The sequence below is a fragment of the Micromonospora sp. C97 genome, assembly GCF_018070385.1.
Classification (GTDB): Bacteria; Actinomycetota; Actinomycetes; order Mycobacteriales; family Micromonosporaceae; genus Micromonospora; species Micromonospora parva.
The window spans coordinates 1-54,604 of the sequence record NZ_JAGPXU010000012.1 but is presented as its reverse complement, the minus strand read 5'-3'; the positions used below and the strand labels follow the sequence as shown (position 1 = coordinate 54,604).

Here is a 54,604-nt window from a genome sequence, read left to right as displayed (position 1 = left end):
AGGGCAAGGCGACAGCCGCCCGAGCTGCCAGGCAAGCCCTCCAGCCCGTCCACGAACACCGCCCGGCCAGCTGTGACGGGCTCAGTCTCCACGCCACCATCTTGCCGGTGCCCGTGTGGCCCGGCGACCCCTTGACCTTCAAGCGACAATCGCGGCGCGCCTACCTACTCCCTGTCGAGCCCTGACTCCGGGCATGGTCCAGATACCCATCAGCCCCCTACGGCTACCCTCGCACGGTGGAGCCAGGAGGTCAGGACACCGAGGCACCCCCGCCTCGCCCCACAGGCGTCCACCGCCGATGCCCGGAATGCCGTGGTGTCGCGCGGCTCCCGGGCATGGTGAAGACGACGGGCATGGGCAAGGGAATGGGAAGCGTTTTCGGGCCCTGTCCCACCTGTGATGGCGTTGGCTACCTGACTGATGACGACGATGCGGACTGACCATGGGCAGAAACGGGGCTGATCAGCCGCAGCGGCGACAGGCGCATCCGCTGTCTGGCGTCCCGAGCGTCAGCGTGAGCCCTTCCTCAGCCGCCATAACGGCACTGCCGAACTCCACCTGCGCGGCCGCCACCGCCACCTCCCGGTCGTTGCCCGGCCAGAAGTGGGTGAGCATCAGGCGGCGGGCGCCCGCCCGACGAGCCCACCGACCAGCCTCGGTGGAGGTCAACAGGTTTCGGGTGGGACGGCTCGTCTCGCCGTCGCGGTCCGTCGCCTCGACGATGAACAGGTCAGCGTCATGTCCCAGCTCGGCCAGCGCGGGAGTCGGCCCGGTGTCCCCGGAGTAGGCCAGGACAATCCCGTCGGCCGCGATCCGGACGCCGGCGTTGGGCACGAAGTGCGGGAGAGACAGCCCGGTCAGGTCGAACGGCCCGACCCGGTACCCGCCGGGTAACGGGTGCAGGTCGAAGACCGCCTGTAGATCGACATCGGGCTCCAAGCCGCTGAGCCGGTCGAGCACGCCGGGCGGGCAGAACAACGGCAGCCGTGGCCCCCCGGGTTGACCGTAGAACCGCATCCTGAACAGACCGTGCAGGTCGACGCAGTGATCCGGGTGCTCGTGGGTGACGACGACAGCGTCCAGCACGCCGTCCGGCCAGTGTCTGAGCAGCCGCGGCAGCGTGGCATAGCCCAGGTCCAGCACCAAGCGGTAGCCGTCCCAGTCCACGGCGAAACCGCTGCAGGCGCGGCCGGGTTCGGGGAAGCCACCGCAACTTCCGAGCACTGTGACCTGTCGCATCCCGGCAGCGTCGCACCTGAAGGGCCGGCGCCGCATGCCCGGGCGGGACTGTCCCTTCCGGCTGTGCGCTGTCGGTTCACGGGTATCGCGGTGCGTCCCGTTGGCGCTCGTAGTCGGTGACCGTCGGGACGACGGGCAGCACGAGCAGCAGGACCAGGTACGCCACGCCGAGCAGCCCACCGGTGACCAGGGTCAGCAGCAGCACGACGGTTCGTACCCAGTCGACACGGAACTCGCCGTACGCCGCGACGCCGAGACAGATGCCGCCGAACCACTTGCCCTCGTTGATCCGACACCAGAACCGGCCACGCGACCTCCCCTGGACGGACGGCGGCGCGGGGCGTGCCGGGCTCACCGGCCCCAGCTCGGCCAGGATCGCCGTCATCCGGGCACCGGTCACCGCGTCGTCGCCCGAGGCCGTGCGAGCGCTCAGCCGGTCGCCGATCGCTGATTCGAGGTCTCGGACGATCTCGTCAGCGTCCGGGTCGGTGCGCAGCGCGCGTCGCGCGTCGTCGAGGTACTGCCGCAGGGCGTCGCGCGCGCCGGGGGTGGCGGGGAAGGCCGCGACATACCCGGTGAGGCGGGTGGATACCGGCTCGTTCATGAATCATCGTCCAATCGTGTTGATCATGAGGGTCAGTTCGCCCCAGTAGTCGCGGAACGCGGTGAGCTGCCCCCTGCCGGCATCCGTGAGGGAGAAGTACTTCCGGGGTGGCCCGGACGGCGACTCACGCCACTCGTGGTGCACGAGCCCGTCTCGACGGAGTTTGCTCAGCAGCGGATACAGCGTGCCCTCCTGGGCGGGAAAACCTGCCTGCTGTAGAGCGGCGAGGATCTCGGCCGCGTACCGCTGCTGGGACTCGACGGCAGCCAGGACGAGTGGTTCGAGCAGGCCGCGCCGCAACGCAACGAGCTTCGGATCGGGCTGCATACCACTACCTTGTCATGGCAAGGTACCTATCACAATGCCAGAGCGCGCGGCGTGCACACCACCTGACCACCCCTGGCGATCGCCCTACGGCGCACGGCCAACCTCAAGGGCCGCCGTCAACTGATCCAGCCCCAGCGAACCCAGCCCCAGCGCGTAGCGATGGAATGCGCGCCGGTCGCCGGGGAAGGACGAGCGGCCTGCCAGCCACACGCGCTCACCCACCTTGTAAGCCAGCGCCTGCCCTGGCCGGCCCAGGTAACGCGCAAGCTCGGCGGACGCGTACGGCCCCTGATGACAGCGGTCCCGCAGCAGCTGCAGCGCAGCATCCGGCGTCCACACTGCTCCGTCACCAGACGGCACCGGCAGCCGCAGGTGCAGACCGATGTCGAGCACGACCCGTGCCGCCCGCAGGAGCTGCATGTACAGATAGCCCAGTCGAGCACCCGGCTGGTCGTAGAGCCCGAGCTCGTCCATGAACCGCTCGGCGTACAGGGCCCAGCCCTCCTGGCTGCCGGCAAGGCCGCCGAGCAGGTTCAACCGCTGCCCAAGGCCTCCCCGGCAGACCTCGGAGCCGAGGTGGAGGTGGTGCCCGGGAACGCCCTCGTGATAGGCGGTGCTGTACGCGTACCAGGTGGGGAAACTCGTCGCGTCCTCGAGGACGGACCACCAGACCCGGCCCGGCCGCGCCACGTCCCGCGACGGCCCGATGTAGGCAATACCGGACGACGTGGTCAACCGCGACTCGATGCGCCGCAGCGGGGCGGGAATGTCAAAATGTACGCCGTCCAGTCGCTCGGTGGTGGCCTCCAACAGCTCCTGCAACCACCCGCCGAATGCCTCCCTGCTGTGCAGCGTGCCAGGCGCGTCGGGGCTGGCGAGCCAGGCGAGCACCTCGGGCACGCTCCCGCCCAGGGCCTTCGCTTCCGCGATCAGTTCTGCCTCTGTCGCTCGGAACTCGTCCCAGCCCCAGTCGTACAACTCGCGCAGATCAGGGCGGGCCGCGAGGAAGGTACGCACCCAGAGTGCGTACCGCTGCTGACCGAACGCCTCCTCCTCAACGGCCCGTGGTGCCAGGTCTGCGGTCAGCATCTCGGCCAGTCTCTGGTACGCCGCTCGCGCGCCCGTCGCTGCGGCCTGCAACGACGCCCGCTGACGCCCATCGCCGTAGCGATCCACCAAGGCGACATCGTCGTCGATCCAGGTGCGACAGCGCTGCGTGACCAGCTCCACCTGACGCCGGGCCGGCACATTGCCGCGCTCCGCGGAAAGCAGGAGGCTGCGGGCGTACCCGTCCAGGGCCGTGGGGATCGCGGCCAGGCGTGCGCAGACACGAGCCCAACCCTCCTCGAAGGCCGCGCCCTCGGCGCCGTGGCCCGGAACCGCGGCCTCGACGGCCTGGCGGATGAGCTGGAGCGGACCGGTGGCCGCCGCGTGCAGTTCGCGCAGGTCCTCCCCGGCGTCATGCACGGCGATCCGCGCACTCAGCCGTTCGGCGAGGTGGGCGTGCAGCGCGGTCGCGGCCGGCAGTGCGTCACCCACGGTCTCGAGTTCGTGCAGGGCGCGGGCCGCGAGGTCGGCGCGGGCCTGGTGGCCCTCCGGGCTGTAGTCGGTAAGCCCGTCGACATCCTGCTCGCCGGCGTCGACGACCGCTGTGCACGGGTCGAGGCCGGCCATGTCGCGCAGGAGCCGACCCGCGAAGTCCTCGATCATGGGGCCGATGCTAGGGCCTTGCCTCAGCTGCCGTGGTGCGAGCAGCATCGATCGCGGCAAACGGACCAGCACATCTGACCGCGGCATGATCATGACTCAGCCGCCGTTCGGACGACCTCACATGCAGGTCAGGGCACTTGCACCGTTACTTGGCGTTGAAGTAGTTGGCCTCCGGGTGGTGGACGACGATCGCGTCGGTGGCCTGCTCCGGCATCAGCTGGAACTCCTCGGACAGCTCGACCCCGATCCGGTCCGCCCCGAGCAGGTCCATGATCTTCGCCCGGTCCTCCAGGTCCGGGCAGGCCGGGTAGCCGAACGCGTACCGGCAACCCCGGTAGTCGTTGTGCAGGATGCCGGCCAGGTCCGCCGGGTCGTCGTGCCCCAGCGGGCGGCCGTCGGGCAGGGTCATCTCGGCGCGGATGCGCTGGTGCCAGTATTCGGCGAGCGCCTCGGTGAGCTGCACGGAGAGCCCGTGCACCTCCAGGTAGTCGCGGTACTCGTTGCGGGCGAACAGCTTCGCCGCGTACTCACTGACCGGCTGGCCGACGGTGACCAGTTGCAACGCGACCACATCGAGCTGCTCGCCCCGGGGCTTGAAGAAGTCCGCCAGGCAGAGCCGCCGCTCCTGCCGCTGCCGGGGGAACGAGAACCGGGCGCGCTCCGCGTGCCCGTTCTCGTCGAGCACCACCAGGTCATTGCCTTCGGAGTACGCCGGGAAGTAGCCGTACACCACGGCTGCCTCAAGGACCTGGTCGGCGATCAACCGGTCCAGCCAGTACCGCAGGCGCGGGCGGCCCTCGGTCTCGACAAGCTCCTCGTAGGAGGGTCCGCTGCCGCCCCGGGCGCCGCGCAGGCCCCACTGCCCGGAGAAGGTGGCCCGCTCGTCGAGCAGTGCCGCGTAGTCGGCCATCGGCACGCCCTTGACCACCCGGGTGCCGAAGAACGGCGGGGTGGGCACCGCCACGTCGGCGGCGACGTCGGAGCGGACCGAGGAGTCGTGCAGCTCCGGCAGCGACGTGCTGACCACCGAGCGCTGCCGTTCCCGGCGCGCCCGCCGGGCCGCGAGGGCCGCCTCCCGCTCGGGGTCGATCACCGGCGCGCCGCCACGCTTGGCGGTCATCACCCTGTCCATCAGGGACAGACCCTCGAACGCGTCCCGCGCGTAGTGCACCTGCCCGGGGAACATCGCGCGCAGGTCGTCCTCCACGTACGCGCGGGTCAGCGCCGCCCCACCCAGCAGGACGGGCCACCGCTCGGCGACCCCGCGGGTGGCCATCTCGGCCAGGTTCTCCTTCATGATGACGGTGCTCTTCACCAGCAGCCCGGACATGCCGATCGCGTCGGCGCGGTGCTGCTCGGCGGCATCCAGGATGGCGCTGATCGGCTGCTTGATGCCGATGTTCACCACCTCGTAGCCGTTGTTGGACAGGATGATGTCGACCAGGTTCTTGCCGATGTCGTGCACGTCGCCGCGCACTGTGGCGAGCACGATGCGGCCCTTGCCGCCGTCCTCCGCGGTCTCCATGTGCGGTTCCAGGTAGGCCACCGCGGTCTTCATCACCTCGGCGGACTGGAGCACGAACGGCAGCTGCATCTGGCCGGAGCCGAACAGCTCACCGACCACCTTCATGCCGTCCAGCAGGATGTCGTTGATGATCGACAGCGGGGACCGGCCGCCGGCCATCGCGTCGTCCAGGTCGGCCTCCAGGCCGTTGCGCTCACCGTCGATGATCCGCCGCTTGAGCCGTTCGTCCAGCGGCAGCGCGGCCAACTCCTGGGCCCGGCTGGCCCGGGCGCTGGTCACGTCGACGCCCTCGAAGAGCTCCAGGAACCGCTGCACCGGGTCGTATCCCTCGCGACGCCGGTCGTAGACCAGGTCCAGGGCGACCTCGCGCTGCTCGTCGGGGATTTTCGACATCGGCAGGATCTTGCTGGCGTGCACGATCGCCGACGTCAGGCCGGCCTGCACGCACTCGTGCAGGAACACCGAGTTGAGCACCTGCCGGGCCGCCGGGTTGAGGCCGAAGGAGATGTTCGAGATGCCCAGGGTGAAGTTGACGCCCGGGTAGCGACGGGCGATCTCGCGGATCGCCTCGATCGTCTCGAGGCCGTCGCGGCGGGTCTCCTCCTGCCCGGTGGCGATCGGGAAGGTCAGCGCGTCGATCAGGATGTCGGAGCGGTCCATCCCCCACCGGCCGGTCAGGTCGTCGATCAACCGCGTCGCGACCCGGACCTTCCACTCCTGGGTACGGGCCTGGCCCTCCTCGTCGATGAGCAGCGCCACCACCGCGGCGCCGTGCTCGCGGACGATCGGCATCACCCGCGCGTACCGGGACTCGGGGCCGTCGCCGTCCTCGAAGTTCACCGAGTTGACGACGCACCGCCCGCCGAGCATCTCCAGCCCGGCCTCGACGACCGCCGGCTCGGTGGAGTCCAACATGATGGGCAGGGTCGACGCGGTGGCGAACCGGCCGGCCAGCTCCCGCATGTCCTGGGTGCCGTCGCGGCCGACGTAGTCCACGCAGAGGTCGAGCAGGTGCGAGCCGTCGCGCGCCTGGCTGCGGGCGATCTCCACACAGGCCCGCCAGTCACCGGCGAGCATCGCCTCCCGGAACGCCTTCGAGCCGTTGGCGTTGGTCCGCTCCCCCACCATCAGCACCGACGCGTCCTGGGCGAACGGCACCGGGTGGTACACCGAGGACACACCCGCCTCGTGTCGGGGCTCGCGGGCCGGGGCGGTCACGCCGTGCAGCCGCTCGGACAGCACCTGGATGTGCTCCGGGGTGGTGCCGCAGCAGCCGCCGACAAGCCCCACGCCGTACTCGGTGACGAACCGCTCCAGGGCCTCGGCCAGCTCCACGGGAGTCAGCGGGAAGTACGCCCCGTCGGCGGTCAACACCGGCAGGCCGGCGTTCGGCATCACCGACAGCGGGATGCGGGAGTGCTGCGACAGGTACCGCAGGTGCTCGCTCATCTCGGCCGGGCCGGTCGAGCAGTTGAGCCCGATCAGGTCCACGCCCAGCGGTTCGATCGCGGCCAGGGCCGCACCGATCTCGCTGCCGACCAGCATCGTGCCGGTGGTCTCCACGGCGACGTGACAGATGATCGGCACCGACTGGCCCAGCTCGGCCATCGCCCGCTTCGACCCGACCACCGCCGCCTTGACCTGGAGCAGGTCCTGGCAGGTCTCGATGATCAGCGCGTCCGCGCCGCCAGCGATCAGACCGGCGGCGTTCTCCTGGTAGGCGTCGCGCAGGGTCGAGTAGTCGGCGTGCCCGAGGGTGGGCAGCTTGGTGCCCGGCCCGATCGAGCCGAGCACGAACCGGGGCCGCTGCGGGGTGCTGGCCGCGTCGGCGGCCTCCCGGGCGATCCGCGCGCCCGCCTCGGACAACTCGCGGATGCGCTGCGGGATGTCGTACTCGGCGAGGTTGGCGAGGTTGGCGCCGAAGGTGTTGGTCTCCACGCAGTCCGCACCGGCGGCCAGGTAGGCGTCGTGCACCCCGCGCACCACGTCCGGGCGGGTGACGTTGAGGATCTCGTTGCACCCCTCGAGCCCGTCGAAGTCGTCGAGCGTGAGGTCCGCGGCCTGGAGCATCGTGCCCATCGCACCGTCGGCGATGAGAACCCGCTCAGCCAGCACATCCATCAATGAAGTCCGCACCCGTTCAGGTTAGTGCGATTCGGCCGGACTCCACGACCATCCTCGAGCGATCCCCTATTGTGTCACGGGGATCACCCTGTCTGGTTCGTTCGGGTATGACCTGCTGTCGGAGCGGCCGACCGGCGCGGCCGACGGGCCGTGCCCCCGCCCTGCACGTAGGCTGACGGACGTGAAGGACAACAGGGACGCCACCGTGCACCACGGCATGACGACCGGGCGCGGTCCCGGCGCCAGCCGCGACGAGCAGGGTGAGGTGACGGCGTGACCGAGTTCGACGGACTGCCGGTGCTGCGGTCCCCCGTGGCGATCGCCGCGTTCGAGGGCTGGAACGACGCCGCCGACGCGTCCACCGCCGCTGTCGAGCACCTGGAGCAGGTCTGGAACGCCCGGCAGATCGCCGAGTTGGATCCGGAGGACTTCTACGACTTCCAGGTCAGCCGGCCCACCATCACGATGGCCGACGGGGAGACCCGGCGGGTGGAGTGGCCGACGACCCGGTTCATGGTGGCCAGCCCGGAGGGCACCGACCGCGACGTGGTGCTGATCCGCGGCATCGAGCCGAGCATGCGCTGGCGGACGTTCTGCGAGCAGGTGCTGGAGATCTGCCACAGCCTGGAGGTGGAACGGGTGGTGCTGCTCGGCGCGTTGCTGGCCGACGTTCCATACACTCGGCCGTTGCCGATCAGCGGCAGCGCCTCGGACGCGCAGGCCGCCGAGCGCTACCAGCTCACCCCCACCCGGTACGACGGCCCGACCGGCATCGTCGGCGTGCTGCACGACGCGTGCACCCGCGCCGAGGTGGACGCCGTCTCGTTCTGGGTGCACGTGCCGCACTACGCCAACAACCCGCCCTGCCCGAAGGCCACCCTCGCCCTGCTGCACCGGGTCGAGGAGGTCGTCGACCTGCCGGTGCCGATGGCCGACCTGGCCGAGGAGTCCGCCGAGTGGGAGCAGCGGGTGCGCAGCGCCGCCGAGCAGGACGCCGAGTTGGGCGAGTACGTCCGCGAGCTGGAGGAACGGGTCGGCGACGAGGGCATCACCCCGTTGACCGGTGATGAGATCGCCCAGGAGTTCGAGAAGTACCTGCGCCGCCGGGGCGGTTCCGCCGGCCCCACCGCCGGTTCCTGGTAGCCGCCGCTCCTCTGCGGGCCTTCGGACCTTTGTGGTCCGGGGGCCCGTTTTGGCGTGTCCGGGGTGGCGCCGTCACACCCGCTAGGGCATCCTAGGAACCTAGATGTGATCAAGGAGGCGGGTGTGCAGATCAACCCCGGGGCCGCCGAGTTCCCGCACCGACAGATCGCCGCGCAGCTCAAGGCCCAGGTCCGCCGCGGCGACTGGGGGCCGGGCGAGCGGCTGCCGTCCATCCCGGCCATCGCCGAGATGTTCGGCGTCGCCAAGCAGACCGTGCAACGCGCCGTCGACCAGCTGCGGGTCGAGGGCATCCTGATCACCAAACCCGGCTCCGGTACGTACGTCCGGGGCACCCGCCGCCGACTCAACCGCCTCTCCCGGGGCCGCTACGGCGGCTTCCGCGGCTACCACACCGACCTGGCCGCCCGGTACCGGCAGCAGCTCGTCTCCGTCGGGCCCGCCCCCGCCCCCGCCGAGGTGGCCGACGCCTTCGGCGTGTCCGACGGCACCAGCCTGCTGTGCCGCCGGCACCTCGTACGCACCGACGACTCCCCCGTCGAGGTGGGCGCCTCCTGGTTCCTGCCCCGCGACACCGCGGGCACCTCCCTGGAGCGCACCGAGGCGTTCGGCCGGCCGCTCTACCAGGAGGCCGAGGAAGCCACCGGGCGGCGCTACGTCTCGGCCACCGACACGATCAGCGCCCGCCAGCCGAGCCGGGAGGAGGCCGAGATCCTCCAGATCCGACCCGACACCCCCGTGCTGCACCTGCTGCACGTCGCGTACGACGCGCACCGCAAGCCGATCGAGGTGTCCCAGGCGACCTGGCCCGGCCCGATGACCACGCTCACCGAGGAGTACAAGATCCCCGGCCCAAGCCCGGACCCAGAACCCGACCCCGGCCTAATCCTGGGCTGACGGTCCCCACGGACCACAACCCCGCGCGACCCCGCGCGACCCCGCGCGCCCCCGCGCGCACCCGCGCGCACCCCGGTCGATCATGAGGTTGACGGGTCCGGCAGAGATCGAAATGCCCGCCAACCTCATGATCAACGCGGTCGGGGTCAACTGTGCGGCGTCTTGTCGGGGTCGATCGGGTGTCTTGGGGTGATCGACTCGGCTTTCGGGAAGTCGGGGCATCGCACTGGTCGGGACGCCGCGACTTCCTGAAAACCGAGTCGATCATCCTCCCGCCGCGACATGGCGCACGGCACAGCGCGGCGCGGGTGTCCGCCGCCGGGGCCGATGGGCTAGAGGCGGATGCCCAGGAGAGCGTCCACCGTGTTCGCGAAGAGCGCGGGGGCCTCCGGGTCGTCCGTGGCGCCGGCCAGGGCCGCCTCGGCCCAGCGGTCGGCCACCGCCAGCGCGCCGGGGGTGTCGAGATCGTCGGCCAGTCGGGCGCGTACCTCGGCCAGCAGCTCAGCCCCGGACGGCCCGGCGGGCGCGGCGGCGGCCCGCCGCCAACGGTCCAGACGCTCGTACGCGGCGGCGAGCAGCTCGTCGGTCCAGGTCCGGTCGCTGCGGTAGTGCCCGGAGATCAGCGCCAGCCGGATCGCCATCGGGTCGACCTTGTCGGCGCGCAGCCGGGACACGAAGACCAGGTTGCCCCGGGACTTGGACATCTTCTCGCCGTCCAGGCCGATCATCCCGGCGTGTACGTAGTGCTCGGCGAACGGCGCCTGACCGGTGAGCCGCTCGGCGTGCGCGGCGGACGCCTCGTGGTGCGGGAAGAGCAGGTCGTTGCCGCCGCCCTGCACGTCGATCCGGTCGCCGAGCAGGTTGAGCGCGATCACCGCGCACTCGATGTGCCAGCCGGGGCGGCCCGGGCCCAGCTCGCCGCCCGGCCAGGACGGCTCGCCCTCGCGGGCTCCGCGCCACAGCAGCGGGTCCAGTGGGTCCCGCTTGCCGGCCCGGTCGGGGTCGCCGCCGCGCTCCGGGAAGATCTCCAGCATCTGCTCGCGGGTCAGGTTCGACTCGTAGCCGAAGCGGGGCGTGGCGGAGATGTCGAAGTAGACGTCGCCGGTGCCGTCGTCGAGCCGGTACGCGGCGCCGTCCTTGAGCAGCACCTCGACCTTCTCGACGATGTCCGGGATCGACTCGACGGCGCCCACGTAGTGCGCCGGCGGGATGATCCGCAGCGCCTCCATGTCCTCCCGGAACAGCGCCGTCTCGCGCATCGCCAGGACCACCCAGTCCTCGCCGTCGCGGGTGGCCCGCTCCAGCAGCGGATCGTCGATGTCGGTGACGTTCTGCACGTAGCGCACCGGGCGGCCGGAGTCGCGCCACATCCGCTGCACCAGGTCGAACGTGATCATGGTGGCGGCGTGGCCGAGGTGGGTGGCGTCGTACGGGGTGATGCCGCAGACGTACATGCTTCCCGCGTCGGCCGGCTCACTCGGGTGGACACCCTGCCGCGCCGAGTCGTACAACGCCAGCGGCTCGCCCCTGCCCGGCAGCCGTGGCACCTCGTGTCCCGCCCAAGACTCCATGGGATCAGCCTAGCCAGCCCGGCGACGACGCCGGAGCACCCCACGGGTGATCAAGATGACAGCGACTCACATGGGTGGCCAGGGCATCGCCGGCCAGTCCTCCGGTGGCAGCGGGAAGCTGCCGGTCTCGCGCAGCCGGTCGACCCGGGCGGCCACCCCGGCCACCTCGCTGATCGTCAGGTGGTCGGCCAGCTCCGCGCCGAGCGGCCCGGCGACCTGCCCGGCCAGCGCGTCGAGCATCTCCACGGCGTCCGGGGGCAACTGCTTGCCGGCCCAACCCCACAGCACCGTGCGCAGCTTGTCCTCCACGTGGAAGCTCACCCCGTGGTCCACGCCGTAGATCCGGTCGTCGGCGCCGACGAGCACGTGACCGCCCTTGCGGTCGGCGTTGTTCAGCACCGCGTCGAGCACCGCGAGCCGGGCCAGCCGTGGGTCGTCGGCGTGGGCCAGGGCGTACGCGGCGCCGTCGTCGTCCCGGGCCGCGGCGATCGGGATCCAGCGCGGCGGCAGTTCCCCGGCGGGCAGGAAACCGACGAGCGCTTCGGCGTCCTCCGGCTCGTCGATCCAGAGCTGGCAGGAGCCGGGGCCGAGCGGGCCGTCACGCAGCACGGTGGGCGGCACCAGGCCCCACCCGGTGGCCCGGGAGACCAGGTACGCCGACACTTCCCGACCGGCCAGGGTGCCGTCGGGAAAGTCCCAGAGGGGGCGCTCGCCACGGACCGGCTTGTAGACGCAGCGGGCGGTCATCCCGTCCAGGGTCAGGATGCCGCGCAGCGTCGTGTTCGACGCGTCGACCAGCCGACCCTCCAGGTCGAGGACGCCGTCACGCAGCAGCCGCAGCGCGGCGTCGCCGTCCTGGCGAGGCTGGAGGCCGGACGAGGTCACCGGTGGTAACCGTTGTGCCGCGGGCAGAGGTGCCCGGCGGGGTCCAACGGTTGGCCGCAGAGCGGGCACGGTGGCCGGCCCGCGTTGACCACTCGCCGGGCCCGCTCGATGAACTGGCGGGTCGCCTGCGGGGTGAGCCGGACCCGGAGGCGATCGAGGTCCTCGTCCGGCTCGTCGTCGTCCTCGTCGTCTTCGTCGTCGTCCTCGTCGCCGAGCTCGACCTCGGGCTCCACCTCGCCCGCCGCGATCGCCTCGATCACCACGGTCGCGGTGTCCACGTCGAAGGCCAGCCCGAGGGTCCCGACCCGGAACTCCTCGTCGACCGGAGTGTCCAGCGGCTCGTTGTCGCCGATCACCGGCGCCAGCTCGGGGAGGTCCACCCCGAAGCGACGCTGCGCCTCGGTGAGCAGCTCCTCCAGCTTCTCGGCGAGCAGGGACACCTGGACCTTCTCCAGCGCGACGCTGACCAGCCTGCCGCCGCCGCGGGCCTGCAGGAAGAACGTGCGCTCCCCCGGCGGCCCGACAGTCCCGGCGACGAACCGCTCCGGCGGTTCGAAGGCGTGCACCTGGTGGGTCATACCCACGACCCTATCCGGCCCGCCTGGGCACCGCGCACCCCACCGACGCGAATCGCCGCAGGGGCGGCGCGCCCGGCGTACCAGGGGCTGCACCCGGGCGTGGCGGGCGTTGACGCAGCGGCCGGGGGTGGGGTGGTGACCCGCCTCACCGCGACGCACCCGCCCCGCCGCCGACGGCCGCGTCCGAGTCGGCCACCCGGCTCGCGCGCCGACGCCGCTTGGCCGGGGGCGGCACCAGCGCCGTCAGGTCGCCGCCGGTGTCGTTGAGACGCACCAGAAACGGACGCAGCGGCGTGAACCGGATCGCCGTCACCGACGCCGGGTCGGCCACGATCCGCTGAAAGGCGTCCAGGTGTACGCCGAGCGCGTCCGCCACGATGGCCTTGATCACGTCGCCGTGGCTGCAGGCCAGCCAGACCGCCTCGGGCCCGTGTTCGGCGTTCACCCGGGCATCCCAGGAGCGCACCGCCGCCACGGCCCGCGCCGCCATCGCCGCCATCGCCTCCCCGCCCGGGAAGACGGCCGCGCTGGGGTGCTGCTGCACCACCGGCCAGAGCGGCTCCTTGGCGAGCTTCTTCAGCGGCTGACCCTCCCAACTGCCGTAGTCGCACTCGATCAGGCCGTCCTCGACGACCGGGGTGGCCTGCGGGAGCGCCAACTCCAGGGTCTGCCGGCAGCGGATCAGCGGGCTGGTCACCACGGCGGCCAGCGGCACCTGCCGCAGCCGCTCGCCGACCGCGCTGGCCTGGGCGCGCCCGGTGTCGTCCAACTCGACCGGCTGGCGGCCGGCCAGACCGCCGTCCGCGTTCGCTGTCGTCCGGCCGTGTCGCAGAAGCAGGAGGGTCGCCACGGGGACCACCCTATGACCTGCGCCCGACCGGGGTCGTCGCCCGCCGCCCCGGCCGGGTTCGCGTCGCCCAGGCCGACCCGCGCGAGAGCGCCGACCGGGCGTGAAACCGTCGATCCGCCGCGAAGCGGGCTGAGCCGCGTGACCGGTTCGGTACAGTGCGTTGTGCCTGGCGTGTTCGGGGCCGCTGTCGGAGGGTGTGCAACGCGATGGGCGACTCGGCATCCGCGCGGCCGTCGTTCACCGCGGACCCCCAGGACGTGTACCGGGAGTTCCGGCATCCGCTGCTGGTCCTCGCCCTCACCACCGGCACCGCCGGCTTCGTCGACGCCTTCGCCTTCCTGCACTACGGGGCCTTCGTCGCCAACCAGTCGGGCAACGCCGTCCTGCTGGGCATCGGCCTGGCCGGCAGACACGCCGCCTGGCCCGAGTCCGCGGCCTCGCTGGTCGCGTTCGCCGTCGGGACGGGCGTCGTCTCGCAGGTCCGAACGGCACCGGGCCGGTGGTCGCAGTCCTCGCGGGGGCTCGCCTGCGCCGTGCTCGCCATGGCCCTCTGGACGGCGCTCAACGTGCTGCTCGACTACGGCCGGCAGGGCGGGCCGGCGCGGGTCGGGCTGGCCGCCGCCGGCGGTCTCGCCATGGGCGCGCTGGCGACGCTGTTCGCCCGTACCGCCGGGATCACCACTGCCGTCACCTACCAGTCGGGCACGGTGGCCAAGCTCGGTGAACGCATCGGACGGTGGCTGGTCGGACCGGACACCGTCCGATCGCGGGCCCGGCAGGGCACCTTCCTGGGGCTGCTGGCGTTGACCTGCTACGCCGCCGGGGGCGGCCTCGGCACCGTGGCACAGCAACAGCCGCTCTGGGTGCCGGCCTGGGGAACGCTGGCCCTGGCCAGCCTGTCGCTGCTGCTGCGTACCGGCCGGTGACGGTGGTCGGTGTCGCGCCGGGGCGTACCTGTTCAGCGCACGTCCGTCGCGAGCTGAACGTCCTGCACGAAGCACTCGGAGCGGTCCGCGCCGTAGCGGACCAGCACGTCCAGCACCGCGGGCACCGCCGCGCGTTCCACCACCACCTCGACCCGGGCCCGGCCCACCAGGTCCTGGTCCTGCCAGAATCCTCGGGGCAGCGAACGGGCGGCCGGCTCGGCGGTGGAGACCGTGGCGTCGAAGAGCACGATGGCGGTGGCGCCGGCGCCGACCAGCGCGTCGCGTAGCTCCCGGGTGGTCGGCAGCAGGGTCGGGTTGACCGTCGCGGTCACCAGTCGGGCGTCCTGCGGCGGCCGGGCCGGTCGTTGCGCGTCGCGCCCGCGTTCGGGTTCGCGCCGACGCTGGGGCGCGCCGCTGCCGTTGAGACCCGCCACACCGCCCAGGTGGTACGCGTCGGCGTCCTGCTGGGCGTGGTCGAGGTTGTCCTGCACCTCGGCGCGGGCCCGCAGCCCGAGCGTGGCCTGCACGCCGGCGGCGATCGCCCAACTGAGCACGAAGGAGAAGACCACCACGGTGACCACGCCGACGACCTGGTGCCAGAGCAGGGATCCGCCGCCGCCGAAGAAGAGGCCGTCCTTGCCGAGCGGGTTGACACCGCTGTCGCCGAAGAAGCCGACCAGCAGCGAGCCGAGCATGCCGCCGACGAAGTGGACCGCGAGGACGTCCAACGCGTCGTCGAGCCGCAGCAGGTACTTCAGCCGCAGCGCGAAGTGGCAGACGAACCCGGCGATCGCGCCGATGGCGATGGCGGAGAGCGTGTTGACGTACCCGGCGGCGGGGGTGACGGTCGCGAGCCCCGCGACCGCCCCGGAGACGCCGCCGACGACGGTGCTGTGGCCGTCCTTCAGCCGCTCCGCCACCAGCCAGACGATCATTCCGGCGGCGGCCGCCAGGTGGGTGTTGATCAGCGCCTGGGCGGCCAGGCCGTTGGCCTGGAGTCCGTCTCCCCCGTTGAAACCGAACCACCCGAACCACAGGATGCCCGCCCCGAGGATGGTCAGCGGGATGGAGTTGGGTGGGGAGGCGGTGCGTGGCCAGCCACGACGGCGTCCGACGACCAGCAACGTGCCCAGCACGGCGGCGCCCGCCGAGGCGTGCACCACCATTCCACCGGCCCAGTCCTGGGTGCCGAACGCGGCCAACCAGCCGTCCGGGTGCCAGAGCCAGTGCGCGATCGGCGCGTAGACGACGATGGACCAGATCGCCAGGAACGCCACCCAGCCGGCGAACCTCAGCCGACCGGCCGTGGCGCCGGTGACGAGCGCGGGGGTGATCACCGCGAACATCATCTGGTAGGCGACGAAGGCCAGCGTCGGAATGGTCACCTGGCCGGCGACCACGTGCAGGTGGGGTGCGGGTGGGGTCTTGAGGTCGGTCAGTCCGAAGAGTTCGAGGTTGCCGAAGAGGCCGCTGCCCGCGTCGTCGCCGAAGGCGATGGTGTATCCCACCAGGACCCAGGTCAGGCTGACGACGCCCAGCGCGACCATGTTCTGCTGCAACATCGCGAGGACGTTGCGGGTGCGGACCATACCGCCGTAGAAGGCGGCCAGGCCGGGGGTCATGAACAACACCAGGCCGGTGCAGACGAGCACCCAGGCGGTGTCGCCCGAGTTCACCGCTTCCTGAGCGAGCATGGGGGCTCACCTCTCCTGTCGGGACGTCAGACGGTGTGTCGCACCGCGGTGACGACGGACTCCTTGACGCGTTCGTGGTTGGGCACCGGCGCGAAGTGCCGTTTGGGCAGCAGCAACAGCCAGGTGGTGATGTTGAACGGTCCGGTCAGCCCCGGGATGGCGAGTGGGGTGAGCACGCTCGCCAGGGCCAGCTGGACGAAGAGCGTCAGGGCGATGCCGAAGAGGGTGTAGAGGGTCACCAGCGCGCCGGGGCGGTGCAGCACCGCGCCCACGGCGATCGCCGTCAGCACCGCGTTGAAGCCGAACAGTCCCTTGTCCAGCGAGGCCGAGTCGGCGCCGAACCAGAGCGCCAGCAGGGTGGCCCCGACCGCGCCGATCACCGCGAACAGCGCCGACCAGCGGGAGTTGACCAGCAGCGCGACCAGGATGATCAGCCCGGTGACCCAGCTGTCGATCAGGAAGACCTGGGACACCCCGCGCAGGAAGGTCGGGATCAGGTCCCAGTCGAAACGGCCACCGGTCAACTGCCCCTCACCGGGGAACATCGGCTTGAGGTTGGTCAGCACCGTGAAGCGGTCGAACTGGTACGCGGCCAGCAGCAGCACCCACGTCGTCAGCACGAACGGCATGGTGAACGCGGTCAGGCCCCAGGTCTTGAAGATCGTGTTCAGGGCCAGCGTGACCACCGTCGTGCCGATCGCGCCGAGCACCAGGTAGAGCCACATCAGCGGCCGGTCGTCGAGGAACGTCGGCACGGCGATGCCGGTGAGGAACGGGCTGAAGCCGAACAGTCCCTTGCGCAGGGAGGGCTCGTCCACCCGCAGGGCGACCGCCGTGGCGGTGCCGACGAGCAGGCCGACGACCCCTCCCCCGAAAATCCGTGGCTGCCCGTTCTCGACCGCCCCCCAGGCGACCGCGACGAGGACCAGCAGCCCGGTGAGCGGGTTGTTCTGCAGCAGGACCTGCGCCGGCCCGCGCAGGCAGGCGTCGACGAACCCGACAAGCGGGTTGCCGTCACCGAGCCGGTCCCAACGGTGCGCCACTGCGGTCACGGAACGTCTCCTCGCCAGATCAACGCCAGCTGAACGCCGGCGGGAAGGTCCGGCCGGTCACCTCTTCCCGGGCGGCCACGCAGAAGGCGCGGACCGCGGCGCGGACCGGCTCGGTCTCCTGACCGAGCACCTTGAAGATGAGCCCGGCGTCGTTCGGCAGCCGGCCGACGGCGCTGGCCAGGGGGGTCTGCTCGTCCCAGACCGGCGTCGACGTCCGGTCGAAGACCCGGGCCGCCCGTTCGGGGCTGGTGAGCAGCACGACGTTGCCGAAGATGTGGAAGCGGTCCATCACCCCGACCCTCTCCACGCCGAACTGCCGGGGGGTCACCACGAACTTCTCCACGAACAACTGCCGGCCGTCGGGGCGTTCGGCCCGCAGGGAGCAGGAGAAGAGGTCGTACGCGAAGAGCTCACCGTCGCGGTAGTACTTGCGGCCGGGTTGCAGGATCTCGCCGTAGAGCAACGTGGCGCTCTCCGGCAGGCGCACCCGGCTGTCGGTGGCGAACCGGCTGGCCCGGTAGGGGATCGTCGGCTCCGGGAGGAACTCCAGGTAGGCGTCCTCGTCCAGGATGAACCGCTGGACCTGCGTCCCGTAGTTCGCGTCCATCTCCTGGATCTTGGTGGCGGCCTGGGTGGTGAGGTGCGCCTGGCTGCCGGCCGCCAGTGTGACGTCCATGTGCAGGCGGTCGCCCTGCAGGACGCCCCCGGAGGTGGTGAGGATCATGACGCAGGGCAGCTGCGGCATCTCCTCGTCCCAGTAGAGCGCGCGTTGCACCAGCAGCGGCGACTGCCGGTAGAGGTCGTGCAGGATCGTGCGGTCCCCGCGCCGCTCGAACCCGAGGCGCAGGATGCCGACCTTGCCGTTGGCGGCGGCGGGCAGCTGCGCCGGTTGGTCCTGGTACGGCGCCAGCTCACGGGCACTGTCCAGTGAGATCATGCGACCACTTCGGCGTCGAAGAGCGCGTTGCGGCGGACCAGCGAGACCAGCTCGTCGACGCCCTCGCCCGTCTTGCAGTTGGTGAAGACGACCGGCTTGCCGTTGCGCATCAGCTCCGCGTCGCGGGCCATGACGTCGAGGTCGGCGTCCACGTAGGGCGCCAGATCGGTCTTGTTGATCACGAGGATGTCGGACTTGGAGATCCCCGGGCCGTTCTTGCGCGGGATCTTGTCACCGGCGGCGACGTCGATGACGTAGATGAAGAAGTCCACCAGGGCGGGGCTGAAGGTCAGGGTGAGGTTGTCACCGCCGCTCTCGATCAGCACCACGTCGCTGTCCGGGAACTTGGACTCCATGTCCTCCACGGCGGCGAGGTTCATGCTCGGGTCCTCCCGCACGGCCGTGTGCGGGCAGGCCCCGGTTTCCACCCCGATGATCCGCTCCTCGACCAGGACCCCGGTCAGCGCCCGCCGGACGTGCTTCGCGTCCTCCGTGGTGACCACGTCGTTCGTGATCACCAGTATCCGCAGCCCGTTCTCCACGAGCCGTGGCACCACGGCCTCGATGATCGCGGTCTTGCCGCTGCCCACCGGGCCGCCCACTCCGATACGACTTGCCGACTTCATGCGGTGCCTGTCCTTCCTGGGTTCGTTTGCGCGGACTGCGGATTCAGCTCATGAACATCCGCACGTGCACGTGCTGGTGCGCGGCGGCCAGCACGTCGGCATGCGGTCCGAAGGTCTGCATGTCGTCGAGGTTCGCGGTGTGCACCTCGCGGTAGTCGTCGGCGACCCGCTCGTTGACCGCGAAGAGGATCGACTGCGCGTCGAGGTGGTCCACCGGCATCAGCCGGATCGCCGCGCTGAGCACCGTCGACGCCGCGCCGTACTGGTGGGCCGCGAACGCGTCCTGCTCGCCGACCCCGAGGTCGGCGAAGACCACGCCGAGCGCGACCGGGTAGGTGACCGGCACCCCGTTCGCCGACTCGTCGATCCGCTTCTTGAGCAGCGTCTCCCCGACGATCCGGGTGGCGGCCTCGGCCAGTTTGCGGCCCATCCGGACCGACATGGTGCGCATCTCTTCGTTGATCTTGCGCAGGTGCACGGCCTCGTCGGCCTGGCGGATCCGGTCGAGGTCGCCGGCCCGGGCCGCCCGGTGACCGGCGAGCAGCGCCACCCCGTCCCCCGTGGCGGCGAGCCGGGTGACCGTCCGGACGAAGTCCTGAAGGGTGCTCCGGTCGTGCACGACACCGTGCTGGACGGCCATCTCCAGCCCGTTGGAGAAGGAGAAGGCACCGACCGGGAAGACCGAGTCGCCGAACTGCAGGAGCTTCAGGGTCTCGGCCATGGTGCGCACCGCCCGGCCCCGCTCAGTTGAGGTCGGCGGGGAGGTGGGAGTGCGGCGTCGAGTCGGCGCCACCGAACAGCCGCCGCGACTCGTGCGGGGCGAGGTACGCGATGATCTCGGTGCCCGGAACGAACTCGTGCGTGATCCCGCTGAACGCGTGGGTCCGCATCACCGAGTCCATCACCTTGCGATCCACTGTCAGCGGGACGTACATCCGGGTGCCCTTGACCACCGCCGGCCAGTGCTGGTTGCCGATCGCGTGACCGAGTTCGACGGCCGAGCGGATCAGCAGCTCGGCGGACTCGCCGCGCAGCTGGTCGAGGTGGACCACCATCACCTCGCCCAGCTGGACGCGGGCCACCACGGCCGTGGCGGTCAGGTCGTCCCAGGCCAGGATGTCGCCGTCGCGCAGCCGGACCCCCCGGGCCAGCGCCACCGACAGCTCCGCGCCGGAGCTGGTCATCTTGCGGATCCGGCTCTTCTGGGCGTCCCACTGGTCCAGGACCAGGTCGTCGATGCGCGCTTCCTTCAGCCGGAGTGTCCAGTCCGGCTCGTTCATGTTGCCCAGCACCGATTCGACGAGCACGGGCGTCTCCTTTCCATGGGTGCGCCGGCGCCGCACACGGCGGCGCGGGCGTCCGGGGGGGGTCAGCTGAAGAAGTAGAGCTGGCTCAGAGGCAGGTTCCGGGCCGGCGGCACTGTCGCGTGCACGCCGTCCATCTTCACGGCGAAGGTCTCCGGGTCGACTTCGAGCGTGGGCAGCCGGTCGTTGCGGACCATGTCCCGCTTGGTGAGCCCCCGGGTCCGGTACACCGGCATGACCTGCCGTTGCAGGCCGAGTTCCTCGGCGATGCCGGCTTCGTGCGCGGCCCGGGACACAAAGGTCACGCAGGTCTTGCCGAGCTGGCTGCCGTACGCGGCGAAGGACGGCCGGTAGTACACGGGCTGCGGCGTCGGCAGGGAGGCGTTCGGGTCACCCATGATCGACCAGGCGATCATGCCGCCCTTGAGGACCAGCTTCGGCTTCGTGCCGAAGAACGCCGGCTCCCAGAGCACGAGGTCGGCCATCTTGCCCGGCGTGACCGAGCCCAGCACGTGCGAGATTCCCTGGGTGATCGCCGGGTTGATGGTCATCTTGGCGACGTACCGCAGCACCCGGAAGTTGTCGTTGGCGCTGGAGTCCTCGGCGAGCTTGCCGCGGGCGGTCTTCATCTGGCCGGCGAGCTGGATGGTCCGCAACCAGGTCTCACCCACGCGGCCCATGGCCTGCGAGTCGCTCTGCATCATCGAGATGACGCCCTCGTCGAGCAGGACGTCCTCGGCCGCGATGGTCTCGGTGCGGATCCGGCTCTCCACGAAGGCCACGTCCGAGGGAACCTGCGGGTTGAAGTTGTGGCAGACCATGATCATGTCGTACAGCTCGGACTGGCTGTTGATGCCGTAGGGCACCGTCGGCGTGGTCGAGCTCGGCAGCACGTTCATCTGACCGGCGACCTTGATGACGTCCGGCGCGTGCCCACCACCGGCACCCTCGGTGTGGAAGGTGTGGATCGTCCGGCCCTCGAACGCGGCGATGCTGTCCTCCAGGTAGCCGCTCTCGTTGAGGGTGTCGGTGTGGATGCTGACCTGCACGTCGAATTCGTCGGCGACGTCCAGGCAGGCCCGGATCACCGCCGGCGGCGCACCCCAGTCCTCATGGATCTTGAAGCTCGGCGCGCCGGCCATGATCTGCTCCACCAGGGGCGCGCGGCCGGTGCTGTTGCCCTTCGCCATCAGACCGATGTTGATCGGGATGGTCTCGAAGGCCCGCATCATCGCGTGGATGTTCCACGGGCCGGGAGTGATGGTGACACCGTTGGTGCTGTCGGTCGGGCCGGTCCCGCCGCCCCACAGGGTGGTCACCCCGTTGCTCAGGGCGGCGTACGCCTGCAGCGGCGTCACCAGGTGCACGTGCGTGTCGATGCCCCCGGCGGTCAGGATGAGGTGCTCACCGGAGATCGCCTCGGTGCCCGGACCGGTGATCAGCTCGGGGGTGACCCCGTCCATCACGTTCGGGTTGCCCGCCTTGCCGATGCCGGCGATCTTGCCGTCCTTGACGCCGACGTCGGCCTTCACCACGCCGAGGGTCGCGTCCAGGATGGTCACGTTCGTGATGACCAGGTCCAGGCCACCCTGGGCGTTGGTGTACTGGTTGTTGACGCCCATGCCGTCGCGCAGCGTCTTGCCACCGCCGTACATCACCTCGTCGCCGAGGACCCGGAGATCCTTCTCGATCTCGATGTACAGGTCGGTGTCGCCGAGCCTGATCTGATCGCCCGTCGTGGGGCCGTACATGCCGGAATACTCTTGCCGGGAAATCTGGCTCATCGAATCATCTCTCCTGCCCGAGGCACACAGCCCTGCGGGTTAGTCGATCTACTTCTTCTTGCCCTTGGGCTGGTCCTGCTCCTCGGGGCCGAACTTGAAGCCGCGGGTCTTGGCGTTGTGGATCGCCTCGGTCCGGTCCGGCCGGTAGCTGGGGGTCGACTCACTGCCGCTCCACCCCTGCACCAGGCCGTTGAAGCCGTACACGCGCTGCTGCCCGCCGAAGGGGATGAGCTGCACCGTCTTCTTGTCACCGGGCTCGAAGCGGATGGACGTCGTCGCCGGGATGTTCAGTCGCCGCCCGAACGCGGCCTCACGGTCGAAGGCGAGCATCCGGTTGGCCTCGAAGAAGTGGAAGTGCGAACCGATCTGGATCGGCCGGTCACCGGTGTTGTGGACGACGACCTCGGTGACCGGTCGGCCCGCGTTCAACTCCAGTGGCTGGTCGCTCAGCACGTAGCCGCCGATGGGTCGCACGTGCTTCGAGTTGGGGCCGGGATGTTGGTTGGCCATGTCCTGCTCCCTATCGGATCGGTGAGTGCACGGTGACCAGTCGCGAGCCGTCGGTGAAGACCGCCTCGACCTGGATCATGGGCACCATGTCCGCCACGCCCGGCATCACGTCCTCGGCGCTCAGCGTGCTGCGGGCCTCGTTCATGACCTCTTCGACGGTCTTGCCCTCGCGGGCGCCCTCAAGGGCGGCGGCGCAGATGACCGCGACGGCCTCGGGGTGGTTGAGCTTGATCCCCCTGGCCTTGCGGGCGTTGGCGACCATCGCCATCGAGAGGATCGTCAACTTGTCGAATTCCCGTGGTGTCAGATGCACTGTCCTGGTCCTTCTGCGACGGTCGGTCGGGGCCGCCATCCCGCCGAACGGTTCGCCTCCCGGGGAGCGCTGACGGTCACCCCGAATGAGCTGTTTGTCCAACAGGTCCCTTTTAGGCGGCTTCGGGTCGACCGTACGCCCTGCCCCTGCGTCACGGGTCAGAAGCCGCGAATCAGCGGGATCCGTCGCCGGCACGGTGCGGACGCCGAGCACGGGCGTCCGCCTGCCACATCCGCTGGATCTCTTCGAGGGTCCTGCCCCTGGTCTCCGGCAGGTACCGCCAGATGAACAGGAAGCCGAGCACACAGGTGCCGGCGAAGAGCGCGAACACGCCCGAGCGCCCCAGGGCGTCGAGCATGCTCAGGAAGAACTGGGTGATGAGGTACTCGGTGCCCCAGTGCGTGGCGGACGCGATCGCCACACATCGGCCCCGGATCCGGCCCGGGAAGATCTCGTTGATCACCGTCCAGGCGGTGGGGCCGATCGACATCGCGTAGAACGCCACGAACATGACCACGCCGACCAGCAGGAAGATGCCCGCGTCGGTGGGGTGGTGCCCGGTCGCTCCGGCCGCCTGCGCCCCCGGATCCATCTTCGCGAAGCTGACGCTGACCACCACGAGCGAGACCGCCATACCCAGCAGCCCGACCAGCAGCAGTGGACGGCGGCCCAGCCGGTCCAGGAAGGCGACGGCGACCAGCGTGAAGAGGGAGTCGACAGCGCCGATCGCCCAGGTGGTGGCGGTCAACTGCGCCTGCGGGGTGTGGAATCCGGCGGCGGAGAAGATCTCGTCGGCGTAGTAGATGATCCCGTTGATCCCGGTCAGCTGCTGGAACAGGGCCAGGCCCACGCCCAGCGCCAACGGACGCCGCCACTCGGGCGAGAGCACCTCGCGCCAACCCGCCTTGCCGGCCGCCAGGCTCTCCTGCACGGCGTGCAGCCGCTGGGGCACCTTCTCCGCTGGCACGGTCGCCCTCAGCGACGCCTCCGCCCGGCGTTTGTCCCCGCGCCCGACGTACCAGACGGCCGAGTCGGGGATCACCGTGGTGACCAGGGCGAGGGCCACCCCCAGCAGCACCGCGGCGGCGAGCAGGTAACGCCAGGAGTTGCCCGCCTCGAACAGTTCGTCGGCGAGGTACCCGATGAAGATCGCGAACGTGGTGGAGAACTGGTACAGCGCCAGGAGGCTGCCCCGGATGCGTTCCGGCGCCGCCTCCGCCGCGTACATCGGGCCGGCGACCGAGGCCACCCCGATGCCCAGACCCAGGATCAGCCGGGCGCCGAACATCACCCCGATCATCGGCGCGAACGCCTGCACGAGGGTGCCCACCCCGAACGCGGCGGCGGCGACCCACAGTGCTCCCCGGCGGCCGATCCGGTCCGCGAGGTGCCCACCGAGCAGCGCACCCACCAGCGCACCGGGGGTCACCCAGCTCGCCGCCACCTCGACGGCGAAGGTGTTCGCGTCGAAGGTCTGGCGGATGTCGCGCAGCGCCCCGCTGATGACGCCCTGGTCGTAGCCGAAGAACGCGCCGGAGAGCGCGACGATCGCGAGGACCGCGACGAGGTTGCGCCGTGGCGGCCGGTCCCGCCCGCGCTGCGCGCCGCTGGCGGTCACCCTCGCCCCTCTCCCGCGCGTCTGGGCCGGGACGTCATCCCCGACAGGGAAAGACTAGGTGCGTTCTACGACCATTCACCCCAAATGCAATGAAGTACGACAGCATCCGGTGGACGCCGCACACGCACCGGCCTCCGACCCCACTGCGGGGATCGGAGGCCGGTGCGGGCGCGGGCGGATCAGGTGGCGCTGATCGTGCCCGTCATCAGCAGCGCGAGAACCAGGGTGCCCAGCGCGACCCGGTACAGCACGAAGACGTACAGGGTGTGGTGGGCGACGTAACGCAGCAACCAGGCGATGGCCGCGTATCCGATGCCGAACGCGATGACGGTGGCCACGATCATCTGCGCGACCGACGGGGTGGACGTGCCCGGCGCGGACGGCTCGAAGACGTCACCGAGACTGAACACGCCGGACATCACCACCGCCGGGATGGCCAGCAGGAACGAGTACCGGGCCGCCGCCTCCCGGGTCAGGTTGAGCAGCAGACCGGCGGTCAACGTCCCGCCGGAACGGGACACCCCGGGGATCAACGCCATGGCCTGGGCGAAACCCATCACGACGCCGTCCTTCATCCGGAAGTTCTCCAACGTCCGGGTCTGCCGCCCCCAGTACTCGGCGAACGCCAGCACGAACGCGAACACGATCAGGGTGGTCGCCACCAACCACAGGTTGCGTCCAGCCGTCTTGATCTGATCCTTGAAGAGGAACCCGAACAGCCCGATCGGGATCGAGCCGACGATCACGTACCAGCCCATCCGGTAGTCGAGGCTGGAGCGCACCGACCTGTCCCGGATGCCCACCAGCCAGGTCCGGGTGATCCGCCAGATGTCCTTCGCGAAGTAGATCAGCACGGCCGCTTCGGTGCCGAGCTGGGTGACCGCTGTGAACGACGCGCCCGCGTCACGGTCGAAGAAGATCGCCGAGGTGATCCGCAGATGCCCCGACGAGCTGACCGGCAGGAACTCGGTCAGTCCCTGGACGATGCCCAGGACGATGGCTTCGACCCAGGTCACTCGCCGACTCCTGAGAGGTCCAGAGCCTCGGCGACGGTACGCAGGGTCTGCACACCGCTGTCCCGGTCGGCCACGAACAGGGTCACCGACAGCGTGGTGACGCCGGCGGCGGCGTACTCGCGCATCCGCTCGGCGACGCGCTCCTTCGGGCCGAGCAGCGAGGTGCGGTCGATGAACTCCATCGGCACCGCGGCGGCGGCGTCGCGCTGCCGCTTGGCCAGGTACAGGTCCTGCACCTCGCGGGCGGCGTCACCGTAGCCCATCCGGGTGGCGAGCTGGTTGTAGAAGTTCTGCTGGCGGCTGCCCATCCCGCCCACGTAGAGCGCGGCGTACCAGCGCACCAGCTCGGCGCAGGACGCCACGTCGTCACCGATCACCACGGGCACCGACGGCACCACGTCGAACCCGGCCAGCTCCTTGCCGACCTTGGCCCGCCCGGCGCGCACCGAGGCGAGCTGCTCCTCGGCGAACTCCGGGGCGTAGAACACGGCCAGCCAGCCGTCGGCGATCTCGCCGGCCAGCTCCAGGTTCTTCGGGCCGACCGCGGCCAGGTAGATCGGTATGTGCTCGCGGGGTGGGTGGAAGCCCAGCCGCAGCGCCTTACCGGGGCCGTCCGGCAGCGGCAGCGTGTAGTGCTCGCCGTCGTACGCCACCTCCTTGCGGGCGATGGCCAGCTTGACGATGTCGACGAACTCGCGGGTCCGGGCGAGCGGCTTGGCGAACCGCACACCGTGCCAGCCCTCCGACACCTGCGGGCCGGAGACGCCCAGGCCGAGCCGGAACCGGCCGCCGGAGAGCGCGTCGATGGTCGCGGCGGTCATCGCGGTGGCCGCCGGCGTACGGGCGGGGATCTGCATCACCGCGGCGCCGACGTCGATCCGTTCGGTCTGACCGGCCATCCACGCCAGCATGCTGGGCGAGTCGGAGCCGTACGCCTCCGCAGCCCACACCACCGAATAGCCCAGCCGGTCCGCCTCCTGGGCCAGCGCCAGGTGGTCGGCCGGTGTGCTCCACGCCGTCTGATATCCGAGACTGAGCCCGAGTCGCACTGGTCCTCCCCCATCCGTGGCACAGGTCGCACCAGGTTACGCAATGCCGATAACGGCCTCGATCACCGGCTCGACACCTTTGATCCCCCCTCCGTCGGGGCAGCCCGGGGCGGCGGAACCGGCAGAACCGGCAGAGATACGGGAGCGAGGATATCCGTGGCGGCAGGTTCGAAATAAGGTTCACCCATGCAACAGCGACCGCTCGGCCGAAGCGGGCTGGCGGTTTCGCGGCTCGCGCTCGGCACCATGACCTGGGGCCGGGACACCGACGCCGACGATGCGGCCGCCCAGCTGAAGAGTTACCTGGACGCCGGCGGCAACCTGATCGACACCGCCGACGTGTACGGCGACGGCGACGCCGAGTCGGTGATCGGCTCGCTGCTGGGCTCCCTCGTCCCCCGTGACGAGCTGCTGATCGCCACCAAGGCCGGGTTGCGCCCCGGCAGTGGCCGACGCCGTGACGGCTCCCGGGGGCACCTGCTGCGGACGTTGGACGCGTCGCTGCGCCGGCTCGGCACCGACCACGTCGACCTGTTCCAGGTGCACGGGTACGACCCGGACACCCCGCTGGAGGAGACCCTGGCCGCCCTGGACCACGCGGTGGCCAGCGGCAAGGTCCGCTACGTGGGGGTGTCGAACTTCTCCGGCTGGCAGACCGCGCGGGCCGCCGCCTGGCAGACCGCCTGGCCGGGGCGGGCGCCCGTGGTCGCGTCCCAGGTCGAATACTCGCTGCTGGAGCGGGGCGTGGAACGGGAGGTCCTGCCCGCGTGCGACGCGCTCGGCCTCGGCGTGCTGCCCTGGTCGCCGCTGGGCCGGGGGGTGCTCACCGGCAAGTACCGGCACGGCCGGCCGGCCGACTCCCGGGCCGCGTCGCCGCACTTCGAACCATTCGTCGCCACGTACCTGGAGCCGCGCTGCTCCAGCATCGTGGAGGCGGTGGCGACCGCGGCCGGTGGGCTGGGGGTGTCGCCGCTGGAGGTGGCGTTGGCGTGGATCCGGGACCGGCCCGGCGTGACAGCGCCGATCCTCGGCGCCCGGACGGTGGGGCAGCTGCTCGGCGCGCTCCAGGTGGAACGGATCACACTGCCCGAGGAGATCACCACAGCGCTGGACGACGTCTCCGCGGTGCCGGTCGGCTACCCCGAACGCGACGGCTGACCGGCGCCCGACGCGCCGGAGAATCCCGGCTTCGCCTGCCCCCGGGTCACTGCTGACCCGCCGGCCGGGTCACCGTTGATCAGCGCGCCGGGTCACGGCGTCGGGCGGTTGCCGGGGAGGTCCTGGATCGCGGTCAGGAAACGCGACTGGTCGTCGCGCAGCGCCGGCTGGGTGAGCCGGATCCACGAGCCGTCGTCGAAGAAGACGGTGGAGGCGAGCTGCACGAGGCCGCTCGCACCCCGCTCGGAGTCGACCCGGATCACCCGGTCGCGGCGCACACTCCACAGCACCCGCGGCTGACGCCGGTCGGGCCGGTCGGCGTCCGGGCGGGGGCCCATCCGCAGCAGGTGCAGGTGGGTGTCGGTCACCGCCAGCGGCGTGCCGCTGTAGCGCTCCAGGAACAGCAGCAGGCTGCCGGCGAGGGTGGCGAGGTCGCCGCTGAAGACATACCGGCGGCGGTAGGCGATCTCGGCGAGCTGCTCGGCCAGCGGACGGTACTGGCTCAGCCGGAACAACGCCCGGAACGCCTCCTGCTCCTCGGTGAGCGGGATCGGCTCCCGCTGCACGGGTTGCTGCGGCAGGTTCGGCTCCGGCGCTGCCGACTCCGACACACCGGCGGCGAGGGCGCCGGCGCTGCCGGGCAGCATCAGCACACCAGCGGCCAGCCGCACCGGCGTGAGCACCGCGTCGACCCAGACCACCGGGTTGACGATGTTGAGCAGCCCGAACAGCACCTTCGGGTCGAGCGCGTCGGCCAGCTCCGCGCCGACGTCGTCGGCGAGCTGCCGACCGGCCTGGTGGGTCTGCGACATGCGCACCGGCCCCAGCCCCACGTACCGCAGCTCCTGCCCGGTCAGCAGCGGCGCCACCAGGGCGCGCTCCGGCTCGTCGCTGGTGCGGAACTCGTCGCGCAGCTCGCGGGCCTTGTCCCGGGCGGCCCGCGCGCCGCCGAGGACCGCGTCGGTGAACCGACCCAGCCGCCCGCGCTCCCCTGACATCACCCGTCGCCTCCCTAGCGGCCCGCCGGCTGGTCTGCCGGCGGCTGCCCGAAGACATTCTGGTCGATCCAGTCCGCGCCGCTCTGCACCGCCTGGTCGATCTGGTCGCCGACCTGCTCGCTGCCGGGAACGGAGAGCCCGCTGGTCAACGCGACAGTTCCCCAGGTGACACCGTGGACGACCGAGTTCGGCACGTTCCACGGCAGGTTGGTCGCCCAGTCCCGGGCGATCACCCGGGCGCCGTCGGCGACCCCGTGCGCCCGCAACGCGGCGGCCCGGTCGAGGGCGCCCATGTCGAACGGGGAACCGGACTTGCCCAGCTTGTAGGTGCCCTTGGTGGGGTCGAGGAACTTGTGGTGCCACTTGTCGAGCTTGCCGGCGGCGCGGCGCTTGTCGGCGTACTTCTTGCCGGTGCGCAGCGCCTTCTGCATGTCGACCAGCTTGTCCAGGTGCGTCCGCAGCTTGCGCAGGTACAGCAGGACCCGCTGGAGCAGGCGGATGACCTTCTGCAGGTGCACCGCGAGCGGCCGGATGACCTTCAGCATCCGGGTGACCACGATCAGGCCCCTGGTGACGGCCACGCCCACCCCGGCCGCCCAGGACGCGCCCATGGTGACCGGCGCCATCAGCAACGCCGTCACCAGCGTCACCAGCATGAAGTTGACGAACTCCACGCAGAGGTCCACGAGCACGTCGTGCACGGTCTGCAGGCCGTCGGCGACACTGCGCAGGTACTCCGCGGTCGCGGCGAACTGCTCGGCGACGTCGAGGAGCTGCTGCTCCACATCGGCCAACCGCTGGCCGTACGCCACACCGGCGGGTGAGCGCCACCCGACCTGCGCGGACTCCCGGGTGCCGCGGTGGCCCTGCGCCAGGTCGCGCACCTGGGTGGCCAGCGCGTCCCACTCGGCGGCCTTCGCGCGCAACACGGCGGGCTCACCGTCGACCAGGTCGACGAGCTGGATCAGCGGCCACGCCAGGGTCCGGCAGACACTGTCGACGGCGTCCTGCACACCGGAGAGCGCGCTGTCGAGACCGTTCCACAGCTGAACGGCGCTGCCAGCCGGGCCGCTCATCCGGGCAGTCCCGCCTGGATGGCCTTGAACCCGGCGTCCAGGTCCCGTTCGTTGACCTCGTACGCCTCGACCGTGTCGGCCAGCGCCTTCGCGACCCGGCCGAACGCGGCGTTCGCGGCGGCGAACAGCTCCTTGCCGCCGGTGACCTGCTCGGTGTACTTGTCGCGGAGCATGTCGCTGGCGAACGGCAGATGACCGAACGCGTCCGACGGCACGTCGCCGGCCGAGACGATCTGCCCCTCCAGCGCGGCGAGCGAGCTGGCGACCTGCTTGGCGGCTGTCTCCAGTCGACGGACCGCCAGCACGTCCACATCGATATCCGGTGCCATGCCGTTCCTCCCCCCATGAGTCGAGCGCACCGACGATACGATCTCCCGGCCGCCGGGCACCACCCGGTCGCACGATCCACGGGGAGGAATCTCATGACGGACCCGACGTCGGCGTTCGACGCGCTCGCCGGGCGGATCGCCGACATCGAGCGCCGGTTCGCCGGCCTCCGCGACGATCTGGCCGACCTGTCCGGCACCGCCGCCGACGAGAGTGGACTGGTCTCGGCGACAGTCGACGCCACCGGCGCGCTGACCGGCCTCACCCTCGCGCCCGCCGCCCTGCGCGCCGGCACGGAGGGCGTGGCCGAACTGGTGCTGGAGGCGTACCGGCGGGCTCGCGAGGTCGCTTCCGCGCACGTCGACGAGCACACCGAGGGGTTGGACGTCGCGCTCGGCGCGGGGCTCGGCGACCTGTTCGGCACGCCGGGAGACTTCTCGGCGCTGGGCCGGCTGGAGGAGACGGTGGCCCGGCTCGGACGGCTGGACGACCGCCTGCCGGGTGCACCGGCGTGACGTCGCCGTCGCCGACCTGGCCGGAGATCGCCGCCCGGCTGCGGGACACCGTGGCCCGCTGCGACCGGGACACCGACCTGGAGCTCACCGCGGGTCCGCGCGGGATCCGGCTGCTGGTGCGCCGCCAGGTGGTACGGGTGGTCTGCCCCGGCCCCGACCACGCCCGCCTGGCCGCGCTCGGCTGGCACCGCCCGAGCGGGGACGAGGGCTGGTGGTACGAGGCGCCGCGCACCCCGGAGCAGCTGGAACGGCTCAGTGTCTTCGTGACCCGTACCGCCGCCGAGGTGCTGACCAACGAGCCCGGCGCGCTCTCCTGCCGGGCGGTGCCGCCGGCCGCCCGGCCAGGACCGGCCACGCGATCGACGCCCGACCGGCCCGCACCGGTCGGGTCCGCACCGGTCCCTGTGATCCATTCCGAGCCGACACCGGCCGGGACGGCACCCGCCGGGCCGACGCCAGCCGGGCCGACGCCAGCCGGGCCGACGCCAGCCGGGCCGACGCCAGCCGGGCCGACGCCAGCCGGGCCGACGCCAGCCGGGCCGACGCCAGCTGCGGCCACACCCGCTGGGGCGGCACCCGCCGAGGCGGCACCCGCCGGGGTGGCGGAGCCGGCGGTGGTGGCGGTGCTCGCGGCGGCGGCCGACCGGCGTGACCTGCCCGGCTATCTCGCCGTGCTGGCCGGCGCCACGGTGTGCGTCCCGCTGGCCGGGGACCCGACGCCGGATGCCGACTTCCCGTGGGCGGTCATCGGCGACGCGACCGGCGCGCCGCTGCTGCCGGTCTTCACCTCGCCCGGGGCGCTCGCCGCGTTCACCGGCGACGGGGTGCCGTTCATCGCGCTGCCGTGCGTCGAGTTGTTCGAGGACTGGCCGGACCCGTCCTGGGGGCTGGCGGTCGACCCGGGCAGCACCCGGGCGGTGGCCCTGGCCGCGCCAGCCCTCACCGCTCTCCTGAGCGCGAACCTCCCCACGAACTAACGCCCCGAGGCCCTCTTCGGCGATCTTGCGCTTGCTGTCGTGGCACAGCGGGCTTCTCGCCCATTCCGGCAATCGGAACCGCTCGATCGGCGGGAGAGGGGCACGGGGCGGCACGAACCGCCCCGGGGGCGTCGTTGGTCACTCGGGAGGGGGTGGCGAACGGCCGCTGGGCTGGGCAGCATGGATGGCATGGACTACGAGTACGCGCCGCTGCGGCTGCCGCCGAACGTCGACCGGTTGACCGCCGCGGCGCAGTTGGCGATCCAGGCGGAGTTCTCCGGATGGGAGTTGGCCCGGGTGCGGCTGTACCGCGACGGCACGCGCCAGGTGGTGCTGCGCCGTCGGCGGATCAACCAGCCGCAGCCGGGCCTGTCGTACTGACGACCGGGCGGTGCCGCCCAGGGCCGGGTTCGGCCCCGGGCGGCACCCTGCCTAGTGCTGGTGCCCGGCGTGGTCGTGGTCGTCGTCGAGCTCCAGGAACGGGTGCTCGTCGAGCCGACCGACCAGCCGGTCGTCGGCCGCCGGCTGGAACGGGCCGACAGCGTCGTCGTCGTCGAACGACTCCAGGTCGACCGGGGTGCCGACCTCGCTGACCATGACCACCCCGTCGAGCGGTTCCAACTCGGGGACGTCCAACGCGCCGAGCGAGCCGTCACCGCTCTGCAGCAGCTCCAGCACCGCCTCGCCGACGCCCTCCACCGGAGCCGGCTCGTCGTCCTCCGGGGTGCCCTCCCGACGGGCCGCCTCGGCCGCCCGCAGCAGCGCGGAGACGCTCGGCACCCGGTAGTCGCGACGCTGACGAACCGAGATCACCCGGGGGTGCGGGTCGCTGGCCTCGGCGCCCTCGCCGCCGCCGAAACGCTCGTCGGCCTCGTCCGGGTCGATCGAGTCGACATCCCACGGCGTCACCTCGCCGAAGGCGTCGAGCAGCCGCTCGTCGTACGCGAAGGAGGCGTTGTTCAACGCCACGTACGCCTGCCAGACGTCGTCGTCGTCGACGCGGCCCTGGGCGGCGCGTACGGCGGCCAGGTGGTGGCGGGCCGCTTCGATCACCCGCTCGAGAGCGGCGTCCAGCTCACCATGCTGGTCGGTCATGTGGGGCAGTCCCTTCACGATGGGGAGATTGCGCGCCGGCGGACAGGGCCGGACACGACTAGCAGGTGCGGAGGAACCGGTCGAGAACCCGCACGCCGAACTGTAGTCCGTCCACCGGAACGCGCTCGTCGATGCCGTGGAACAACGCCGAGAAGTTCAGGTCGGCGGGCAGCCGGAGCGGGGCGAACCCGAAGCAGCGGATGCCGAGCTGCGAGAACGCCTTGGCGTCGGTGCCCCCGGAGAGCATGTACGGAACCGGCCGCGCCCCCGGGTCCTCCGCCCGCAGGGCCGCCGACATGGCCTCGACCAGGTCACCGTCGAAGGTGGTCTCCAGCGCCGGTTGCCGCTGGACGTACTCGATCGCGATGTCCGGGCCGACCAGCTCGCGCAGCTGCCGCTCCAGCAGCTCGGACTGGCCGGGAAGGCTGCGGCAGTCGATGGTGGCGGTGGCCCGGCCGGGGATGACGTTGTCCTTGTAGCCGGCGCTCAACCGGGTCGGGTTGGCGGTGTTGCGGATGGTCGCGCCGATGATGTTGGCGATCGGGCCGAGCTTGGCGATGGCCGTCTCCGGGTCGTCCGGGTCCAACTCGATGCCGAGCAGGTCGGAGACCTCGGTCAGGAAGGCCCGCACGGTGTCGGTGACCACCACCGGGAAGCGGTGCCGGCCGATCCGGGCGACCGCCTCGGCGAGCGCGGTGACGGCGTTGTCGTCGTGCACCATCGAGCCGTGCCCGGGGCGGCCCTTGGCGTGCAGCCGCAGCCAGTCGATGCCCTTCTCGGCGGTCTCGATGAGATAGAGCCGCTGGTTGTCGTTGACCGAGTAGGAGAAGCCGCCGACCTCACCGATCGCCTCGGTGCAGCCGTCGAAGAGGTCGCGGTGGTTCTCCACCAGGAAGCGCGCGCCGTAGTCGCTGCCGGCCTCCTCGTCGGCGGTGTACGCGAGCACGATGTCGCGCGGGGGCCGTACGCCGGTGCGCTGCCAGTGGCGGACCACGGCGAGCACCATCGCGTCGAAGTCCTTCATGTCGATCGCGCCCCGGCCCCACAGGTAGCCGTCGCGCAGCTCGCCGGAGAACGGGCCCACCGACCACTCGTCGGCGTCGGCGGGCACCACGTCCAGGTGGCCGTGCACCAGCAGCGCGCCCCGGCTCGGGTCGGTGCCCGGGATGCGGGCCACCACGTTCGCCCGGCCCGGCGCGGACTCGTGCAGGACGGACTCCACGCCCACCTCGGCGAGCTTCTCCGCCACGTACTCGGCCGCGCGGCGCTCGCCGACGCTGGTGTCGTTGTCACCGGTGTTGGTGGTGTCGATGCGCAGCAGGTCGCGGCAGAGGTCCACGACCTCTGCGGTGGGGTCGGGTCGGGCGGAGGCGGCGTCGCTCGTCATCGCCTCTTCATACCAGCCCGAGCCGGTGGACAGGCCGGCGCGGGTGGACGCATCGACGGGTCGGTTTCGCCGTGGCCGCGTTCGGGTACCGCCGCCGACGACCGTACGTCCCTGCCGGAGCTTCCGCCCGCCAGTCGAGGAGGGCACCATGTCCGCTGTTCCCCTGCCGCCGCTGCCGCCCACGCCCGCACCCGAGGAGGGCTACCGGCCCGCCGGTAGCAGCATCGCCGACATCGTGGACCGGGAGCACCGGCAACTGCTGGCGCTGCTGGACCAGCTGGCCGGCCCGGACAGCACGCCACAGGAGGGGCTGGCGGTGCTCACCGCCGCACTGTCGCGGCACCTGTCCGCCGAGGAGCAGTACCTGTTGCCGGCGGTCCGGGCGGCGCTGCCGACGGCCACCGAGCGGGTGGACGCGGAGATCAACGCCGATGCGGCGCTGCTCGGCGCCCTGAAGGGGCTCACCGACGAGTCGCTGACGGAGGTCGCCGAACGGGTTCGCCGGCACGTCGACGGGGTGGGCGGGTTGATCACCGAGCTGCGCGCGGTGGCCACCGAGGAGGAGCTGATCCGGCTCGGCAACCGGCTGGAGATCGCCGAGGAGGCCGCGCCGACCCGACCGCACCCGGGCACGCCGGCCACCCCACCGTGGAACCGGATCGTGGAGCCGGCGGTCGGGGTGGTGGACAAGGTCCTCGACGCGGTGACCGGACGCCCGACGTACCTGGCGGACCTGCCGGAGGCACCGCGCGAGCAGTGATCGGCGACCACCGGCAATGCATTCATTATCACCGATCCGCTCGGGCTATTCCGCCAGCAGACCCCGTAGTCCTACCGTCACCCTATGAACCTGGAGCTGCGTCACCTGCGGGTGGTCTGCGCGATCGCGGAGACGGGAAGTGTGACGAAGGCGGCGTCGGCGCTCGGCCTGGCCCAGCCAGCGCTCACCGCCCAGCTTCAACGCATCGAGCGGACGCTGGGCGGCCCGCTGTTCGACCGGGACCGGCGTGGGGCCCGGCCCACCGCGCTCGGTGAGTTGGTGCTGGCCCGCGCCCGGGTGCTGCTGCCGGCGATGAAGGGGTTGCAGGACGAGGCCGCCCGGCTGGCCGGGGCGGGCGACGCGCCGCCGTGCTACCGCTTCGGCGGGGTGAACAGCCCGATCCTGGGCCGGCTGGTGCACCGGTTGGCCGCCGAGCAGCCGCCGGCCCAGATCACCACGTACGCGTCCTGGTCGGTCGACGAGTTGGCGCAGCTGGTGGCCGGCGGTCGACTGGACTTCGCGCTGGCCGGCGTGTGTGGCGACGCCAGCCCGTCGGCCGGGTTCGGGTTGAGCTGGCAGGAGGTGGCCGTCGACCCGGTGCTGGTGCTGCTGCCGGAGACCCATCCCCTCGCGGCGCAGGACGAGGTACGCCTGGCGGACCTGCGCCACGAGCAGTGGGTCGCCGCGCCGGGCGACGGCTGCTTCGCCGACTGCTTCGCCGCCGCCTGCGCCCGCGCCGGCTTCACCCCCCGCAAGGTGTACGAGACCGACATCCGCGGCTGCGTCGACCTGGTGGAGGCCGGCGTGGCGGTGGCCCTGTGCCAGGCGACATTCCGCCCGGTGAGCGGCCTGGTCACCCGACAACTCGCCGGGACGCCGCTGCGGTGGCGGCTGCTGCTCGGCTGGCATCCGGACTCCCCCGCCGCCCAGGGCGCGGAGCTGGTGCTGGAGACGGCGAAGGCGGCGTACGTCGACTCGTTGGCGCCGCATCCGGCGTACCTGGCCTGGCTGCCGCGCAACCCGGGGTTCGGCGTGCGGCAACCCACCGGGGTCCGACCGGGCTGAGCTGCCGGTATTCCCGGCCGCTGGCGGTGCGAACCGCCGTGGGCCGGGTATCTGGCGGACATGACCGACCTCTACCCGCCCGCCGACGACCGCGAACTGCTGCGCCAGGCGGCTGCCGCGCACACCGCCGCCACCCGTGCGGTGGAGGCGTTCCTGCGCCGCCTGCCGACGGTGCCCGACCCGGCCGACGTGACCGAGTACGCGAACCTGCTCACCCGGGAGGACCAGACCCGCGGTGACCGGGACGCCGCCGCCGACGCGGCGGGCCTGACCATCGGCAGCCTGGAGTCCGACAAGGGTCAGTAGCACCACCGCGGCGGTGCCGTCCCCGGCTCGGGACGGCACCGTCGTGGGTGAGCTTCGTTCAGCGTTCGACGAGCGGGTCGTGCCCCAGGTCGAGCAGGGAGTGCCGCCAGGTGTCGTCGGCGTTGCCGCGCGAGGGCTTGGCGTCCATCAGCTCGCGGATGCGCTCGACCGCCTCCCGCATCACCTCGATGTCCTCCGGGGTGAGGTCCACCTTGCGCTTGTTGAGCACCTTGAGGATCTCCCGGCCCGGTTGGGGCAGGTCGAGGTTCGGGTTCGGGCCGAACGAGTCCTCCCCCGAGCCCCGGGTCAGCAGCCAGGTCCGCAGCTGCTCCGACGGGACGTTGACCTCGGCGTGGAAGTCCTCCCAGAGCACTTCCACCTCGGGGTCGAGCCGCGCTTCGCGTACCATCAGGTCTCCTCTTCGGGTGGCGGCCCGGACGTCTCCGGGTCGTCCTGGTCGGTCTTCGGATGCAGGCCCTCCGCGGGCACCCGTGTCCGGCGGGGATTGGCGGTGGGCGGCGCCAGGATCGGGTCGGGATGCTCGTCGTCCTCGTCCCGGGGTTTCGCGGCCTCCGCGGGCTCGTGCGGGTCCTCGTGGTCGTCCCTTCGCGCCGGCCCGCTCATCGCGGGTGGGTGGTCGTGGCGGCGGTGTACCCCCGCTCGCCCGCTGTCACGTCGAAGGTGAGCGCGCCGTCGCGGACGTCCACGGTGACCTTCTGCCCGGGCGAGATCGCCGACTCCAGCAGCATCCGGGACAGGTGGTTGTCCACCTCCCGCTGGATCACCCGGCGCAGCGGGCGGGCGCCGAACTCCGGCTGGTAGCCGTGCTCGGCGAGCCAGTCGATGCCGGCGGTGGTGAACTCCACCTGGAGGTCCTGGGCGTGCATGCGGCGGCGGGTCTCCTCCAGCAGCAGCGCGGTGATGTCGCGCAGCTGCTCGGCCTCCAGCCGGCGGAAGATGATGACCTCGTCGATGCGGTTCAGGAACTCCGGGCGGAAGTTCTCCTGCAGCCGGCGCATGAGCCGCTCCCGCAGCTCGTTGCTCTCCTGCTCGCTGCCCACGTCCCCGGTGCCGAAGCCGACCGAGCGTTGGGCGCCGGTGATCAGCTCGGAGCCGAGGTTGCTCGTCATGATCAGTACGGTGTTCTTGAAGTTCACGGTGCGACCCTGGCTGTCGGTGAGCCGCCCGTCGTCGAGCACCTGGAGCAGGATGTTGAACACGTCCGGGTGGGCCTTCTCGATCTCGTCGAGCAGCACCACCGCGTACGGGCGGCGACGCACCGCCTCGGTGAGCTGGCCGGCCTCCTCGTAGCCGACGTATCCGGGCGGCGCGCCGACCAGCCGACTGACCGTGTGCCGTTCCTGGAACTCGCTCATGTCCACCCGGACCATCCGGTCCGCCTCGCCGAACAACGCCTCGGCCAGCGCCCGCGCCAACTCGGTCTTGCCGACACCGGTCGGGCCGAGGAACAGGAAACTGCCCATCGGCCGCTCCGGGTCGGCCAGCCCGGCCCGGGAGCGGCGGACGGCCTCGGCGACCGCGGTGACCGCGTCGTCCTGACCGACGACCTTCTGGTGCAGGTGACCCTCCAGGCGCAGCAGCCGGTCGCGTTCCTCCTCGGTGAGCTGGCTGACCGGGATGCCGGTGGCCCGGGAGACCACCTCGGCGATCTCCTGCGGGCCCACCTCGGGCACCTGCGAGGAGGACATCCCGTCCTCGCCGTTGGCCTGGCGGATCTGCTGTTCCAGCTCGGCGATCCGGTCACGCAGCGCGGAGGCCCGCTCGTACTGCTCGTCGGTGACCGCCTGTTCCTTGTCCCGGCGTACCTCGTCGAGCTCCTGTTCCAGCTCCCGCACGTCGGACGCGGGGGTACGGGTGCGCAACCGCACCCGGGCGCCGGCCTGGTCGATCAGGTCGATCGCCTTGTCCGGCAGGAACCGGTCGGTGACGTACCGGTCGGACAGCTCGGCGGCGGCGACCAGCGCCTCGTCGGTGAAGCGCACCTGGTGGTGGGCCTCGTACCGGTCGCGCAGCCCCCGCAGGATGGCGATGGTGTCGTCGACGCTGGGCTCGGGCACCAGCACCGGCTGGAAGCGTCGGGCCAGGGCGGCGTCCTTCTCGATGCTCTTGCGGTACTCGTCCAGCGTCGTCGCGCCGATCACCCGCAACTCACCGCGGGCGAGGGCGGGTTTGAGCATGTTGGACGCGTCCATCCCGCCCTCGCTGCCGGCGCCGCCGGCACCGACCAGGGTGTGGATCTCGTCCATGAAGATGATCAGCTCGTCCCGGTGCGCCCGGATCTCGTCGATCACCTTCTTCAGCCGCTCCTCGAAGTCGCCCCGGTAGCGGGTGCCGGCGACCAGGCCGGCCAGGTCGAGTTGGACGACCCGCTTGCCGAGCAGGGTCTGCGGTACGTCGCCGTCGCAGATCCGTTCGGCCAGCCCCTCGACGATGGCGGTCTTGCCGACGCCGGCCTCGCCGATCAGCACCGGGTTGTTCTTGGTACGCCGGGACAGGATCTCCACCGCCTGCTCGATCTCGTCGGCGCGCCCGATCACCGGGTCGATCTGGTCGTTGCGGGCCAGGTCGGTGAGGTCCTGCCCGTACTGGTCCAGGGTGGGGGTGCCGCGGTCCGGCTTCGGCCCGGCCATCGGCCCGCGCTCGGCGTTGGCGGCCTGCAACGACTCGGGTTGGATCCGGCCGGCGGCCAGCATCCGCCCGGCGGGTGACTCCGGGTTGAGCGGCAGCGCCATCAGGATGTGCTCCGGGCCGATGTAGTTGGCGCCCATCGCCCGGGACAGCTGGTGGGCGTCGAGCAGCGCCCGCTTGGCGGCCGGGGTCAACGACAGGTTGGGCGGCACCTCCCCGCGCGGCGCGCCGTCACCCTTTCCGCCGAGGGCGTTGAGCAGGGTGTCCGGGTCGGCCCCGGCCCGGCGTACCAGGTCGCGCAGCGGTTCGCGTTGCAGCGCCGCCCAGAGCAGGTGGTCGGTGTCCAGGTCGCTGCTGTGCCGTTGCGCGGCCCGCCGGGCGGCGTCGGCCAGCATCTCCCGGGCGTCGGCCGTCATCAGTCGGGTGATGTCGACCCGGTGCGGCGGTCGGCGCCCTCCCTCGCCCCGGCCGAAGTACCTGGCCAGGAATTCGTCCCACGGGTCGGAGCCGATGTCACCGGGTCCCATCATGTCTGTCCTCCGCGGTAGGGCTCGGCACGGTCGGCAGGGGCTACCCGGCGCGCGCCCCGACAAACGCCGCAGGTGACGGTGCACCGGCATTCCGGGAGTGGCGTCGGGCCACTGCCGCACGGTGGTGGCAGGCTGGCGGGATGGATGAGACCCCGCTGCTGATCGTGGATGGCGCCAACGTGGTCGGCTCCCGCCCGAACGGGTGGTGGCGTGACCGTGCCGGTGCCGCGGCCCGCTTGCGCGACTCGCTCGCCCCGGTGGCGACCGTCGGGTTACCGGCCCGGCTGCCCGCCCCGGTGGAGGTGGTCCTGGTGGTCGAGGGGGCCGCGCGGGACGTGCCGGGCACCGAGGGCGTACGGGTGGTCTCCGCGGCCGGCTCCGGCGACGACACGGTGGTCGAGCTGGTGGAGGCGGAGCCGCGGCGTCGTCGGCTGGTGGTCACCGCCGACCGGGAGTTGCGCGGGCGGGTGACGGCGCTGGGCGCGGAGGTGTACGGGCCGCGCTGGCTTCGCGAGAACCCGACCAGCAACTGAGAAATTCTCGCACTGGGACTCCCACAGATCGGACTCCCGGCACTTCCGAGGGCCTTCCGGACAGGCGGGCAGGAACACCGACAGGGCGGATGTTCTTTCCCGACCGCCGATAGGCTCTAATGGAGATCTCCCCGCCCCCAGGAGGTTTCGCCGTGGCGAGCGTCGCCGAGCTGAAGGCTGCCATCGATGTCGCCCTCCAACAGATCGGAGACGGACAGACAGCCGTGCAGGCGGCCGGCGAGAAACTGTCCGAGGCCCAGCAGACCCTGGCCGGGGCGCTGGAGGGCAGCGGGCACGAGACCGTCGAGGCGGCCCAGGCCTCGCTGACCCAGGCCAGCCAGGAGCTGGAGGAGTGTCTCGCCGCGACACTTGTCGCGGTGGAGCAGGCGCAGCTCTACGTCTCCACCCTGTAGGCCGTCATGTCCATCATCGAGGATGTCGGCGGGCAGGTCCGTGCCGCCACCGAGGAGTTCCCGCACGCCCTGCTCGGGCAGGCGCTGGAGAAGTTCGGCCTGGCCGCGGAGCGGCTGCGCTGGGTACGACAGGAGTCGGCCAACCCGATGGGGGTGCCCGAGCTGTCCGCCGCCACCGAGCACGCCGAGAGCGCCGGCTACGCGCTGCGGGTGGCGCAGGAGCAGCTGTCGGCCTACCTGACGGCGATCGGGCTCGGCGCGGACGGCGGCCCGGCCCCCCGCCCCGAGCAACGCGCTCCCCGACACGACACGCCACCGGCGGCCGGGCCCACCGCCGTGGCACCGGAGCCGGCCGAGCAGGTGCGCATGCGCCGCTGGTGGTCGGTGCGGGTGGCCGAGCTGACCGGCGGGCGCGAGGGCACCGACGACGAACCCGACGAGCGGGTGGGCGACTCCCAGGAGTTGCTGCGCCGGGTGGCGGGTGGGGTCCGCTCCGGCGACCGGGACCGGCTCCGCACGGAGCTGCGCCGGGCCTCCGCCGACGTGGGGCTGGGCATGGCGGCGCTGGCGCCACCGCTGCTGCGCGAGCTGGCCGGTGAGCTGCTCGGGCACCCGCCCCGCGCCAGCGACCTCGGTCGGCTGCGCGGCGAGTTGGACGGGCGCGTCCGTGACCTGCTGCCCGGGCTGCCGCCGCCGGTGCTGGAGACGCTGCTGACCCGGGTGTGCCGGATGCCGCCGCCGCGCTCCTCCGGCGAGCCGCCGCACGCCGCCGACTCCGCGGTGACCGCCGGGGTGGCGACCGGGCTGTTGCTCGCCCGCCTCGGGCGGGACCTGCCGGCCGGCGGCGCGAGAGAAGCCGGCGGCGCGAGAGAACCGGCGGGCGCGGGTCCGCGAGGCGACGCGGGGCAGCCGGCGCGCACCGGGCAACCGGCGGGCGCGCAGCGACCGGGTGGGACCGGACGGCCAGCGGTCGGGGTTCCCCGCCCCGGCGGTGCGGTGCAGCGGCCGGGCACGCCCGCCGCGCAGCGCTCCGGTGGCCTGCCGCCGCGCCCGGACGGGCTGTCGCCGCGCCCCGGCGGGCCACCCCCGCGCTCGGGCAGCCCGTGGCGGGACGCGCCGACGCGTCGGGGCTCTGATGGCTGACCGGCGCGGTCAGCTGGCCAGCCGGGTCCGGGACACCCTCGCCGAGGCGCTCGGCGCCACCCGTACCCGGCTGTCCGCCGCCCACGCCGAGCTGACCGCCGGCCGGGAACGACTGGCCCGGGTCCAGCGGGCGGCCGCCGCCGTACCGCAGCGGGTGGGCGCCCAACGCGACCGCCGCATCGCCGAGATCGACGCCCGCTACTCGGCCCGGATCGCGGAGCTGGCCCGGCGGGCCGCCGACGCGGCCCGGCAGGAGGCCCCCGGCTGCGCGGGGGCCGACTGGGCCGGGTGGGCGCCGACGCCCGCCCGCCGGGCCGAGCCGCCCGGCGCGCTGCGGGTCGGCACGGTCGGGATCGACGGCGTCGACCCGGTGCCCGCGCTGGTGCCGCTGCTCGACGCCGGGCACGTCCACCTCTCCGGAAACGACCGCGCCGGCTGCGACGCGGTGGTGGCCGCGTTGCTGCTGCGGGCCGTCGGTCGCGCCGACCCCGGGGCGGTACGACTGATCGGGTACGACCCGGACCAGCTCGGCGGTGGTCTGGCCGGGTTCGCCCCGTTGGGCACGGCGGGGCTGCTCACCTTCGTCGGCCCGGGCGGGTTGGGTCCGCTGCTGGACGACCTGGTGGAGCAGATCCGCCGGATCAACGAGACGGTCCTCGCCGGGGAGTACGCGTCGCTGCGCGAACTGGCGGCGGCGACCGGTCGACGACCCGAACCGTGGCGGGTGGCGGTGCTGCTCGGCGGGGAGGAGCTGAACCGGCACGAGCGCGGGCAACTGGACCGGGTGGTGCGTGCCGGCGCCGCCTGCGGCGTACACCTGGTGGTGCACGGTGCGCCGTTGCCGGAGGACCCGACGGTGACCCGGGTGGTGGCCGAAGCGTCCGGCGCGCGGATCGGCGGTTCGGCCGGGCTGCCGGTCCGGCTGGACCCACCGCCACCGGCGACGCTGGTCACCGAGACCTGCCGGGACGTGGCCGCCCGGGTGAACGCGGGCCCGCCGCCGACCCCCTTCACCGACCTGCTGCCCCCGCCCGAGCTGATGTGGCGGGAGGACTCCGCCGACGGGTTGACCGCGCCGATCGGTGAGGGCCCGCACGGCCGGCCGGTGCGGGTGACGCTGGGCGACTATCCACCGCACGCGCTGATCGGTGGGCCGTCCGGCACCGGCAAGACCAACCTGATCTTCGCCTGGATCGGCGCCCTGGCGGCCCGCTACTCCCCCGCCGAGCTGGAGTTCTACCTGCTGGATTTCAAGGAGGGGGTTTCCTTCGCGCGGTTCGCGCAGGGCCGGCGCGACCCGAGCTGGTTGCCGCACATGCGCCTGGTCGGCATCAACGTCAACACCGACCGGGAGTTCGGGCTGGCGCTGCTGCGCTTCCTCGCCGAGGAGTTGCGCCGACGCGCCGACGCGGCCAAGAAGCACGAGGTGACCAAGCTGGCCGAGCTGCGCGCGGTCGACCCGACCGGGCACTGGCCCCGCATCGTCGCGGTGGTGGACGAGTTCCAGATGCTGCTGGCCGGCCGGGACGTGGTCGCCCGGGAGGCGGCCGACCTGCTGGAGGACCTGGCCCGGCGCGGCCGGTCCCAGGGCATCCACCTGGTCCTCGCCTCGCAGGACGTACGGGGCATCGAGGCGCTGTGGGGCCGTCCCGCGCTGGTCGCCCAGTTCACCCTGCGCATCGCCCTGCCCAAGGCGTTGCGCATCCTCGCCGAGCGCAACGACGCCGCGCAGTCCCTGCCGCGTTGGCACGCGGTGGTCAACGCGGAGTCGGGCATGGTGGAGGGCAACGAGGTCGCCCGCATCCCGTCCGCCAGCGACTGGGAGACCTGGAGCGGGTTGCAGCACCGGCTGTGGCGGATGCGCGCCCCCGACGCGGCGCCCGCCCGGCTCTTCGACGGCGACGCGATCCCCCGGCTGGGCGACGCCCCGGACTTCCGGGCGCTGGCCGCGCCGCCGGACGGGAGCGCGCCGCGTAACCCGGTGGCGCTGCTCGGCGAGATCATCGACGTGCAGTCCCGCTCGGCGGCGCTGCGGCTGCCGCGCGCCCCGGGCCGCAACCTCGCGGTGCTCGGCACCCGGGTCGACGAGGCGTGCGCGGTGCTGGACGCGGCGGCCCGGTCGCTGGCCCGCCAGCACCCGCCGGGCACCGCCCGGTTCTCCATCGCCTGCCTCGACGCGGACGCCGACCCGGTCGCCCGCGCCCTCTACGACGACCTGGCCGACGACGCCGCCTGGTACGACGAGGAGACCGTCGGCGAGCTGATGGCCGAGACGGCCGACGGGCTCAGCGGCGGCCCGGGGAGCCCGCACTACCTGCTGTTGTTCGCAGTCGACGCGGCAGCGGGCGCGCTGGCAGTCCGGGCGGGTCGGCGGACCGGTCTGGAGCAGCTGCGCCGGATCCTGCACGACGGGCCGGAGCGGCGCACGCACGTGCTGGCCTGGTGGCGGGGTGTCGCCCGGATGCGCGCCGACCTGGGTGGGCCGGCCGCCCGCACGGACCAGATCGGCGCGTGGGTGGCCCTGGACGCGCACGGCGGGGAGCTGGGTTCCTCGCTTTACCCGGGCACCGGCGGCCCGGACTGGTATCCCCGCCCGTGGCGGGGCCTCTTCTTCGACCGGGCGGTCCACCGCACCGGACAGGTGATCATCCCGTATGGACCGACACGATGAACGAACCGGTGACCAGCGAGACGTACGCGGCGCAGCTGCGGCGGCTGGCCGACCTCACCGCGCGGGTGCGCGAACAGCGCGCCGAGGCGCACACCTGGCACGAGCGGCAGTGCGCCGCCGCCGAGCGGGCCGTCGCCGACGCGGCCGAGCAGCTCCGCAGCGCCGAGGAGGAGCTGGTCGCCGCCCGTGAGCTGCAGGAACGGGTCGACGCCGAGGTGGCCCACCTGTGGCAGCTGGTGCGTTCGCGCCTCGGCGCCCGTCGCCTGGGCGGCCCGCCCGCCCCGGCCAACGGCGTCGGGGCCACCGACCCGGTGCTGCTGCTCGCCAAGGCCCGCGACCTGCTGGACCGGGCCGGTCAGCCGGGCGAGCTGCCGGGCTCGGTCAACCCGCTGCTGGCGCTCTGCGGGGTGGCCGGCGGGGTGCTGGCGTACGCGCTGGGTGCCGGTGCCCGCGCGCTCGGTGTCGGCTACGGCGGCGACCTGGCGGTCGGTCTGCCGGTGCTGGCGCTGGTGGTGACGCTGCTCGGCCCGCTGGTGGGTCTGGTGCCGGCGCGGGTGCTGGCCGACCGCCGGCACGCGGTGCTCGGTCCCCGGCCGATCACCGTGGTCTTCGGTGCCGGTCTGCTGACCACCGTGCTGCTGCTGGTCCTCGGCCGCTGACCCCGCGTGCGGCGGTCCCGCCGGCGCGGGGCCTCCCGCCGTGCGCGCCCCGTCGTGATCGACTCGGCTTCCTGGAAACCGCGCTGTCCCTGCCTCCCGGACACCGCGACTTCCTGAAAAGCGAGTCGATCACGGCCGGGACCGCTCGATCACGGCCGGGACCGCTCGATCAGCCGGTCAGAGCCGGGACGAGCACCGCCTCGCGGAGCAGCCGTCGGGCCAGGGTGACCCGGTCGGCGTCGTCGGGTAGACCCGGCAGGTCACCGACCCGGGTGACGGTGCCGGTGAGCAGGGCGCGGGCGGCCGGCTCGCAGCTCGCCGGCAGGGTGATGGTGCGAACCAAAAGCCGCACCGCCACCGTCTCCGGATCGTGCGGCACCAGCTGCCAGCGCAGGCCCGGCCGCAGTGTGAGCCGGGAGTCGGCGTCCAGGGTGGCCAGCGCGTCGGCCTGGGCGAGCGGCCGGATCGGCGCCGGGCGGGCGGCCGGCCAGGCGCGCTGGCGCAGCCGCGCGGCGACCGCGCCCGGGTCGGCGCGCAGCAGCCAGTCCCGCAACGCCTCCACGGTCTCGGTCAGCTCCGGCTCGATGGCGTCCGGGTCGGCGACGTCGATGCCGAACGGCAGGCTGGCCCGCAGCCGCTGGTCCTCGGCGGCCAGCGCCAACAACTCCTCGACCAGGGCGTAGCGGGTGAACGCGCGGATGCCCACGGTCAGGTGCAGCGAGCTGGCGTCCTGCGCCTGCGCGCTGTGCAGCCACCCCCGGGGCAGGTAGAGGGCGTCACCGGGGGCGAGCACCACGTCCAGCGCGGCCGGGCCCTGTGCGGTGGCGGCAACCTCGTCGGCGCGGCCACCCCACTGCTGCTTCTCCAGCGGGTCGGGCAGCACCGGCGGGTGGATGCGCCAGTGCTTGCGGCCGTCGACCTGGAGCACGAACACGTCGTGGGTGTCGTAGTGGGTGGCGAAGCCCTGACTGCCGGCCGGGGTCAGGTAGGCGTTGATCTGCAACGGCTGGTTGAGCGCGAGGCCCAGATCGCGGGCGAAGTCGACGAGCGGTGGCCAGATCCGGTGCAGACCCTGCAACACCAGGGTGGCCCCGGAGGCGTACTGCTCCAGGACCCGCTCGTCGAGGACCTGGTCGCCGATCTCGGCGCCCGCACCGCCGCCGCCGGTCCAGCGCGACGCCGCGACCAACTGGCCGTCCTTGGCCACGCGCAGGAACGGGGTACGCAGACCGCGCCGACTCAGCAGTTCGTCGGCGTCGGCGGGGCTGAGCAGGTCGGTGAAGCCGGACGGGTCGGGCAGGTCGGCGGCGCGCGAGAGCAGCGGGGTGTGCCCCCAGTGCGCGGCGGCGAACTTGGCCGGTTCGACCGAGACGCAGCGGGCCAACGCGGCGGTGGCCTCGGCGGACGGAACCGCCGGGCGGCCGTGGTGGCCGCCCGGCGGGTCGAGGTACGTCATGGCGTGCCGCTACCGGGCGCTGCCGTCAGCGCCACCGTCCTGCTGGCCCGGGGTGGCACCGCCGTCGGCGGGACCCTCCGCGCTGCCGTCAGCGCCACCGTCGTGCTGACCCGGGGTGGCACCACCGTCAGCGGGACCCTCCGCGCTGCCGTCAGCGCCACCGTCGTGCTGACCCGGGGTGGCACCACCGTCAGCGGGACCCTCCGCGCCACCGTCAGCACCACCGTCGTGCTGACCGGGGGTCGCGCCACCATCGGCCGGGCCCTCCACGCCGCCGCCGCCAGTGGTCTGCATGTCGTCATCGTTGAGTGCCATCGGTACTCCCTCGGGTGTGCCGCCCCGCCGTGCGCCGGGGTCCGTCGTGCTGCGGGTGGTACCCCACGCGCGATCTTCTCTAACCCTCACCGTAGACGCCGAACCGGGGCGACACGGGCGGTTCGCGAGCGGCGGCGCAGAGTGCCAGGATGGGCTGGTGATCGTGGTGGGCACGTCCGGCTGGCAGTACCGGGACTGGCGCGGCCGTTTCTACCCGCGGGGTCTGCCCCAGCGGCTCTGGCTGGAGCACTTCGCGGCCGGGTTCGCCACTGTCGAGGTCAACAACGCCTTCTACCGGCTGCCCGAGCGGGACACCTTCGCCGCCTGGCGGGCGCGGACCCCGGCGGACTTCTGCGTGGCGGTGAAGATGAGCCGCTACCTCACCCACATCAAGCGACTGCGCGACCCGGCGGAACCGGTGGCCCGGTTCCTCGACCGGGCCACCGCGCTCGGTGACCGGCTCGGCCCGGTGCTGCTGCAGCTCCCACCGAACCTGCGGGCGGACGTCGAGGCGCTGGACGCGACGCTGCGACTGTTCCCGGCGCAGGTGCGGGTCGCTGTCGAGCCCCGGCACCCCTCCTGGTGGACCGACGCCACCCGGGCGGTGCTGGAACGGCGTCGGGCCGCGCTGGTGTGGGCGGACCGGCTCGGACGGCCGGTCGCCCCCCGCTGGCGCACCACCGACTTCGGCTACCTGCGGCTGCACGAGGGGCGGGCGCGGCCCTGGCCCCGCTATGGTCGCGCCGCGCTACGGTCCTGGGTGCGCCGGCTGACCGACGACTTCGGCCCGGACGAGCCGGCGTACGTCTATTTCAACGACGATCCGGGCGGCGCGGCGGTCGTGGACGCTGTCGCGTTCGCCGCGCTGGCCCGCCGGGCCGGGCACCCGGTGTCGCGGGTGCCCACCGCTGCCGAGGCGGCCGGCACCGACGACTGAGCCCGCCCGACGACGGTCGGGCGGGCCCACGCTGTCAGGCCGTCACGGCATCATCACCGCGAGATCCCTGGGCATGGTGTCCTTCACGTCCTGCCACTCACCCTGGGTGACGTGGCGGCGCAGCGTGTCCAGCACCACCTGCGTCACCCGCTCCGGGCCACCCTCCGCGTCGTACGGGAAGCCCTGCCGCACCTCGTAGAGGAAGTCGTCGCGGTTGAGCTTGATCGGCACGTCCGACGGCACCCAGCCGTCGAAGTAGATACCCCGGACCAGCACCGGCAACTGCTGGGCGAACTCCACGCTCTCGTTCACCGGCAGCCGGTCGCGCAGCAGGTGCAGCACCGTGCGCAGGGCCGCGTACGACTGGTTGCGTCGCTCCTTCGGCCAACCGTAGGCGTCCTCGATGTCCTTGAGAATGATGTTCGTCTTGTCCAGCGAGGACTCGAACGCCGAGATCATCGAGTCAGCCATTGGTCGACCCCCGTTCCGTGGTGTCCCACCGTCGGTCATCGGCGCGGCGCGGCGGCCCCGCCGGCCCACGGCGGGCCCGCACCGGGCTGCCCTGCGGTGCTCGCCGGGCGTTGTCGGCCGAGCCGACCACGTGCAGGACGGCACCACGCCGTCGATCCGTCACCAGTCGAACCGTCATCCCCGTCACCTCCGTGTCGTCTCCGGCGTCGACCGTCCGCGGACGGCCGTACCCACGCGTCCACCCTCGCCGCGCGGCGGGTGATGCGGCACCACCCGAATCGGGTGAGGTCAGTCCACGTCGAGGAGACCGGCGAGGGTCTTCGCGTTGGTCTGCGCATAGTCGCGGTAGCAATTGTTCATGAGAACGTGGGTCTGCCCGGCCTCGTCGGCCAGCTCGCGCAGCTTCGGCGCCCAGTCGGCCAACTCCCGCTTGGAGTAGTGGTAGCCGAACTTCTCGTGGATGTCCTTGCTGGTCCACTTGTCGCTGTGGCCGTGGAAACGCATCACCGCGAGGTCCGCGGTGGCGGCCAGCACCGGCGGCAGCGACGAACGATGGCCCTGCGGCATGTCCACGCACACGTACGGCAGGTGGTGCTCGCGCAGGAAGGCCAGGGTCTCGTCGGCGTTGTCACCGTCGAACCAGGAGGCGTGCCGGAACTCGTACACCGGGCGCAGGGGCGCGCAGCGCTTCGCCACCTCCAGCAGGTACTGCTTGTTGGCCCGCTTGATGGTGAACCAGGGCGGGAACTGGAACAGCAGCGCACCCAGTTTGCCGGCCTCTACCAGCGGGTCCAACGCGGACAGGAAGCGCGTCCACACCTCCTCGTACGACTGCGCGGGCAGGTCGTCGGGGTAGACGTTCTTCTTGTCGGTCTCGGGGCGCAGGTCCTTGTAGAGCGCGCTGACCCGGGTGGGGTGCCCGGTGAGCAGGCTGAACGCCTTGACGTTGAAGGTGAAGCCGGGCGGGGTGCGCTCGGCCCACAGCCGCGCGGTCGCCTCGGCCGGCGGGGAGTAGTAGGTGGCGTCCACTTCGACGAGTGGGAACTGCCGGGCGTAGTACGCCAACCGCTTCTCCGGGGTGTCTGCGGTCTGCGGGTACCACCCCGAGTCCAGCAGTGTGCGGTCGGTCCAGGACGCGGTGCCCACCAGGATGTCACCCATTGGTGCAGTCCATCGCGTCGCGGACCGACCGGCAACCGCTGGCGTGGCTCAGGCCGCCCGCCGCTCGCGCGTCTGCTTGCACGTCACGCAGGTGGTGGCGGACGGGAAGATCTCCAACCGCTCCACCGGGATCGCCGCCGAACAGCCCTCGCACCAGCCGTAGGTGCCCTCCTCGAGCCGGCCGAGGGCGTGCTCGTACTGGGCGCGGCGGTCGAGGATGGTGCGCAACAGGGACTGGGCGGTGTCCCGCTCGGCCGTCTTGGTGCCGCTGTCGGCCTGGTCGTCGCCGGCGGTGTCGCCGACCTCCACCAGCCGCAGCACCTGGCTCTGGAGCACCGCCTGGTCGTACTCGCCGGTCAGCTCGTCGTAGCGCGCCTGGAGCGACTGCCGGATCTGGTCGATCTCCGTCTGGGACCGGGTCGTACCGACCGTGTCGTGGACGAGCATCGCTGCCTGCCTTTCTGGGCCTCTGCCTCAAGCTGAACCGGATGCCGGCGGCACGGGGCCTCGGTCACGGTCGCGTTCGGTGCGCGGGCGATCACCCGCGCTCTGTGAGCCGGGCGAGTACCCGCCCGATCAGCCGCGCAAACCGACAGATTCTCGGTTGTTGTCAGCCGTCCTGGTCGGGCTCCACGAGCGCCGGTCGGCGGGGGTCGTCGGCGCGTACCACCACGTCGGCGAAGCTCGCCGGGACGACCTCCTCGGCGTACCTGTCGAAGGCCGGCAGCGCCCACTCCTGGGCTGCTTCGGTACGCCGGCGCAGTGCCGCCGGGGACAGCTCCAGGTGGACGGTCACGTCGAAGGGCAGGCCGCCGCCGAGCAGCAGGGGGCCGCTGACCAGGACGACGCCGCCGGGTGCCAGGTCGACGTAGCGGGCGCGGCTGGCCCGGTCGGCGTCGGCGTCCCAGAGCGACGGGAGCAGTCGGCCGCTGCCGCCCGGACCGGCCGGGTCCAGCACCTCGCGGCGCAGCCCGGCCTCGTCGACCCATGCCTCGTAGAAGGAGTCCGGGTTGGTGCGGCCCAACTCGAAGCGCAGCGACGCCGGGCGCAGGAAGTCGGTGGCGCGGACGTGCAGCACCGGGTGGCCCTGGGCGCGCAGCGGGTCGACGAGCGCCGCGGCCAGTTCGTCGGCGCCGGCGGCGGGAGCGCCGTCCACTGCCACCCGTAGCCGCGCGGGCCCGGCGGCGGCGCTCGCGACGCGGGTGGCCGCGTCGGCCAGCCGACCGGTCAGCTCGGTGACGAGCAGGTCGGGCGAGATGGGGCGGATGCGCACCGGACCATCCTGCCCCGCGCCGGGCGGCTCGGCGACGCCGGTCAGCCGGTGCGGTCGATGGTGACCCGGGCGTCGTCGGCCAGCCGGTAGCCGACGCCGTAGACGGTGGTGACCAGCGGAACGTCCACGCCGACCTTGCCGCGCAGCCGACGCACGTGCACGTCGACGGTACGCACGCCGGCGTGCTCGTAGCCCCAGACGGCGTTGAGCAGTTGCAGCCGGGTGAACACCCGACGCGGGTGCGCGACCAGGTGCAGCAGCAGGTCGAACTCCAGCCGGGTCAACGGCAGCGGCTCGTCGTCGCGCAGCACCGAGCGCGACGACGCGAGGATGTGCAGGGCGGGAATGGTCGGGCTCATCGGGCGGGCCGCCGACCGGGCGGCGGGCGCCTGGTCGGGGCGGCGTTCGGCCGGGACCGAACCGATGATCACGCCTTCGCCCCGTTCCAGCATCTCCCGAGCGGCCTCGAGCAGCCGCCGTGCCGCCGGGGTCAGCGACTCCTCACAGGCCAGCGGGATGGACAGCGTCACGGTGAGCACGGGCGCGGCGGTGTTCGCCGGGCGACGCTGCCCGCCGGGAGGTCGACCGGGCACCGCGGGCTGGGACGTATGCCATCCGGCGCGCGACGAGGCGGGGCTGACCGACATGGTCCTCCTTGGGCTGGTCCGGGTATCTCCCCACGGCCCGGGACGCCGCTTCATCGATGCTTCCCGGCGCCTGGGCGAGGGTCAAGAGGCGGCTGCGTTGCATGAATGTGACAATTGACGAACACATCGGAGCCAGATGCTCGCTCTGCGTACGAGGCCTGATGATTACAGCAGAGTCGCCGAGATGCCCCGATACGGGGGTCCCCGACCGGTTCACCAGGCCGGTCACGTGCCGCCGGACCAGCGCTCAGCCGCTGTGGTCCACGCTGATCGCCGCCGCGTCGGCCAGCCGGTAACCGACCCCGTAGACCGTGGTGATCACCTCCGAGCCGGCCAGCTTGGCGCGCAGCCGACGGACGTGCACGTCCACAGTCCGGGCCACCGCGTGCTCGTAGCCCCAGACGCTGGAGAGCAGTTGCAGGCGCGTGAAGACCCGGCGCGGCCGCTCGGCCAGGAACAGCAGCAGCTCGTACTCGATGCGCGTCAGCGCGATGACGTGGTCGCCCCGGCGGACCGTCCGCGACCCGGCCAGGATGCGGACATGGTCCTCGTCGGCGGACGGCTCGGCGGCGTCGGGAGGCGGGACCGGGTGCGGCCCCGGCGTGGCGTCCCGCACGGCACGCAGTTGACCCTCCCCCGACTCGGCCAGCTCACCGAGCAGCTGCACCAGCCGGGCCAACCGCGGGCTCAGCGGCCCCGGGGCGAGGTCGAGGGTGATGGTCAGGGTCGGGCCGGTGCGCGGGCGGGCCGGGCGTACCCCAGGGTGGCGGCGGGTGGGGATGGCGACGACGGACATGGTGCCTCCTGAGTGGCGGTGGGCCGCCACGCCGGGTGTGGCGTGACGGTCAGCGGCGCGTCCGGCCGGCGTTGACCGGGGACGCGTGGGGTGCGCGGTGGTGCAGGGGGGTCGGGCCGAGGGCGGGCAGGCCGGCGATCCGCCAGGCCGCGAACCCACCGACCACGTCGGTGGCCCGGTGCAGGCCGACGTCCTGCAACGCGGCGGCGGCCAGCGACGAGGTGTAGCCCTCCTGGCAGAGGATCACCACCGGTACGTCGTAGTCGACGGCCTGCGGCAGCCGGGCTGGGCAGCGCGGGTCGAAGCGCCACTCCAGCACGTTGCGCTCGACGATGAGCGAGCCCGGCACCACGCCGTGCGCGGCCCGCTGGGCGGCCGGGCGGATGTCGACCAGCAGCGCACCGCTCCGGTACGCCAGGTGCGCCCGCTCCGGGTCCAGTCGGCGCAGCCGGGCCCGGGCGGCGGCCAGGATCTCGTCGATGCCCCGGGAGCCCGGCGGCGGCACGGGGGCGGGACAGTGCTCGGCGGTCATCTGCATTCTCGGTTCCTTCCGGTGACAGGGGATCTCGGTGCGCCGACCTACCAGGACCGGCCGGCCTCGGCGATCTCGGCGACCCGCAGCCGACCGTCCCGCAGGTGGTAGCGGGTCATGCGCAGCAGTGCCGGTCGGTAGACGTGCACGCTGACCGCCGGGTCCGCGCCCCGGTTGGTCACCTGGTGCACGTGCCGGGGGCCGAAGCGCCGGCCGGCACCGGCGGGCAGCGGTCGGGGGCGGAGGCGGCCGGCGCTGACCGTCTCCTCGGTGAGCACGCCGGCGACCACCCGGAACGCTCCGGAGGAGCCGCCGTGGTCGTGCAGGTCGGTGCCCTGCCCGGGCAGCCAGCTCAGCGCCCACACCTCGTGCTCGTCGGTGACGGCGAGGCGGGCGTACCAGCGCTCGGCGGGGTCGAACCGCAGCGCCACCGGCCAGCCGGCCGGGTCGGCCCACCCGGCGGCAACGGTGAGCAGGTCGGGCTCCGGACGGTGGTGCGTCATGGCGGTTCCTCGCGGGTCGTTCGGCGGGGTGCCCTCGTACTCTAGACGGCAAAGCCTATAGGTTTAGTAGGTAATTCCGCCTGGTGGGACGCCGGTCAGCCCCACGGGTCGATCAGCGCAGCACGGGCGGGTCCACCCGGTAGCCCGGCAACGACGGCCACCGCACTGTCAACACCACCGACGCGCTCTCGGCGAACCAGGAATGGTCGACCCCACGAGCCCACACCACGTAGTCGCCCGGCGCGGCCAGCCGTACCGTCCGGTCCGGCAGCTCCACCCGGAAACACCCCTCGACGAGGACGAGCAGCGTGGTGCGCAGCTCGCCGGTCGCCCACCGCGACCGCGCCTGCCCGGGCGGATGCACACCCCACTTCACCTCGACGTCGGTGCTGTGCCGGATCTCTCCCGGCGGCGCGAAATGCCCGAGCAGCCAACCGGCGTTGGTGGCGCCGTCGACACCCGCGTTGCCCACGTACACCGTCTCACCCATCGGATCCCTCCCCCAGCGCGCCGGCCGAGCAACCTATCAGCAGCGGTGCGACTAACCTGGGGCGGTGACCGAGGACCTCGACGCCGAGACGCTGGCGTTCGCGCACCGGATGTTCGACCTGGCCCGGGCCGGCTCCACCGACGAGCTGGCGGCACAACTCGACGCCGGCCTGCCGGTCAACCTCACCAACGACAAGGGCGACACGCTGCTCATCCTCGCCGCGTACCACGCCCACCCGGACACGGTGGCCGTCCTGCTCAGCCGCGGCGCCGACCATACCCGGGCCAACGACCGGGGTCAGACCGCGCTGGCCGCGGCGGTCTTCCGCAGCAGCACCGAAGCGGTCCGCGCGCTGCTCGCCGCCGGCGCCGACCCGGCACACGGCAACCCGTCGGCCCTCGAAACCGCGCGCTTCTTCGACCTGCCGGAGATGACCGAGCTGCTGCGCGTCGGCTGACACCGGCCCGGCCTGGCGGTATACAGGGGCGGTGGAAGATCCCCTGCCGGAGCAGATGCGGGCCGCCGGCACCGCGCTGCTGACCGCGCTCGACCCCGCCGCCCGCGAGCGCGCCGCGCACTCGTTCGACGACGAGGCGGCCCGCCGCTGGCTGGAATACCGGCCCCGACCCCGACCGGGCGTCTGCCTCGCCGACCTCGACGTCACCGCCCGCAAGGCCGCGCACCGGCTGCTGGCCACCGCGCTCAGCCCCTCGGCGTACGCGCAGGCCATGGCCATCATCTCCCTGGAGGAGGTGCTGGACCGGGCTGAGGGCTGGCAGCGCGGGCGGCACAGCGCCGACTACTGGGTGGCCGTGTTCGGCGACCCGGCGCGCGACGACCGCTGGGCGTGGCGACTCGAAGGCCACCACCTGTCGGTGAACATGACAGTGGTGGACGGTCAGGTCTCCCCCGCGCCGATCTTCTTCGGCGCCAACCCGGCCGCCGTCCGCTACGCCGGCCGGCCGGTCTCCCGCCCACTGGGCGTCGAGGAGGACCTGGCCCGCGCCCTGCTCGACGCGCTGGGCCCGGCCGAACGGGCCGCCGCCATCATCGCCGACGAGGCGCCGGCGGACATCATCAGCGCCACCCGTGGGCGGGTCGACGGGCCGCTGGAGCCGCTCGGCGTACCGGCGCGGCGGCTCGGACCGACCGGCCGCGCGCTGCTCGACCAGGTGGTCGCCCTCTACCTCGACCGGCTGCCGCCCGAGCTGGCCATCCGGGAGGCGACCCGACTGGACGCCGGCGCGCTGCACTTCGCCTGGGCCGGCCCGACCCAACCCGGGCGGCGGCACTACTACCGGGTGCAGGGCGACGACCTGCTGATCGAGTACGACAACACCACAGCGGACGGCAACCACGCGCACACGGTGCTGCGCCGCCCCGCCAGCGACTTCGGCGCCGACGTCCTGGCCACCCACCACCACACCCACCCGCACCTGACCCCCTGGACATGCGCCGATC

General features: G+C 72.4%; 58 protein-coding genes and 1 pseudogene. 18 read left to right on the top strand and 41 right to left on the bottom strand.

Annotated features, from left to right (window positions below; genetic code table 11):
* Positions 1-462 precede the first annotated feature (462 nt).
* The 5 genes from KBX26_RS17795 to metH all read right to left on the bottom strand — a co-directional run bounded on the left by KBX26_RS17795 (position 463) and on the right by metH (position 7,526).
* Positions 463-1,239, bottom strand: coding sequence for an MBL fold metallo-hydrolase (locus KBX26_RS17795; protein WP_247680764.1), 777 nt, complete (start codon positions 1,237-1,239; stop codon positions 463-465).
* 76 nt (positions 1,240-1,315) lie between these two features.
* Entirely contained in the window at positions 1,316-1,843 is a 528-nt protein-coding gene (locus KBX26_RS17790) for a PspC domain-containing protein (RefSeq protein WP_210865920.1), read from the bottom strand.
* Positions 1,844-1,846: 3 nt separating this feature from the next.
* On the bottom strand, positions 1,847-2,170 hold the full coding sequence (locus KBX26_RS17785; protein WP_210859510.1) for a PadR family transcriptional regulator: 324 nt from the start codon (positions 2,168-2,170) through the stop codon (positions 1,847-1,849).
* Between the two features lie 84 nt (positions 2,171-2,254).
* Positions 2,255-3,880, bottom strand: a complete 1,626-nt coding sequence (locus KBX26_RS17780) for a DUF885 domain-containing protein (protein ID WP_210865919.1) — start codon at positions 3,878-3,880, stop codon at positions 2,255-2,257.
* Positions 3,881-4,025: 145 nt separating this feature from the next.
* A complete protein-coding gene (gene metH / locus KBX26_RS17775) occupies positions 4,026-7,526 on the bottom strand; it encodes a methionine synthase (protein WP_247680778.1) in 3,501 nt (1,166 codons plus the stop codon).
* A 276-nt stretch (positions 7,527-7,802) separates the two neighbouring features.
* On the opposite strand from metH, the gene KBX26_RS17770 reads away from it, so the two are divergent.
* Together KBX26_RS17770 and KBX26_RS17765 are read left to right on the top strand one after the other, a co-directional pair.
* Positions 7,803-8,672, top strand: coding sequence for a PAC2 family protein (locus KBX26_RS17770; protein WP_030332815.1), 870 nt, complete (start codon positions 7,803-7,805; stop codon positions 8,670-8,672).
* A 123-nt stretch (positions 8,673-8,795) separates the two neighbouring features.
* Positions 8,796-9,587, top strand: a complete 792-nt coding sequence (locus tag KBX26_RS17765) for a GntR family transcriptional regulator (RefSeq protein ID WP_210865973.1) — start codon at positions 8,796-8,798, stop codon at positions 9,585-9,587.
* Positions 9,588-9,919: 332 nt separating this feature from the next.
* On the opposite strand, the gene mshC is transcribed toward KBX26_RS17765, so the two are convergent.
* From mshC to KBX26_RS17745, 4 genes are all read right to left on the bottom strand, one after another.
* On the bottom strand, positions 9,920-11,158 hold the full coding sequence (gene mshC, locus KBX26_RS17760) for a cysteine--1-D-myo-inosityl 2-amino-2-deoxy-alpha-D-glucopyranoside ligase (protein ID WP_030332810.1): 1,239 nt from the start codon (positions 11,156-11,158) through the stop codon (positions 9,920-9,922).
* A gap of 66 nt (positions 11,159-11,224) precedes the next feature.
* Entirely contained in the window at positions 11,225-12,043 is an 819-nt protein-coding gene (locus KBX26_RS17755; RefSeq protein WP_030332808.1) for an SCO1664 family protein, read from the bottom strand.
* Entirely contained in the window at positions 12,040-12,621 is a 582-nt protein-coding gene (locus KBX26_RS17750; protein ID WP_030332806.1) for a DUF3090 domain-containing protein, read from the bottom strand. Before KBX26_RS17750 ends, KBX26_RS17755 begins: the two co-directional genes overlap by 4 nt.
* A 145-nt stretch (positions 12,622-12,766) precedes the next feature.
* The gene (locus tag KBX26_RS17745; RefSeq protein WP_030332804.1) at positions 12,767-13,480 is read right to left on the bottom strand and encodes an MSMEG_4193 family putative phosphomutase; all 714 of its coding nucleotides are present in this window, start codon (positions 13,478-13,480) and stop codon (positions 12,767-12,769) included.
* A gap of 197 nt (positions 13,481-13,677) precedes the next feature.
* On the opposite strand from KBX26_RS17745, the gene KBX26_RS17740 reads away from it, so the two are divergent.
* Positions 13,678-14,397: a YoaK family protein gene (locus KBX26_RS17740; RefSeq protein ID WP_210865917.1), complete on the top strand. Its 720-nt coding sequence runs from the start codon at positions 13,678-13,680 to the stop codon at positions 14,395-14,397.
* 32 nt (positions 14,398-14,429) lie between these two features.
* On the opposite strand, the gene KBX26_RS17735 is transcribed toward KBX26_RS17740, so the two are convergent.
* The 12 genes and pseudogenes from KBX26_RS17735 to KBX26_RS17680 form a co-directional block, all read right to left on the bottom strand.
* Positions 14,430-16,091 (bottom strand): ammonium transporter, encoded by a 1,662-nt coding sequence (locus tag KBX26_RS17735; RefSeq protein WP_210865916.1) that lies wholly within the window; start codon positions 16,089-16,091, stop codon positions 14,430-14,432.
* A 26-nt stretch (positions 16,092-16,117) separates the two neighbouring features.
* Positions 16,118-17,143, bottom strand: a complete 1,026-nt coding sequence (gene yut / locus KBX26_RS17730; protein ID WP_210865915.1) for an urea transporter — start codon at positions 17,141-17,143, stop codon at positions 16,118-16,120.
* Between the two features lie 19 nt (positions 17,144-17,162).
* On the bottom strand, positions 17,163-18,080 hold the full coding sequence (locus KBX26_RS17725) for an urease accessory protein UreD (protein ID WP_210865914.1): 918 nt from the start codon (positions 18,078-18,080) through the stop codon (positions 17,163-17,165).
* Positions 18,077-18,706, bottom strand: coding sequence for an urease accessory protein UreG (gene ureG, locus KBX26_RS17720; RefSeq protein ID WP_030332796.1), 630 nt, complete (start codon positions 18,704-18,706; stop codon positions 18,077-18,079). The genes KBX26_RS17725 and ureG overlap by 4 nt, the downstream gene beginning before the upstream one ends.
* A gap of 43 nt (positions 18,707-18,749) precedes the next feature.
* Complete coding sequence (locus KBX26_RS17715; protein WP_245233646.1) at positions 18,750-19,427, bottom strand: urease accessory protein UreF; 678 nt, start codon at positions 19,425-19,427, stop codon at positions 18,750-18,752.
* Positions 19,428-19,449: 22 nt separating this feature from the next.
* A complete protein-coding gene (gene ureE / locus KBX26_RS17710) occupies positions 19,450-20,013 on the bottom strand; it encodes a hypothetical protein (RefSeq protein WP_051708532.1) in 564 nt (187 codons plus the stop codon).
* A gap of 62 nt (positions 20,014-20,075) precedes the next feature.
* Positions 20,076-21,794 carry an urease subunit alpha gene (locus KBX26_RS17705; protein ID WP_030332788.1) on the bottom strand — a complete coding sequence of 573 codons (1,719 nt, stop codon included), beginning with the start codon at positions 21,792-21,794 and terminating at the stop codon, positions 20,076-20,078.
* 174 nt (positions 21,795-21,968) lie between these two features.
* Positions 21,969-22,304: pseudogene (locus KBX26_RS17700) on the bottom strand (urease subunit beta); the annotation flags it as partial.
* A 10-nt stretch (positions 22,305-22,314) separates the two neighbouring features.
* Positions 22,315-22,656: an urease subunit gamma gene (locus KBX26_RS17695; protein ID WP_247680763.1), complete on the bottom strand. Its 342-nt coding sequence runs from the start codon at positions 22,654-22,656 to the stop codon at positions 22,315-22,317.
* Between the two features lie 133 nt (positions 22,657-22,789).
* The gene (locus KBX26_RS17690; RefSeq protein WP_030332782.1) at positions 22,790-24,235 is read right to left on the bottom strand and encodes a sugar porter family MFS transporter; all 1,446 of its coding nucleotides are present in this window, start codon (positions 24,233-24,235) and stop codon (positions 22,790-22,792) included.
* A 179-nt stretch (positions 24,236-24,414) separates the two neighbouring features.
* Entirely contained in the window at positions 24,415-25,251 is an 837-nt protein-coding gene (locus tag KBX26_RS17685) for an undecaprenyl-diphosphate phosphatase (RefSeq protein ID WP_030332781.1), read from the bottom strand.
* Positions 25,248-26,300, bottom strand: a complete 1,053-nt coding sequence (locus KBX26_RS17680) for an LLM class F420-dependent oxidoreductase (protein ID WP_210865913.1) — start codon at positions 26,298-26,300, stop codon at positions 25,248-25,250. Before KBX26_RS17680 ends, KBX26_RS17685 begins: the two co-directional genes overlap by 4 nt.
* 186 nt (positions 26,301-26,486) lie before the next feature.
* Here KBX26_RS17680 and KBX26_RS17675 point away from each other — a divergent pair, with 186 nt between their 5' ends.
* Positions 26,487-27,458 (top strand): aldo/keto reductase, encoded by a 972-nt coding sequence (locus KBX26_RS17675; protein WP_030332779.1) that lies wholly within the window; start codon positions 26,487-26,489, stop codon positions 27,456-27,458.
* Positions 27,459-27,550: 92 nt separating this feature from the next.
* On the opposite strand, the gene KBX26_RS17670 is transcribed toward KBX26_RS17675, so the two are convergent.
* From KBX26_RS17670 to KBX26_RS17660, 3 genes are read right to left on the bottom strand one after another with little or no spacing between them, the layout of a single operon-like run.
* A complete protein-coding gene (locus tag KBX26_RS17670) occupies positions 27,551-28,456 on the bottom strand; it encodes a hypothetical protein (protein WP_210865912.1) in 906 nt (301 codons plus the stop codon).
* Positions 28,457-28,470: 14 nt separating this feature from the next.
* A complete protein-coding gene (locus KBX26_RS17665; protein ID WP_210865911.1) occupies positions 28,471-29,532 on the bottom strand; it encodes a WXG100 family type VII secretion target in 1,062 nt (353 codons plus the stop codon).
* Positions 29,529-29,861: a hypothetical protein gene (locus tag KBX26_RS17660; protein ID WP_167337304.1), complete on the bottom strand. Its 333-nt coding sequence runs from the start codon at positions 29,859-29,861 to the stop codon at positions 29,529-29,531. Before KBX26_RS17660 ends, KBX26_RS17665 begins: the two co-directional genes overlap by 4 nt.
* 93 nt (positions 29,862-29,954) lie before the next feature.
* Between KBX26_RS17660 and KBX26_RS17655 the strand changes: the two genes are divergently transcribed.
* The 3 genes from KBX26_RS17655 to KBX26_RS17645 all read left to right on the top strand — a co-directional run bounded on the left by KBX26_RS17655 (position 29,955) and on the right by KBX26_RS17645 (position 31,732).
* Positions 29,955-30,374 (top strand): YbaB/EbfC family nucleoid-associated protein, encoded by a 420-nt coding sequence (locus tag KBX26_RS17655; RefSeq protein WP_210865910.1) that lies wholly within the window; start codon positions 29,955-29,957, stop codon positions 30,372-30,374.
* Entirely contained in the window at positions 30,371-31,351 is a 981-nt protein-coding gene (locus KBX26_RS32780; RefSeq protein ID WP_210865909.1) for an SseB family protein, read from the top strand. Before KBX26_RS17655 ends, KBX26_RS32780 begins: the two co-directional genes overlap by 4 nt.
* A gap of 189 nt (positions 31,352-31,540) precedes the next feature.
* Entirely contained in the window at positions 31,541-31,732 is a 192-nt protein-coding gene (locus tag KBX26_RS17645) for a DUF5703 family protein (RefSeq protein ID WP_030332768.1), read from the top strand.
* A 51-nt stretch (positions 31,733-31,783) separates the two neighbouring features.
* On the opposite strand, the gene KBX26_RS17640 is transcribed toward KBX26_RS17645, so the two are convergent.
* Together KBX26_RS17640 and KBX26_RS17635 are read right to left on the bottom strand one after the other, a co-directional pair.
* Complete coding sequence (locus tag KBX26_RS17640; RefSeq protein ID WP_030332766.1) at positions 31,784-32,446, bottom strand: hypothetical protein; 663 nt, start codon at positions 32,444-32,446, stop codon at positions 31,784-31,786.
* Positions 32,447-32,504: 58 nt separating this feature from the next.
* Complete coding sequence (locus tag KBX26_RS17635; protein WP_030332765.1) at positions 32,505-33,833, bottom strand: M20/M25/M40 family metallo-hydrolase; 1,329 nt, start codon at positions 33,831-33,833, stop codon at positions 32,505-32,507.
* A gap of 148 nt (positions 33,834-33,981) precedes the next feature.
* On the opposite strand from KBX26_RS17635, the gene KBX26_RS17630 reads away from it, so the two are divergent.
* The 3 genes from KBX26_RS17630 (at position 33,982) to KBX26_RS17620 (ending at position 35,964) form a co-directional block, all read left to right on the top strand.
* Positions 33,982-34,593 carry a hemerythrin domain-containing protein gene (locus KBX26_RS17630; protein ID WP_030332763.1) on the top strand — a complete coding sequence of 204 codons (612 nt, stop codon included), beginning with the start codon at positions 33,982-33,984 and terminating at the stop codon, positions 34,591-34,593.
* An 84-nt stretch (positions 34,594-34,677) separates the two neighbouring features.
* Entirely contained in the window at positions 34,678-35,658 is a 981-nt protein-coding gene (locus tag KBX26_RS17625; RefSeq protein WP_030332761.1) for a LysR family transcriptional regulator, read from the top strand.
* A 60-nt stretch (positions 35,659-35,718) separates the two neighbouring features.
* Positions 35,719-35,964 (top strand): hypothetical protein, encoded by a 246-nt coding sequence (locus KBX26_RS17620; protein ID WP_030332759.1) that lies wholly within the window; start codon positions 35,719-35,721, stop codon positions 35,962-35,964.
* A 58-nt stretch (positions 35,965-36,022) separates the two neighbouring features.
* On the opposite strand, the gene KBX26_RS17615 is transcribed toward KBX26_RS17620, so the two are convergent.
* Genes KBX26_RS17615 through KBX26_RS17605 form a run of 3 tightly spaced genes read right to left on the bottom strand, consistent with a single transcriptional unit; the run spans position 36,023 to position 39,143 of the window.
* Positions 36,023-36,373, bottom strand: coding sequence for a DUF3140 domain-containing protein (locus KBX26_RS17615; RefSeq protein WP_030332757.1), 351 nt, complete (start codon positions 36,371-36,373; stop codon positions 36,023-36,025).
* Positions 36,373-36,588, bottom strand: coding sequence for a hypothetical protein (locus KBX26_RS17610; protein ID WP_030332755.1), 216 nt, complete (start codon positions 36,586-36,588; stop codon positions 36,373-36,375). The genes KBX26_RS17615 and KBX26_RS17610 overlap by 1 nt, the downstream gene beginning before the upstream one ends.
* On the bottom strand, positions 36,585-39,143 hold the full coding sequence (locus tag KBX26_RS17605) for an ATP-dependent Clp protease ATP-binding subunit (RefSeq protein ID WP_030332753.1): 2,559 nt from the start codon (positions 39,141-39,143) through the stop codon (positions 36,585-36,587). The genes KBX26_RS17610 and KBX26_RS17605 overlap by 4 nt, the downstream gene beginning before the upstream one ends.
* A 140-nt stretch (positions 39,144-39,283) precedes the next feature.
* Here KBX26_RS17605 and KBX26_RS17600 point away from each other — a divergent pair, with 140 nt between their 5' ends.
* The 5 genes from KBX26_RS17600 to KBX26_RS17580 all read left to right on the top strand — a co-directional run bounded on the left by KBX26_RS17600 (position 39,284) and on the right by KBX26_RS17580 (position 44,562).
* Positions 39,284-39,676, top strand: a complete 393-nt coding sequence (locus KBX26_RS17600; RefSeq protein ID WP_030332751.1) for a hypothetical protein — start codon at positions 39,284-39,286, stop codon at positions 39,674-39,676.
* Positions 39,677-39,828: 152 nt separating this feature from the next.
* Positions 39,829-40,089 (top strand): hypothetical protein, encoded by a 261-nt coding sequence (locus tag KBX26_RS17595; protein WP_030332749.1) that lies wholly within the window; start codon positions 39,829-39,831, stop codon positions 40,087-40,089.
* Between the two features lie 6 nt (positions 40,090-40,095).
* The gene (locus KBX26_RS17590; RefSeq protein ID WP_210865908.1) at positions 40,096-41,232 is read left to right on the top strand and encodes a hypothetical protein; all 1,137 of its coding nucleotides are present in this window, start codon (positions 40,096-40,098) and stop codon (positions 41,230-41,232) included.
* Positions 41,225-43,903 (top strand): FtsK/SpoIIIE domain-containing protein, encoded by a 2,679-nt coding sequence (locus KBX26_RS17585; protein ID WP_210865907.1) that lies wholly within the window; start codon positions 41,225-41,227, stop codon positions 43,901-43,903. The genes KBX26_RS17590 and KBX26_RS17585 overlap by 8 nt, the downstream gene beginning before the upstream one ends.
* On the top strand, positions 43,900-44,562 hold the full coding sequence (locus KBX26_RS17580; RefSeq protein WP_210859554.1) for a hypothetical protein: 663 nt from the start codon (positions 43,900-43,902) through the stop codon (positions 44,560-44,562). Before KBX26_RS17585 ends, KBX26_RS17580 begins: the two co-directional genes overlap by 4 nt.
* Positions 44,563-44,731: 169 nt before the next feature.
* On the opposite strand, the gene KBX26_RS17575 is transcribed toward KBX26_RS17580, so the two are convergent.
* The gene (locus tag KBX26_RS17575; protein ID WP_210865906.1) at positions 44,732-46,018 is read right to left on the bottom strand and encodes a cupin domain-containing protein; all 1,287 of its coding nucleotides are present in this window, start codon (positions 46,016-46,018) and stop codon (positions 44,732-44,734) included.
* Between the two features lie 9 nt (positions 46,019-46,027).
* A complete protein-coding gene (locus tag KBX26_RS17570) occupies positions 46,028-46,333 on the bottom strand; it encodes a hypothetical protein (RefSeq protein ID WP_030332739.1) in 306 nt (101 codons plus the stop codon).
* A 157-nt stretch (positions 46,334-46,490) separates the two neighbouring features.
* Between KBX26_RS17570 and KBX26_RS17565 the strand changes: the two genes are divergently transcribed.
* On the top strand, positions 46,491-47,270 hold the full coding sequence (locus KBX26_RS17565; RefSeq protein ID WP_210865905.1) for a DUF72 domain-containing protein: 780 nt from the start codon (positions 46,491-46,493) through the stop codon (positions 47,268-47,270).
* Positions 47,271-47,312: 42 nt separating this feature from the next.
* Here the strand turns inward: KBX26_RS17565 and KBX26_RS17560 are convergent, their stop codons facing one another.
* The 10 genes from KBX26_RS17560 to KBX26_RS17515 all read right to left on the bottom strand — a co-directional run bounded on the left by KBX26_RS17560 (position 47,313) and on the right by KBX26_RS17515 (position 53,143).
* On the bottom strand, positions 47,313-47,741 hold the full coding sequence (locus tag KBX26_RS17560) for a DUF2267 domain-containing protein (protein WP_030332735.1): 429 nt from the start codon (positions 47,739-47,741) through the stop codon (positions 47,313-47,315).
* Positions 47,734-47,919: a hypothetical protein gene (locus KBX26_RS17555; protein WP_030332733.1), complete on the bottom strand. Its 186-nt coding sequence runs from the start codon at positions 47,917-47,919 to the stop codon at positions 47,734-47,736. Before KBX26_RS17555 ends, KBX26_RS17560 begins: the two co-directional genes overlap by 8 nt.
* 110 nt (positions 47,920-48,029) lie before the next feature.
* Positions 48,030-48,902 carry a DUF72 domain-containing protein gene (locus tag KBX26_RS17550; protein ID WP_210859558.1) on the bottom strand — a complete coding sequence of 291 codons (873 nt, stop codon included), beginning with the start codon at positions 48,900-48,902 and terminating at the stop codon, positions 48,030-48,032.
* Positions 48,903-48,950: 48 nt separating this feature from the next.
* On the bottom strand, positions 48,951-49,349 hold the full coding sequence (locus KBX26_RS17545) for a TraR/DksA C4-type zinc finger protein (RefSeq protein WP_030332729.1): 399 nt from the start codon (positions 49,347-49,349) through the stop codon (positions 48,951-48,953).
* A gap of 163 nt (positions 49,350-49,512) precedes the next feature.
* On the bottom strand, positions 49,513-50,175 hold the full coding sequence (locus KBX26_RS17540; protein ID WP_030332727.1) for a uridine kinase: 663 nt from the start codon (positions 50,173-50,175) through the stop codon (positions 49,513-49,515).
* 41 nt (positions 50,176-50,216) lie between these two features.
* Positions 50,217-50,822, bottom strand: a complete 606-nt coding sequence (locus KBX26_RS17535; RefSeq protein ID WP_030332725.1) for a winged helix-turn-helix domain-containing protein — start codon at positions 50,820-50,822, stop codon at positions 50,217-50,219.
* A gap of 247 nt (positions 50,823-51,069) precedes the next feature.
* Complete coding sequence (locus KBX26_RS17530) at positions 51,070-51,618, bottom strand: winged helix-turn-helix domain-containing protein (RefSeq protein WP_210863740.1); 549 nt, start codon at positions 51,616-51,618, stop codon at positions 51,070-51,072.
* 49 nt (positions 51,619-51,667) lie between these two features.
* The gene (locus tag KBX26_RS17525; RefSeq protein WP_030332722.1) at positions 51,668-52,156 is read right to left on the bottom strand and encodes a rhodanese-like domain-containing protein; all 489 of its coding nucleotides are present in this window, start codon (positions 52,154-52,156) and stop codon (positions 51,668-51,670) included.
* Positions 52,157-52,197: 41 nt separating this feature from the next.
* Positions 52,198-52,653 carry a cysteine dioxygenase family protein gene (locus KBX26_RS17520; protein WP_210865904.1) on the bottom strand — a complete coding sequence of 152 codons (456 nt, stop codon included), beginning with the start codon at positions 52,651-52,653 and terminating at the stop codon, positions 52,198-52,200.
* Between the two features lie 112 nt (positions 52,654-52,765).
* Positions 52,766-53,143, bottom strand: coding sequence for a signal peptidase I (locus KBX26_RS17515; RefSeq protein WP_030332718.1), 378 nt, complete (start codon positions 53,141-53,143; stop codon positions 52,766-52,768).
* Positions 53,144-53,252: 109 nt separating this feature from the next.
* Between KBX26_RS17515 and KBX26_RS17510 the strand changes: the two genes are divergently transcribed.
* Together KBX26_RS17510 and KBX26_RS17505 are read left to right on the top strand one after the other, a co-directional pair.
* On the top strand, positions 53,253-53,600 hold the full coding sequence (locus KBX26_RS17510; protein WP_247680770.1) for an ankyrin repeat domain-containing protein: 348 nt from the start codon (positions 53,253-53,255) through the stop codon (positions 53,598-53,600).
* A 31-nt stretch (positions 53,601-53,631) separates the two neighbouring features.
* On the top strand, positions 53,632-54,604 hold a 973-nt coding region (locus KBX26_RS17505), incomplete at its 3' end, for a DUF3500 domain-containing protein (RefSeq protein WP_210865902.1).

Excerpts from the sequence above, each read along its gene's own strand:
- KBX26_RS17795 (WP_247680764.1), bottom strand. The coding sequence starts at position 1,239 with ATGCGACAGGTCACAGTGCTCGGAAGTTGCGGTGGCTTCCCCGAACCC.
- KBX26_RS17790 (WP_210865920.1), bottom strand. The coding sequence starts at position 1,843 with ATGAACGAGCCGGTATCCACCCGCCTCACCGGGTATGTCGCGGCCTTC.
- KBX26_RS17785 (WP_210859510.1), bottom strand. The coding sequence starts at position 2,170 with ATGCAGCCCGATCCGAAGCTCGTTGCGTTGCGGCGCGGCCTGCTCGAA.
- KBX26_RS17780 (WP_210865919.1), bottom strand. The coding sequence starts at position 3,880 with ATGATCGAGGACTTCGCGGGTCGGCTCCTGCGCGACATGGCCGGCCTC.
- metH (WP_247680778.1), bottom strand. The coding sequence starts at position 7,526 with ATGGATGTGCTGGCTGAGCGGGTTCTCATCGCCGACGGTGCGATGGGC.
- mshC (WP_030332810.1), bottom strand. The coding sequence starts at position 11,158 with ATGGAGTCTTGGGCGGGACACGAGGTGCCACGGCTGCCGGGCAGGGGC.
- KBX26_RS17750 (WP_030332806.1), bottom strand. The coding sequence starts at position 12,621 with ATGACCCACCAGGTGCACGCCTTCGAACCGCCGGAGCGGTTCGTCGCC.
- KBX26_RS17740 (WP_210865917.1), top strand. The coding sequence starts at position 13,678 with ATGGGCGACTCGGCATCCGCGCGGCCGTCGTTCACCGCGGACCCCCAG.
- KBX26_RS17735 (WP_210865916.1), bottom strand. The coding sequence starts at position 16,091 with ATGCTCGCTCAGGAAGCGGTGAACTCGGGCGACACCGCCTGGGTGCTC.
- KBX26_RS17725 (WP_210865914.1), bottom strand. The coding sequence starts at position 18,080 with ATGATCTCACTGGACAGTGCCCGTGAGCTGGCGCCGTACCAGGACCAA.
- ureG (WP_030332796.1), bottom strand. The coding sequence starts at position 18,706 with ATGAAGTCGGCAAGTCGTATCGGAGTGGGCGGCCCGGTGGGCAGCGGC.
- KBX26_RS17715 (WP_245233646.1), bottom strand. The coding sequence starts at position 19,427 with ATGGCCGAGACCCTGAAGCTCCTGCAGTTCGGCGACTCGGTCTTCCCG.
- KBX26_RS17705 (WP_030332788.1), bottom strand. The coding sequence starts at position 21,794 with ATGAGCCAGATTTCCCGGCAAGAGTATTCCGGCATGTACGGCCCCACG.
- KBX26_RS17695 (WP_247680763.1), bottom strand. The coding sequence starts at position 22,656 with ATGGCGGCCCCGACCGACCGTCGCAGAAGGACCAGGACAGTGCATCTG.
- KBX26_RS17675 (WP_030332779.1), top strand. The coding sequence starts at position 26,487 with ATGCAACAGCGACCGCTCGGCCGAAGCGGGCTGGCGGTTTCGCGGCTC.
- KBX26_RS17670 (WP_210865912.1), bottom strand. The coding sequence starts at position 28,456 with ATGTCAGGGGAGCGCGGGCGGCTGGGTCGGTTCACCGACGCGGTCCTC.
- KBX26_RS17665 (WP_210865911.1), bottom strand. The coding sequence starts at position 29,532 with ATGAGCGGCCCGGCTGGCAGCGCCGTTCAGCTGTGGAACGGTCTCGAC.
- KBX26_RS17660 (WP_167337304.1), bottom strand. The coding sequence starts at position 29,861 with ATGGCACCGGATATCGATGTGGACGTGCTGGCGGTCCGTCGACTGGAG.
- KBX26_RS17655 (WP_210865910.1), top strand. The coding sequence starts at position 29,955 with ATGACGGACCCGACGTCGGCGTTCGACGCGCTCGCCGGGCGGATCGCC.
- KBX26_RS17645 (WP_030332768.1), top strand. The coding sequence starts at position 31,541 with ATGGACTACGAGTACGCGCCGCTGCGGCTGCCGCCGAACGTCGACCGG.
- KBX26_RS17640 (WP_030332766.1), bottom strand. The coding sequence starts at position 32,446 with ATGACCGACCAGCATGGTGAGCTGGACGCCGCTCTCGAGCGGGTGATC.
- KBX26_RS17635 (WP_030332765.1), bottom strand. The coding sequence starts at position 33,833 with ATGACGAGCGACGCCGCCTCCGCCCGACCCGACCCCACCGCAGAGGTC.
- KBX26_RS17630 (WP_030332763.1), top strand. The coding sequence starts at position 33,982 with ATGTCCGCTGTTCCCCTGCCGCCGCTGCCGCCCACGCCCGCACCCGAG.
- KBX26_RS17625 (WP_030332761.1), top strand. The coding sequence starts at position 34,678 with ATGAACCTGGAGCTGCGTCACCTGCGGGTGGTCTGCGCGATCGCGGAG.
- KBX26_RS17620 (WP_030332759.1), top strand. The coding sequence starts at position 35,719 with ATGACCGACCTCTACCCGCCCGCCGACGACCGCGAACTGCTGCGCCAG.
- KBX26_RS17615 (WP_030332757.1), bottom strand. The coding sequence starts at position 36,373 with ATGGTACGCGAAGCGCGGCTCGACCCCGAGGTGGAAGTGCTCTGGGAG.
- KBX26_RS17610 (WP_030332755.1), bottom strand. The coding sequence starts at position 36,588 with ATGAGCGGGCCGGCGCGAAGGGACGACCACGAGGACCCGCACGAGCCC.
- KBX26_RS17605 (WP_030332753.1), bottom strand. The coding sequence starts at position 39,143 with ATGATGGGACCCGGTGACATCGGCTCCGACCCGTGGGACGAATTCCTG.
- KBX26_RS17600 (WP_030332751.1), top strand. The coding sequence starts at position 39,284 with ATGGATGAGACCCCGCTGCTGATCGTGGATGGCGCCAACGTGGTCGGC.
- KBX26_RS17590 (WP_210865908.1), top strand. The coding sequence starts at position 40,096 with ATGTCCATCATCGAGGATGTCGGCGGGCAGGTCCGTGCCGCCACCGAG.
- KBX26_RS17585 (WP_210865907.1), top strand. The coding sequence starts at position 41,225 with ATGGCTGACCGGCGCGGTCAGCTGGCCAGCCGGGTCCGGGACACCCTC.
- KBX26_RS17580 (WP_210859554.1), top strand. The coding sequence starts at position 43,900 with ATGAACGAACCGGTGACCAGCGAGACGTACGCGGCGCAGCTGCGGCGG.
- KBX26_RS17575 (WP_210865906.1), bottom strand. The coding sequence starts at position 46,018 with ATGACGTACCTCGACCCGCCGGGCGGCCACCACGGCCGCCCGGCGGTT.
- KBX26_RS17570 (WP_030332739.1), bottom strand. The coding sequence starts at position 46,333 with ATGGCACTCAACGATGACGACATGCAGACCACTGGCGGCGGCGGCGTG.
- KBX26_RS17560 (WP_030332735.1), bottom strand. The coding sequence starts at position 47,741 with ATGGCTGACTCGATGATCTCGGCGTTCGAGTCCTCGCTGGACAAGACG.
- KBX26_RS17555 (WP_030332733.1), bottom strand. The coding sequence starts at position 47,919 with ATGACGGTTCGACTGGTGACGGATCGACGGCGTGGTGCCGTCCTGCAC.
- KBX26_RS17550 (WP_210859558.1), bottom strand. The coding sequence starts at position 48,902 with ATGGGTGACATCCTGGTGGGCACCGCGTCCTGGACCGACCGCACACTG.
- KBX26_RS17545 (WP_030332729.1), bottom strand. The coding sequence starts at position 49,349 with ATGCTCGTCCACGACACGGTCGGTACGACCCGGTCCCAGACGGAGATC.
- KBX26_RS17535 (WP_030332725.1), bottom strand. The coding sequence starts at position 50,822 with ATGTCGGTCAGCCCCGCCTCGTCGCGCGCCGGATGGCATACGTCCCAG.
- KBX26_RS17530 (WP_210863740.1), bottom strand. The coding sequence starts at position 51,618 with ATGTCCGTCGTCGCCATCCCCACCCGCCGCCACCCTGGGGTACGCCCG.
- KBX26_RS17525 (WP_030332722.1), bottom strand. The coding sequence starts at position 52,156 with ATGCAGATGACCGCCGAGCACTGTCCCGCCCCCGTGCCGCCGCCGGGC.
- KBX26_RS17520 (WP_210865904.1), bottom strand. The coding sequence starts at position 52,653 with ATGACGCACCACCGTCCGGAGCCCGACCTGCTCACCGTTGCCGCCGGG.
- KBX26_RS17515 (WP_030332718.1), bottom strand. The coding sequence starts at position 53,143 with ATGGGTGAGACGGTGTACGTGGGCAACGCGGGTGTCGACGGCGCCACC.
- KBX26_RS17510 (WP_247680770.1), top strand. The coding sequence starts at position 53,253 with ATGTTCGACCTGGCCCGGGCCGGCTCCACCGACGAGCTGGCGGCACAA.